At 74.8% G+C, this 43,834-nt stretch carries 44 protein-coding genes; 28 read left to right on the forward strand and 16 right to left on the reverse strand.

All coding sequences use genetic code 11. From position 1 onward, the window contains the following. Together JZ5iCDA_RS02565 and JZ5iCDA_RS02570 are read left to right on the forward strand one after the other, a co-directional pair. Window positions 1-620, forward strand: a 620-nt coding sequence (locus JZ5iCDA_RS02565; protein ID WP_290438795.1) for an SbcC/MukB-like Walker B domain-containing protein, incomplete at its 5' end; no start/stop codon positions are given. Window positions 621-660: 40 nt separating this feature from the next. After that, window positions 661-1,335 carry a class I SAM-dependent methyltransferase gene (locus JZ5iCDA_RS02570; protein ID WP_069385704.1) on the forward strand — a complete coding sequence of 225 codons (675 nt, stop codon included), beginning with the start codon at window positions 661-663 and terminating at the stop codon, window positions 1,333-1,335. Here JZ5iCDA_RS02570 and JZ5iCDA_RS02575 read toward each other — a convergent pair. Then, window positions 1,289-1,990, reverse strand: coding sequence for a TetR/AcrR family transcriptional regulator (locus JZ5iCDA_RS02575; RefSeq protein WP_083259585.1), 702 nt, complete (start codon window positions 1,988-1,990; stop codon window positions 1,289-1,291). The genes JZ5iCDA_RS02570 and JZ5iCDA_RS02575 overlap by 47 nt on opposite strands. A gap of 98 nt (window positions 1,991-2,088) precedes the next feature. On the opposite strand from JZ5iCDA_RS02575, the gene JZ5iCDA_RS02580 reads away from it, so the two are divergent. Both JZ5iCDA_RS02580 and JZ5iCDA_RS18710 read left to right on the forward strand, forming a co-directional pair. Then, window positions 2,089-2,517 carry a VOC family protein gene (locus JZ5iCDA_RS02580; protein WP_069385706.1) on the forward strand — a complete coding sequence of 143 codons (429 nt, stop codon included), beginning with the start codon at window positions 2,089-2,091 and terminating at the stop codon, window positions 2,515-2,517. A gap of 163 nt (window positions 2,518-2,680) precedes the next feature. Continuing rightward, entirely contained in the window at window positions 2,681-2,845 is a 165-nt protein-coding gene (locus JZ5iCDA_RS18710; protein ID WP_171905273.1) for a hypothetical protein, read from the forward strand. A 131-nt stretch (window positions 2,846-2,976) separates the two neighbouring features. Here JZ5iCDA_RS18710 and JZ5iCDA_RS02585 read toward each other — a convergent pair whose 3' ends face one another. The 3 genes from JZ5iCDA_RS02585 to JZ5iCDA_RS02595 form a co-directional block, all read right to left on the reverse strand. Further along, window positions 2,977-3,756 (reverse strand): uracil-DNA glycosylase, encoded by a 780-nt coding sequence (locus JZ5iCDA_RS02585; protein WP_069385707.1) that lies wholly within the window; start codon window positions 3,754-3,756, stop codon window positions 2,977-2,979. Between the two features lie 51 nt (window positions 3,757-3,807). Next, window positions 3,808-4,179, reverse strand: a complete 372-nt coding sequence (locus JZ5iCDA_RS02590) for a glyoxalase superfamily protein (RefSeq protein ID WP_069385708.1) — start codon at window positions 4,177-4,179, stop codon at window positions 3,808-3,810. A gap of 113 nt (window positions 4,180-4,292) precedes the next feature. Continuing rightward, window positions 4,293-5,654 carry a multidrug effflux MFS transporter gene (locus JZ5iCDA_RS02595; RefSeq protein ID WP_083259586.1) on the reverse strand — a complete coding sequence of 454 codons (1,362 nt, stop codon included), beginning with the start codon at window positions 5,652-5,654 and terminating at the stop codon, window positions 4,293-4,295. A 91-nt stretch (window positions 5,655-5,745) separates the two neighbouring features. Here JZ5iCDA_RS02595 and JZ5iCDA_RS02600 point away from each other — a divergent pair, with 91 nt between their 5' ends. Next, window positions 5,746-6,435: an LmeA family phospholipid-binding protein gene (locus tag JZ5iCDA_RS02600; protein WP_069385709.1), complete on the forward strand. Its 690-nt coding sequence runs from the start codon at window positions 5,746-5,748 to the stop codon at window positions 6,433-6,435. A gap of 9 nt (window positions 6,436-6,444) precedes the next feature. On the opposite strand, the gene JZ5iCDA_RS02605 is transcribed toward JZ5iCDA_RS02600, so the two are convergent. Continuing rightward, window positions 6,445-7,281 (reverse strand): CPBP family intramembrane glutamic endopeptidase, encoded by an 837-nt coding sequence (locus JZ5iCDA_RS02605; RefSeq protein ID WP_069385710.1) that lies wholly within the window; start codon window positions 7,279-7,281, stop codon window positions 6,445-6,447. 118 nt (window positions 7,282-7,399) lie between these two features. Between JZ5iCDA_RS02605 and JZ5iCDA_RS02610 the strand changes: the two genes are divergently transcribed. The 6 genes from JZ5iCDA_RS02610 (at window position 7,400) to JZ5iCDA_RS02630 (ending at window position 13,576) form a co-directional block, all read left to right on the forward strand. Then, on the forward strand, window positions 7,400-8,722 hold the full coding sequence (locus JZ5iCDA_RS02610; RefSeq protein ID WP_069385711.1) for an FAD-binding protein: 1,323 nt from the start codon (window positions 7,400-7,402) through the stop codon (window positions 8,720-8,722). Between the two features lie 110 nt (window positions 8,723-8,832). Next, on the forward strand, window positions 8,833-10,431 hold the full coding sequence (locus JZ5iCDA_RS02615; protein ID WP_069385712.1) for a sodium-dependent transporter: 1,599 nt from the start codon (window positions 8,833-8,835) through the stop codon (window positions 10,429-10,431). Continuing rightward, a complete protein-coding gene (locus JZ5iCDA_RS17840) occupies window positions 10,428-10,595 on the forward strand; it encodes a methionine/alanine import family NSS transporter small subunit (protein WP_083259587.1) in 168 nt (55 codons plus the stop codon). The genes JZ5iCDA_RS02615 and JZ5iCDA_RS17840 overlap by 4 nt, the downstream gene beginning before the upstream one ends. Before the next feature lie 217 nt (window positions 10,596-10,812). After that, window positions 10,813-11,763, forward strand: a complete 951-nt coding sequence (locus JZ5iCDA_RS02620; protein ID WP_069385713.1) for an ABC transporter substrate-binding protein — start codon at window positions 10,813-10,815, stop codon at window positions 11,761-11,763. A gap of 29 nt (window positions 11,764-11,792) precedes the next feature. Continuing rightward, complete coding sequence (locus JZ5iCDA_RS02625; protein ID WP_069385714.1) at window positions 11,793-12,785, forward strand: amino acid ABC transporter permease; 993 nt, start codon at window positions 11,793-11,795, stop codon at window positions 12,783-12,785. Window positions 12,786-12,811: 26 nt separating this feature from the next. After that, on the forward strand, window positions 12,812-13,576 hold the full coding sequence (locus tag JZ5iCDA_RS02630; RefSeq protein WP_069385738.1) for an amino acid ABC transporter ATP-binding protein: 765 nt from the start codon (window positions 12,812-12,814) through the stop codon (window positions 13,574-13,576). An 87-nt stretch (window positions 13,577-13,663) separates the two neighbouring features. On the opposite strand, the gene JZ5iCDA_RS02635 is transcribed toward JZ5iCDA_RS02630, so the two are convergent. Both JZ5iCDA_RS02635 and JZ5iCDA_RS02640 read right to left on the reverse strand, forming a co-directional pair. Further along, the gene (locus tag JZ5iCDA_RS02635) at window positions 13,664-13,870 is read right to left on the reverse strand and encodes a hypothetical protein (RefSeq protein WP_069385715.1); all 207 of its coding nucleotides are present in this window, start codon (window positions 13,868-13,870) and stop codon (window positions 13,664-13,666) included. A 109-nt stretch (window positions 13,871-13,979) separates the two neighbouring features. Beyond that, on the reverse strand, window positions 13,980-14,861 hold the full coding sequence (locus JZ5iCDA_RS02640) for a hypothetical protein (RefSeq protein WP_069385716.1): 882 nt from the start codon (window positions 14,859-14,861) through the stop codon (window positions 13,980-13,982). Window positions 14,862-15,032: 171 nt separating this feature from the next. Between JZ5iCDA_RS02640 and JZ5iCDA_RS02645 the strand changes: the two genes are divergently transcribed. Together JZ5iCDA_RS02645 and JZ5iCDA_RS19570 are read left to right on the forward strand one after the other, a co-directional pair. Further along, on the forward strand, window positions 15,033-15,467 hold the full coding sequence (locus tag JZ5iCDA_RS02645; protein ID WP_069385717.1) for a VOC family protein: 435 nt from the start codon (window positions 15,033-15,035) through the stop codon (window positions 15,465-15,467). Between the two features lie 122 nt (window positions 15,468-15,589). Then, window positions 15,590-19,483 carry a TM0106 family RecB-like putative nuclease gene (locus JZ5iCDA_RS19570; RefSeq protein ID WP_069385718.1) on the forward strand — a complete coding sequence of 1,298 codons (3,894 nt, stop codon included), beginning with the start codon at window positions 15,590-15,592 and terminating at the stop codon, window positions 19,481-19,483. A gap of 21 nt (window positions 19,484-19,504) precedes the next feature. Here the strand turns inward: JZ5iCDA_RS19570 and JZ5iCDA_RS02655 are convergent, their stop codons facing one another. From JZ5iCDA_RS02655 to JZ5iCDA_RS02665, 3 genes are all read right to left on the reverse strand, one after another. Beyond that, window positions 19,505-20,260: a hypothetical protein gene (locus tag JZ5iCDA_RS02655; RefSeq protein WP_069385719.1), complete on the reverse strand. Its 756-nt coding sequence runs from the start codon at window positions 20,258-20,260 to the stop codon at window positions 19,505-19,507. 193 nt (window positions 20,261-20,453) lie between these two features. After that, on the reverse strand, window positions 20,454-20,657 hold the full coding sequence (gene cspE, locus JZ5iCDA_RS02660; protein WP_024841308.1) for a transcription antiterminator/RNA stability regulator CspE: 204 nt from the start codon (window positions 20,655-20,657) through the stop codon (window positions 20,454-20,456). A gap of 185 nt (window positions 20,658-20,842) precedes the next feature. Next, window positions 20,843-21,358, reverse strand: a complete 516-nt coding sequence (locus tag JZ5iCDA_RS02665) for a nitroreductase family deazaflavin-dependent oxidoreductase (protein WP_069385720.1) — start codon at window positions 21,356-21,358, stop codon at window positions 20,843-20,845. 395 nt (window positions 21,359-21,753) lie between these two features. Between JZ5iCDA_RS02665 and JZ5iCDA_RS02670 the strand changes: the two genes are divergently transcribed. The 6 genes from JZ5iCDA_RS02670 to JZ5iCDA_RS02695 all read left to right on the forward strand — a co-directional run bounded on the left by JZ5iCDA_RS02670 (window position 21,754) and on the right by JZ5iCDA_RS02695 (window position 28,986). Next, window positions 21,754-23,010 carry a branched-chain amino acid ABC transporter substrate-binding protein gene (locus JZ5iCDA_RS02670; protein WP_069385721.1) on the forward strand — a complete coding sequence of 419 codons (1,257 nt, stop codon included), beginning with the start codon at window positions 21,754-21,756 and terminating at the stop codon, window positions 23,008-23,010. A gap of 120 nt (window positions 23,011-23,130) precedes the next feature. Beyond that, window positions 23,131-24,189 carry a branched-chain amino acid ABC transporter permease gene (locus tag JZ5iCDA_RS02675; RefSeq protein ID WP_083259588.1) on the forward strand — a complete coding sequence of 353 codons (1,059 nt, stop codon included), beginning with the start codon at window positions 23,131-23,133 and terminating at the stop codon, window positions 24,187-24,189. Then, entirely contained in the window at window positions 24,186-25,487 is a 1,302-nt protein-coding gene (locus JZ5iCDA_RS02680) for a branched-chain amino acid ABC transporter permease (RefSeq protein ID WP_083259589.1), read from the forward strand. The genes JZ5iCDA_RS02675 and JZ5iCDA_RS02680 overlap by 4 nt, the downstream gene beginning before the upstream one ends. Beyond that, window positions 25,484-26,533, forward strand: coding sequence for an ABC transporter ATP-binding protein (locus JZ5iCDA_RS02685; RefSeq protein ID WP_069385723.1), 1,050 nt, complete (start codon window positions 25,484-25,486; stop codon window positions 26,531-26,533). The genes JZ5iCDA_RS02680 and JZ5iCDA_RS02685 overlap by 4 nt, the downstream gene beginning before the upstream one ends. After that, window positions 26,520-27,239, forward strand: coding sequence for an ABC transporter ATP-binding protein (locus JZ5iCDA_RS02690; protein ID WP_069385724.1), 720 nt, complete (start codon window positions 26,520-26,522; stop codon window positions 27,237-27,239). Before JZ5iCDA_RS02685 ends, JZ5iCDA_RS02690 begins: the two co-directional genes overlap by 14 nt. Window positions 27,240-27,255: 16 nt before the next feature. Continuing rightward, window positions 27,256-28,986, forward strand: coding sequence for an outer membrane protein assembly factor BamB family protein (locus tag JZ5iCDA_RS02695; RefSeq protein WP_069385725.1), 1,731 nt, complete (start codon window positions 27,256-27,258; stop codon window positions 28,984-28,986). Between the two features lie 34 nt (window positions 28,987-29,020). On the opposite strand, the gene JZ5iCDA_RS02700 is transcribed toward JZ5iCDA_RS02695, so the two are convergent. Next, window positions 29,021-29,995, reverse strand: a complete 975-nt coding sequence (locus JZ5iCDA_RS02700; RefSeq protein ID WP_139122925.1) for a GGDEF domain-containing protein — start codon at window positions 29,993-29,995, stop codon at window positions 29,021-29,023. Window positions 29,996-30,192: 197 nt separating this feature from the next. Here JZ5iCDA_RS02700 and JZ5iCDA_RS02705 point away from each other — a divergent pair, with 197 nt between their 5' ends. The 4 genes from JZ5iCDA_RS02705 (at window position 30,193) to JZ5iCDA_RS02720 (ending at window position 35,082) form a co-directional block, all read left to right on the forward strand. Continuing rightward, window positions 30,193-32,502 carry a S9 family peptidase gene (locus tag JZ5iCDA_RS02705; RefSeq protein WP_069385740.1) on the forward strand — a complete coding sequence of 770 codons (2,310 nt, stop codon included), beginning with the start codon at window positions 30,193-30,195 and terminating at the stop codon, window positions 32,500-32,502. Continuing rightward, the gene (locus JZ5iCDA_RS02710) at window positions 32,499-33,407 is read left to right on the forward strand and encodes a hypothetical protein (protein ID WP_069385727.1); all 909 of its coding nucleotides are present in this window, start codon (window positions 32,499-32,501) and stop codon (window positions 33,405-33,407) included. The genes JZ5iCDA_RS02705 and JZ5iCDA_RS02710 overlap by 4 nt, the downstream gene beginning before the upstream one ends. Before the next feature lie 110 nt (window positions 33,408-33,517). Then, window positions 33,518-34,789: an inorganic phosphate transporter gene (locus tag JZ5iCDA_RS02715; RefSeq protein ID WP_069385728.1), complete on the forward strand. Its 1,272-nt coding sequence runs from the start codon at window positions 33,518-33,520 to the stop codon at window positions 34,787-34,789. A gap of 11 nt (window positions 34,790-34,800) precedes the next feature. Further along, a complete protein-coding gene (locus tag JZ5iCDA_RS02720; RefSeq protein ID WP_069385729.1) occupies window positions 34,801-35,082 on the forward strand; it encodes a hypothetical protein in 282 nt (93 codons plus the stop codon). A 133-nt stretch (window positions 35,083-35,215) separates the two neighbouring features. Here the strand turns inward: JZ5iCDA_RS02720 and JZ5iCDA_RS02725 are convergent, their stop codons facing one another. Then, window positions 35,216-36,433, reverse strand: coding sequence for a glycoside hydrolase family 3 N-terminal domain-containing protein (locus JZ5iCDA_RS02725; protein WP_069385730.1), 1,218 nt, complete (start codon window positions 36,431-36,433; stop codon window positions 35,216-35,218). Between the two features lie 120 nt (window positions 36,434-36,553). Here JZ5iCDA_RS02725 and JZ5iCDA_RS02730 point away from each other — a divergent pair, with 120 nt between their 5' ends. Beyond that, window positions 36,554-37,039, forward strand: coding sequence for a GNAT family N-acetyltransferase (locus tag JZ5iCDA_RS02730; protein ID WP_171905274.1), 486 nt, complete (start codon window positions 36,554-36,556; stop codon window positions 37,037-37,039). A 58-nt stretch (window positions 37,040-37,097) separates the two neighbouring features. Here the strand turns inward: JZ5iCDA_RS02730 and JZ5iCDA_RS02735 are convergent, their stop codons facing one another. Then, window positions 37,098-37,520: an SRPBCC family protein gene (locus JZ5iCDA_RS02735; protein WP_069385732.1), complete on the reverse strand. Its 423-nt coding sequence runs from the start codon at window positions 37,518-37,520 to the stop codon at window positions 37,098-37,100. 110 nt (window positions 37,521-37,630) lie between these two features. Here JZ5iCDA_RS02735 and JZ5iCDA_RS02740 point away from each other — a divergent pair, with 110 nt between their 5' ends. Then, window positions 37,631-38,659 carry a hypothetical protein gene (locus tag JZ5iCDA_RS02740; protein WP_139122926.1) on the forward strand — a complete coding sequence of 343 codons (1,029 nt, stop codon included), beginning with the start codon at window positions 37,631-37,633 and terminating at the stop codon, window positions 38,657-38,659. Window positions 38,660-38,711: 52 nt separating this feature from the next. On the opposite strand, the gene JZ5iCDA_RS02745 is transcribed toward JZ5iCDA_RS02740, so the two are convergent. After that, window positions 38,712-39,839, reverse strand: a complete 1,128-nt coding sequence (locus JZ5iCDA_RS02745; RefSeq protein ID WP_069385734.1) for a threonine aldolase family protein — start codon at window positions 39,837-39,839, stop codon at window positions 38,712-38,714. Window positions 39,840-39,954: 115 nt separating this feature from the next. Between JZ5iCDA_RS02745 and JZ5iCDA_RS02750 the strand changes: the two genes are divergently transcribed. Further along, entirely contained in the window at window positions 39,955-40,293 is a 339-nt protein-coding gene (locus tag JZ5iCDA_RS02750) for a hypothetical protein (protein ID WP_069385735.1), read from the forward strand. A gap of 14 nt (window positions 40,294-40,307) precedes the next feature. Here the strand turns inward: JZ5iCDA_RS02750 and JZ5iCDA_RS02755 are convergent, their stop codons facing one another. Next, entirely contained in the window at window positions 40,308-42,011 is a 1,704-nt protein-coding gene (locus JZ5iCDA_RS02755) for an alpha-amylase family protein (RefSeq protein WP_069385736.1), read from the reverse strand. Continuing rightward, window positions 42,008-42,985: a TIGR03885 family FMN-dependent LLM class oxidoreductase gene (locus tag JZ5iCDA_RS02760; RefSeq protein WP_069385737.1), complete on the reverse strand. Its 978-nt coding sequence runs from the start codon at window positions 42,983-42,985 to the stop codon at window positions 42,008-42,010. The genes JZ5iCDA_RS02755 and JZ5iCDA_RS02760 overlap by 4 nt, the downstream gene beginning before the upstream one ends. A gap of 131 nt (window positions 42,986-43,116) precedes the next feature. Here JZ5iCDA_RS02760 and JZ5iCDA_RS02765 point away from each other — a divergent pair, with 131 nt between their 5' ends. Both JZ5iCDA_RS02765 and JZ5iCDA_RS02770 read left to right on the forward strand, forming a co-directional pair. After that, window positions 43,117-43,575 (forward strand): VanZ family protein, encoded by a 459-nt coding sequence (locus JZ5iCDA_RS02765; RefSeq protein WP_069385741.1) that lies wholly within the window; start codon window positions 43,117-43,119, stop codon window positions 43,573-43,575. A gap of 21 nt (window positions 43,576-43,596) precedes the next feature. Then, on the forward strand, window positions 43,597-43,834 hold a 238-nt coding region (locus JZ5iCDA_RS02770), incomplete at its 3' end, for a PfkB family carbohydrate kinase (RefSeq protein ID WP_253181916.1).

Genomic DNA, 43,834 nt, shown 5'->3' on the forward strand with positions numbered 1-43,834 from the left:
CGGCCCGGACCGCCGCCGACGCGGTCGGCAGCGCGGTCGACGCCTGGCACGCCGCGCGCGACGAGGCGGCCCCGGTGACGCGCATGGCGGCGCTCGCGTCCGGCACCGGCAGCGACAACGCCCACGCGCTGTCGCTCGCGACGTTCGTCCTCGTCCAGCGGTTCGAGGACGTCGTGGCCGCCGCGAACGAGCGCCTCGCCGAGATGTCGTCCGGCCGCTACGAGCTCGTGCGCAGCACGACGCGCGAGGACGTGCGGTCGCGCCGCACCGGGCTCGCGATGAAGGTGCTCGACCACGTCACCGAGCGGGCGCGCGACCCGCGGACCCTCTCGGGCGGGGAGACGTTCTACGTGTCGCTGTGCCTCGCGCTCGGCCTCGCGGACGTCGTGACCGCCGAGGCGGGCGGCGTCGAGCTCGGGACGCTGTTCGTCGACGAGGGCTTCGGCAGCCTCGACGCCGAGACCCTCGAGGTGGTCCTCGGCGCGCTGGGCCGGCTGCGCCGCGGCGGGCGCGTCGTCGGCGTGGTGTCGCACGTCGAGGCGCTCAAGCAGGCGGTCGCCGAGCGCGTCGAGGTGCGCCCGCGCGCCGGAGGCGGGAGCACGCTCGCCGTGCGAGCGTGAGAGGAGCGCGGGGGATCCGGCCGGGCGAGGAGGCGGGGACGTGGACGAGCAGCGCGGCGGCGCGCGGAGCCGCGACGGGGAGCGGGCCCGGCGGCTGCGCGGCCGGTGGGACCGGGAGTCGCGCCGCTACGACCGCGAGATGACGGTCGCCGAGCGCCGGCTGTTCCCCGGCGTCCGGCAGCAGGTCTGCGGTCTTGCCGAGGGCCGCACGCTCGAGGTCGCGATCGGCACGGGGCTCAACCTCCCGCACTACCCCGCGGCGGTCGTGGCGGCAGGGCTCACCGGCGTCGAGTGGAGCCCCGGCATGCTCGGCCACGCGCGGCGCCGCGCGGCCGAGCTCGGTCTCGACGTCGACCTGCGGCTCGGCGACGCGCAGGCGCTCGACCTGCCCGACGGCGCGTTCGACACCGTCGTGAGCACGCTGTCGATGTGCACGATCCCCGACCACGAGGCGGCGCTCGCCGAGATGGTCCGCGTGGCGCGGCCGGGCGGCCTCGTGCTGCTCGCGGACCACGTCGCCTCGTCCTTCCTGCCGCTGCGGCTCGCGCAGTCCGCGGTGGACCTCGTGACCGGTCCGCTCCTCGGCGAGTACTTCGCCCGCCGGCCCATGCGCTGGGTGCAGGCGCACGGGCTCGCCGTCGAGCGGCACGAGCGGACCCGGCTCGGCGTCATCGAGAGGCTGGCGGCGCGCACACCCGCTCGATCAGCTCCCTGACGGCCCAGCGCACCGCGTCCGGGCCACCGTGGCCGTCGCTGTCACCGTCGTCGCCCGGCGCCTCGCCCTCCGGCGCCTCGACGTCCGCGCGCGCGGACTCGGCGGCGAGCGCCGCACGGTCGAACGCGGCCGAGAGCAGGAGCGTGAGCGCGTCCAGGCGCGCGTCGTCGGACGCACGGTCCCCGAGCGTTTCCTGCAGGCCCGCGCGAAGGGTCCGGCGCGCGTGGCGCGCGTCGACCGCGTCCGCCTCCGCGGCGCCGAGCACGGCCGGCGCGTCGAGGAGCAGCAGACGCGTGCGGCCGGGGACGGCCATGGCGTCGAGGTAGGCGGCCGCCCCGGCGACGAGCTGTCCGCGCGCGTCCTGCGCGCCGTCGGGCCCGTCCACCGGCGAGGCCGCGGCGCGTGCCTCGATCTCCGCCGCGACGGCCGCCGCCTCGCCCTCGACGACCGCGCGGAACAGGTCCTGCTTGTCGACGAAGTGGTGGTAGAGCGCCCCGCGCGTCACGCGGGCGGCGGCGGCGATCTGCGGCGTGGACGTCGCCGCGTACCCCTTCGTGACGAACAGCTCGCGCGCCGCGTCCACGAGCGCACCGCGCGTCGCGCGGGTCCGCTCCTCGTTGCTCCGCCGCCGTCGGGGCGCGTCAGGCTCTTGCATACCGACAGACTGTACGTCATGCTCAAAGAAACAGGCAGGCTGTATGTGAACAGCCAGAGGGCGACGCAGGCCGTCGCCGCGAGCAGAGAGGCACCGACATGCGCATCACGAGCTGGTACCCGGTGATCATGACCGGCGACGTCGCGGGGACCGCCGCCTTCTACGTCGAGCACCTCGACTTCCGGCCGCTGTTCACGAGCGACTGGTACGTCCACCTGCAGTCGGCGCACGACGAGACGGTGAACCTGGCCGTGCTCGACGGCGACCACGAGACGATCCCCGAGTCGGGGCGCGGCCGCGCCGGCGGGCTGCTGCTCAACCTCGAGGTGGAGGACGTCGACGCGGTGCACGATCGTCTGACGGCGGCGGGGCTGCCCGTGCTGCGGTCGTTGCGCGACGAGGCGTTCGGGCAGCGGCACTTCATCACGGCCGACCCGAACGGCGTGCTCATCGACGTCATCACGCCGATCCCGCCGACGGGCGAGTTCGTCGACCAGTACGAGGACGCCGCCCGCCCGACGGCCTGACCCGGCGCTCTCCCGCGCCGTCGGCCCGCCGTGTCACGAACCGCGCCCGGCGCCGTCCCTACCCGTCGAGCGGCGACGCTCCGGACGACCGGGGCTCGCGCTGTCAGGACCGCGGCCCTCACGACACAAGCAGCTCGGGGCCCGCACGGCGAAGGGGAGCAGCATGGCAGCAGCATCGTCCGCGTTCGAGCGCGAGCTGCGACGCATGGAGGTCATCGTGCGGCGCGAGCAGCTCCGCCTCGCGGGGCGCGTGGCACCGCGCGTGCTCGAGCGCCGTCGCTGGGCGGACGCGCCGCGCCGCCAGTCGCCCACCACCGCCGCCCGCTGATCCCGACACCGAGCGCTGCGTCTCCGACCGGGCGCTGCGTCCAGGGACGCATCGCTCACGCGCGGACGCATCGCTCACGCGCGGACGCATCGCTCACGCGCGGACGCATCGCTCACGCGCCGACGCATCGCTCACCCGTCGAGGCCGGCGAGCTCGCGGGCCCGCAGGAGCACGTCGTCGAGCATGTCCGGGGTGAGGCGCCCCGTGAAGGTGTTCTGCTGGCTGACGTGGAAGCACCCGAGGAGGGTGAGCGTCTGCTCGGCGGGTACGTCGTCGGCGCCGTCGGCGGCCGGTGCCCGACGCCGCAGCGTCACCTCGACGCCGTGCCCGAACCGCGGCCGGGGCCGTGGCACGTCCCAGCCCTGCTCGGCGAGCGTGGAGAGCAGCGCCTGCCAGCCGAAGCCGCCGAGCACGACGGCGACGCGCACGGTCGCGCCGAGGAGCTCGACCTCGCGCTCGAGGTAGGGCCCGCAGCGCCGCCGCTCCTCGGGCAGGGGCTTGTTGTCGGGCGGCGCGCAGCGCACGGGCGCGGTGACGCGGATGCCGGTGAGACGCAGGCCGTCGTCGGCGTGCACGGACGTCGCCTGGTTCGCGAGCCCGGTGCGGTGCATCGCCGCGAAGAGGAAGTCGCCGCTGCGGTCGCCGGTGAACATGCGGCCGGTCCGGTTGGCGCCGTGCGCGGCGGGCGCGAGGCCGACGACGAGGATCCCCGCGCGCTCGTCGCCGAAGCCCGGGACGGGACGCATCCAGTACGCGTCGTCGCGGAACGACGCGCGCTTGACCACGCCGACGTGCTTGCGCCACGCCACGAGCCGGGGGCACGCGCGGCACTCGACGAGGTGGGCGTCGAGCGCGGCGAGCGTCGGGGCGTCCCGGACGGCGCGGGGGTAGTCGGCGTCGTCGGGCGTCACCGTCCCATCCTGCACGGCCCCGCGGGGCCGTGCGACGCGACCTCCGCGGGGTCAGCCGGCGTAGACGATCTGCTGGACCGACCACCGGTTGCCGTCGGGGTCGGCGAAGAACGTGAACCGTCCCCACGGCATGTCCTCGACGGGTGACGCGTCGACGCCGTGCGCGACGAGGTGCTCGCGCGCGGCGTCGGCGTCGTCGACGACGAGCTGCAGCCCGTGCTGCGAGCCGGCGGGCATGTCGGTGAGGTTGAGGTCGAGCACCACCGAGCACGCCGATCCGGGCGGGGTGAGCTGCACGAAGCGCAGGGTGTCGCTCACGCGGTGGTCGTGGTCGGCGTGGAAGCCGACCTGGTCGACGTAGAACGCCTTGGCGCGGTCGACGTCGCTGACGGGGACGGGCACGAGCTCGAGCTTGAAGTCCATGGGTCGCTCCCGGGGTCCCGGCACGGCCGGGATGACCGCGCCGCCGCCCCTCATGGTGCTCCCGGCCGGCCCGCGCGTCCAGGGTCCGGACGCGCGGGCGGGCCGGCGAGGTGTCAGTCGACGGCGGTGAGCGCGTCCTCGGCGACCGCCCGGTCTGCCGCGTCGACGTCACGGGCGCGGTCGCCCCGGACGTCGCGCAGCGCGCCCCAGGTGGGCCGCACGGTGAGGAGCAGGACCCCGGCGACGACGACGACGCCGAACATGACGGCCGCCATCGTCACCGACGGCGTCCCGCCGAGCACGCCCGTGAGCGGGGCGATGACCGCGCCGACGCCGAACTGCAGCGCGCCCACGAGGGCCGCCGCGGACCCGGCGCGGTGCGCGTTGCGCTCGAGCGCGATGGCCGGCACGGACGGCATGACGAACCCCGCCGTGCCGAGCGTGAGGACGATGAGCACGACGAGCACGGGGAGCGCCGCGTCGGCGACCGCGGCCAGCAGCAGGGCGCCGGAGAGCACGAAGCCCGCGGCGATCGCCGCCTGGAGGATCGACGTCGCGCGCACGCGGCCGACGAGCGCGCCGTTGACCTGGCTGCCGGCCGTCACCGAGACGGCGCCCACGCCGAAGAGGATCGCGTACTCCTGCGCGGAGAGCGCGAACTGCTCCTGCAGCACGAACGTCGACGCGGAGATGTACGTGAACATCGCGGCCATGTAGAAGCCGGCGATGAGCGCGAGGCCGAGGAACGACCAGTCGCGCAGGAGGCTGCCGTACGAGCGCAGGGCCTGGCCCGTCCCGCCGGTGCGGCGCCGCTCGACCGGCAGCGACTCGCGCAGGCGCAGCGCCACGACCACCAGGAGCACGGCCCCGACCACCGCGAGCGCGACGAACATGAGACGCCACGAGCCGAGGTGCAGGAACTGCGCCCCGAGGGTCGGCGCGAGGATCGGCGCGACGCCGACGACGAGCATGAGTCGCGCGATGACCTTGCCGACGCGGTAGCCGTCGAACAGGTCGCGCACGATCGCCATCGACAGCACCATGCCCGCGGCGGCGGACAGGCCCTGCACGAACCGCAGCGCGGTGAGCAGCTCGACCGACCCGGCGACGACGATGCCCGCCGACGCGACGACGTACACGGCGAGCGACACGAGGAGGGGAGCGCGCCGGCCGACGGCGTCGGACACCGAGCCGACGAGCAGCTGGCCGAGCGCGAGGCCGGCGAGCGTCGCGGTGAGCGTGAGCTGCACGCGCGACTCGGTCGTCCCCAGCTCGTCGACGATCGCCGGGAAGGCCGAGAGGTACAGGTCGATGGTGAGCGGTCCGACCGCGGTGAGCGCGGACAGCAGGAGCACGAGCCCGGCGGGGATGCGCCCGTCGCGGGGGAGGGGCCCGGGGGTCCTGGGCGTCCCGGGCTCAGGCGCCGCGGGCGTCGCGGCGGGTGCGTCGGCGCTCGACGCAGGTGTGGACGACATGCGTACGGCAACCCGCGGCGGGGCGGCGCTGTTCCCGTACGCCGGACGCGATCGCATGCTGAGACGCGGACGCCGGACCTAGGGTGGGCGCATGAAGCGGCTCGTGGGATGGCTCGTGGCCCTGGTCGCGCTCGTGGCGGTCGCCGTGGTGGCGGACCGGGTCACGGTGCGGGCGGCCGAGAACGGCGCCGTCACGGCGTTCCAGGAGCAGGCGGACGACGTCTCGGGCGCGCGGCTCGACATCCGGGGCTTCCCGTTCCTCACCCAGCTCGCGGCGGGCGAGCTCGACCACGTGACCGGCTCGGCCGACACCGCGACGTTCGCCGGCTACGCCGTGTCCGACGTGCGCGTCGACGCGCGCGGGGTGAGCACGTCGGAGCCGTACACCATCGCGTCGGGGACGGCGTCGGGCGTCATCGCCGCGTCGTCGCTGCAGGAGGTCGTGCGCGAGCAGTCGGGGCTCGACGTCGAGCTGACCACCGACGGTGACGTGCTCGGCCTCGGCGTCGCGGTCCTCGGCCTCGGGCTCACCGTGGACGTCGTGCCCCGCGTGGCCGGCCCGGACTCCCTCGGCGTGGACGTGCAGGCCGTGCGGACGGGGCTCGGCGTCGTGTCCGTGGACGACCTGCCGTCCGGGGTCGCCGCGGCGCTGACGGGCCTGCGGATCCCGCTCGACCTGCCCGAGGGCGTCGTCCTCGAGTCCGTGGCCGTCGCCGCGGGCGGCGTGCGCGTCGGGGTCTCGGGCACGGACGTCGCCGCCGGGAGCCTGATCGCGTCGTGACCGCGGCCCTCACCGTGCGTCCGGACGCGTCACCAGGTGGATCACCGCCGCGGTGAGCACGACGACGCCCACGTAGACGGCCATCCCCACGGGAGCGGTGATCGCGAGCAGCGTGAGCGCCGCGTTGCCGACGAGGTGGAGCAGCACCGCGGCGGGGACGCCGCCGTGGAGCCGCTCGGTGACGAACCAGTACGCCGACGACATCGGCACCATCGCGGCGAGGAAGAGGGCCGTCTCGACGGGGCCGAGCGTCGACTGCCACGTGCCGTCGAGCAGGAACAGCGGCAGGTGCCACACCGACCACACGGCACCGAGCAGCGCCGACGCCGGGAGCGGGTCCAGCAGGCGGCGCAGGCGCGGCTGGGCGTACCCGCGCCAGCCGATCTCCTCGGACAGCGGCCCGGCGAGCAGCGACAGCAGCGCGAACGCGAGCAGGCCCCCGGACTCCGCGACCGCCCGCGCGGCGTCGCCGGCCACGTCGGCCTCCGGGCCGCCGAGCAGCGGTGCGACCAGCGCCGTCACGACGGCGGCGACCGCGCCGAGCCCGACGGCGGCCGGCAGCCAGCGCCCGACGGCACCCCACCGCGCGAGGCGGGGGCTGCGCCGGCCGGTCGCGGCGAGCACGAGGGCGGCGAGACTCGGGCCGCAGCCGCCGAGCGCGTAGAGCGCGAACGTCAGCGGGTCGTCGACGTCCCCGCCCACCGCGAGCGCCGCCGCCCACGGTCCCCAGCTCAGCCCGAACGCGAGCGCCCAGAAGACCGCGAGACCGCCGCGCGGTGGAGGTGCTCCCCGGGTCGTCGTGCGGGGCGCGGCGGCGGGGAGGCTGGCGGGCGGCGTCGTCGTCATGTCTCGATCCCACCGGCGACCCGCCGCGTGCGGAGCCCGGCCCGCCCCCGACCGCGGTAGGGCTGTCCCCCGTGCGCCCGCGCCCCCGCGCGTCCCGGCGTCGTGGCAGGGTGGTCCGATGACCACGCCGACGACGGGCCGACCGCGCCGCACGAGCGCCGCCAACTGGGCGGGCAACCTCACGTACGCGGCGACGGACGTGGTGCACCCGCGCACGCCCGAGGAGCTCGCCGGGACCGTGCGCACCGCGCCGCGCGTCAAGGCCCTCGGGTCGCGCCACTCGTTCGACGACGTCGCCGACACCACCGGCACCCACGTCGTGCTCGACGCCTACGACGACGGCCGTCCGCCCGTCGAGGTCGACCCGTCGACCGGCGTCGCGTCCGTCGCCGCGGGCCTGCGGTACGGCGACGTGACGCGCCACGTCCAGGCGGCCGGCCGGGCGCTCGCGAACCTCGCGTCGCTGCCGCACATCTCCGTCGCGGGGTCGGTCGCCACGGCGACCCACGGCTCGGGCGACGGCGTCGGGTCGCTGGCGAGCGCCGTCGTCGGGCTCGAGCTCGTCACGGGGGACGGCGAGCTGCGGACGCTGCGCCGGGGCGACGCGGACTTCCCCGGGGCCGTCGTGGCGCTCGGCGCGCTCGGCGTCGTCACGCGCGTCGAGCTCGAGACCGTGCCGACGTTCGACGTGCGCCAGGACGTGCACCTCGGGCTGCCGTGGGACGCCGTGACCGCGCACCTCGACGAGATCACCGCCTCCGCGTACTCGGTGAGCCTCTTCACCGACTGGGGTCCGGACGGCGTCCAGCAGGTCTGGCGCAAGACCCTCCTCGCGCCGGGGGAGCGGGGCGAGGAGCCGCCCGCCGACCTGTTCGGCGCCGCGCCCGCCCGGGAGCAGCGCCACCCGCTGCCCGGCGTCGACCCCGTCCACTGCACCGCCCAGCTCGGCCGGCCCGGGCCGTGGAACGAGCGGCTGCCGCACTTCCGCCTCGACTTCACGCCGAGCAACGGCGACGAGCTGCAGTCCGAGTACCTCGTGCCGCGCCGGCACGCGCTCGCCGCGGTCGAGGCGCTGCGCGCGCTCGGGCCCCGCATCGGCCCGCTGCTCCAGGTCGGCGAGATCCGCACGGTCGCCGCCGATCCCGAACCGCTGTGGCTCAGTCCCTTCGACGGTCCCACCGTCGGGTTCCACCTCACCTGGAAGCCGCTGCCCGACGACGTCGCGCGCCTCCTGCCCGACCTCGAGTCCGCGCTCGCAACCCTCGGCGCGCGCCCGCACTGGGGCAAGCTCTCGCACGCGGTCACGTCCACGGACCCGGCCCCGCTCGCCGCGGTCGCGGGGCGCTACCCGCGGCTCGCCGACTTCCGGGCGCTCGCGGACCGCTACGACCCGACGGGCCGGTTCCGCGGCGGGTTCGTCGAGCGGCTGCTGCGGATCTGACGCTCTCCGTTCGCACAGGTCAGCGCGCCTCGGTACGGTCGGGGTGAGGCCCGCCGTCGTGCTGCGACGTGCGCACGCGCGGGTGACCGACGGACGGCACGGAGGGTGGCGTGGCAGAGACGACCAGCGGGGGACGGGGCGCGGCGCCCGGCGCGCACCGACCGCGCGAGCAGTGGACGGGACAGGTCGGCTTCATCGTCGCGGCCATCGGTTCCGCGGTGGGGCTCGGCAACATCTGGCGCTTCCCGGGCGTCGCGTACGAGAACGGCGGCGGGGCGTTCCTCGTCCCCTACCTCGTGGCCCTGCTGACCGCGGGCATCCCGATCCTCTTCCTCGACTACGCGATCGGGCACCGCTTCCGCGGGTCCGCGCCCACGGCGTTCCGCCGTGTCTCGAGGCCGTTCGAGAGCCTCGGCTGGTTCCAGGTGATGATCTCGTTCGTCATCGCGGTGTACTACACCGCGGTGATCGCGTGGGCGCTGAGCTTCTTCGTCTACTCGTTCGACCTGCGCTGGGGCGACGACCCGGCCGGCTTCTTCACCGGGGACTACCTGCAGCTCGCCGACCCGGGCGTCTCGGTCGACGTCGTCCCGTCGGTCCTCGTCCCGCTGGTCGCGGTGTGGGTCGTGACGCTCGTCGTGCTCGCCGCCGGCGTGGCCAAGGGCGTGCAGCGGGCGAACATGGTCTTCCTGCCCCTGCTCGTCGCGGCGTTCCTCGTGCTCGTGGTGCGGGCGGTCTTCCTCGACGGCGCCGCGGAGGGCCTGGACGCGCTGTTCACGCCGGACTGGGCGGCGCTCGGCGACCCGAACGTGTGGATCGCCGCGTACAGCCAGATCTTCTTCTCGCTGTCCATCGCGTTCGGGATCATGGTCACGTACGCGTCCTACCGGAAGCGGCGCGCCAACCTCACGTCGCCCGGCCTCGTGGTCGCGTTCTCCAACTCGTCGTTCGAGATCCTCGCGGGGATCGGCGTGTTCGCGACCCTCGGGTTCCTCGCGGGCCGGCAGGGCGTCGGCGTCGGCGAGCTCGAGGGGATCTCCGGCCCGATCCTGTCGTTCGTCACGTTCCCGGCGATCGTCTCCGAGATGCCCGGCGGGCCGTTCTTCGGCGCGTTGTTCTTCCTCTCGCTCGCGATGGCGGGCTTCACGTCCCTGCTCTCGATCCTCCAGGTGGTGTCCGCCGGCTTCCAGGAGAAGTTCTCGTGGACCCCGCGGCAGGCGGCGGTCCGGGTGGGCGTCGTGTGCGCCGTCGTCTCCGTGGCGCTGTTCTCGACCACGACGGGCCTCATCGCGCTCGACACGGCCGACCAGTGGGCGAACAACATCGGCATCGTCGCGTCGGCCGTCCTCACGTGCGTGCTGGTCCTGTGGGTCCGGCGCCGCGGCTCGGAGCTGCAGTACCACCTCAACGCCGTCTCGACGTTCCGCGTCGGCGCGTGGTGGCAGGTGCTCGTCGCGCTGCTCGCGCCGCTCGTGCTCGGCTACATGCTCGTGTCGCGGATCGTCACGCTGCTCGTCGACGGCTACGAGGGCTACCCGGGCTGGTACCTCGCGCTCTTCGGCTGGGGCACGGTCGCCCTGATCGTGGTGGGCGCGCTCGTCCTCACGGCGCTGCGCTGGCGCCGCAGCCCCGACGACTTCACGCCCTGGCCGCCCTTCCCGCCCGGCCGGACGACGACTCGTACGCACGACGCGGAGGTGACCCGATGAGCACGGGCGCGATCATCGTCCTGGTCCTGGCGATCCTCGTCGTCTGGGGCGGGCTCGTGGCGAGCGCGCTCGCCCTGCGCGCGCACCCGGAGCGGACCGACTTCCCGCCCGGCGGCGACGACGACCACCGCGAGGACACGGCGCCCGCCGAGCGCGACACGTAGCGGGGGCCGGACGGTGCCGCGACGAGCGCCGACGGTCACGGTTCGGCATCGGACCACCTGGAGGTTTGGCGGGCGGAGCGTCCAGGCCGCACACTCTTCCCCTTGGTGCTGCGCACCGCCGGGTCCTCTGTTCCCCGTACGCCTCGCCGCGTAACACGACGGAGACGATCGGCCTCTACGCTGCCCCACCTGGCCCGAAACCGATCGGAGAACCCCCATGCGTACGACCTCGCGCAAGCTCCCCCTCGCAGGCCTCGTCGCGCTGACCGCGACGAGCGCGCTCGTCCTCACCGCGTGCACGGACGCGTCCCAGCAGTCCGGCTCCGGGGCGACCGGCGGCTCCGAGGAGACCTCCTCGGCCCTGCCGTCGTTCGACCCGTCGTCCGTCGAGGTGAACGAGGAGGCCGCCGCCCTGCTGCCCGAGGACGTCGCGTCCGCGGGCACGCTCACGGTCGGGTCGAACACCGAGTACGCCCCCGCGGAGTTCATCGCCGACGACGGCCGCACCCCGGTCGGCTTCGACATCGACGTCATCCACGCCGTCGGCGCGACCCTCGGACTCGACGTCGAGGTCCAGTCCGCCGACTTCCCGGCGATCATCCCCGCGCTCGGTACCAAGTACGACGCCGGCATCTCCTCGTTCACCATCACCGAGGAGCGCATGCAGGAGTCGAACATGATCTCCTTCCTCAACGCCGGCTCGGCCTACGCCGTGGCGTCGGGCAACCCGGACGACATCGACCCCGAGAGCCTGTGCGGCCTCACGGTCACCGTGCAGACCGGGACGATCCAGGACGAGGACATCGCCGTGCAGAGCAGCGAGTGCGAGGCCGCCGGCGAGGAGCCGATCGACGTCCTCCGCTACGACAACCAGGCCGACGCGACGACCAACCTCGTCGGCGGCAAGGCCCAGGTCATGTACGCGGACTCGCCGGTCGTCGGCTACGCCGTCGAGCAGACCGGCGGGAAGATCGAGCAGCTCGGCGACGTGTTCGACTCCGCGCCGCAGGGGATCGTCGTCGCGAAGGAGGACACCGAGCTCGCCGCGGCCATCCAGGCCGCCCTGCAGTCGCTCATGGACGACGGCACCCTCACCGAGGTCCTCGACGCGTGGGGCAGCGGCGACGCCGCGCTCGACACCGCGGAGATCAACCCCTCCGTCGGCTGACGCCGTCCGAACCCGACCACGAGGTGACCATGTCCGGACCCGACGCCGCCGACGACCCCGTGCCCGACCGCATCCACGCGGTCCCCGTCCCGCGGCCCGGCCGGTGGATCTCCGCCGTCGTGCTGCTCGTCCTCGCGGCGATGGCGGTGCACGGCCTCGTCACGAACGAGAACTTCCGCTGGGACGTCGTCTGGCTGTACCTGCGCGACGTCGTCGTGATCCGCGGCGTCGGCTGGACGCTCCTGCTCACGTTCGGGTCGATGGTCATCGCCATCGTGCTCGCGGTCGCGCTCGCCGTCATGCGGCGCTCGGACAACCCGGTCATGCGCTCGGTGAGCTGGGGGTACATCTGGTTCTTCCGCGGCACGCCGATCTACACCCAGCTCGTGTTCTGGGGCCTGCTCGCGGTGCTGTACCCCCGGCTCAGCCTCGGCATCCCGTTCGGGCCCGAGTTCTTCGAGTTCCGCACGCAGGACGTCATCACCGCGTTCTGGGCCGCGCTGCTCGGCCTCGCGCTCAACGAGGCGGCGTACCTCGCCGAGATCGTGCGCGCCGGGCTGGGCTCCGTCGACCGCGGCCAGACGGAGGCCGCGAAGGCGCTCGGCATGAAGGACTCGAAGATCCTCACGCGCGTGGTGCTGCCCCAGGCGATGCGGGTCATCGTGCCGCCGACGGGCAACGAGACGATCTCCATGCTCAAGACGACGTCCCTCGTCCTCGCCGTCCCGTTCACCCTCGACCTCACGTACGCGACCGGCGCGATCGGCAACCGCACGTTCCTGCCGATCCCGCTGCTCATCGTCGCCGCCCTGTGGTACCTGCTCATCACGAGCATCCTCATGGTCGGCCAGCACTACGTGGAGCGGTACTACGGGCGCGGCTTCGGCGACGGGTCCGACGGCGGCCGACGGCGCGGGCGCGGGCCGGGCGGGCGCGGCGGACGCCGCAGGCCCAACCGGCAGGACCTCATCGCCGCCTCGGGCACGACCAAGGACGACCCCTTCCTGGAGGTGACCCCGTGAGCGCGACCACGACGAAGGACCACCCCATGGTCCAGGTCCAGGGGCTGCACAAGATGTTCGGCGACCTGCACGTCCTCAAGGGCGTCGACCTCGAGGTGCCGCGCGGCTCCGTGTGCGTCGTGCTCGGGCCGTCCGGCTCGGGGAAGTCGACGCTCCTGCGATGCGTCAACGAGCTCGAGGAGATCACCGGCGGGCGCATCCTCGTCGACGGCGAGCTCATGGGCTACCGCGAGGTCGTGCGCAACGGGCGCTCCCGGCTGCACCGCCTACACCCCAAGGTCGTCGCGCGGCAGCGATCGCGCATCGGCATGGTGTTCCAGCGCTTCAACCTCTTCCCGCACATGACGGCGCTCGAGAACGTCATGGAGGCGCCCGTGCAGGTGCGCGGGCTGAGCAGGGCGCAGGCGCGCACGAGCGCGCTCGAGCTGCTCGACCGGGTGGGTCTCGGCGACCGCGCCGACCACTACCCGGCGCAGCTCTCGGGCGGTCAGCAGCAGCGCGTCGCGATCGCCCGCGCGCTCGCGATGGACCCCGAGCTCATGCTGTTCGACGAGCCGACGTCGGCGCTCGATCCCGAGCTCGTGGGCGAGGTGCTCGCCGTCATGCGCGACCTCGCGCGCTCCGGCATGACGATGATGGTCGTCACGCACGAGATCGGGTTCGCGCGCGAGGTCGCGGACACGGTCGTGTTCATGGACGAGGGCGTCATCGTCGAGCGCGGCACGCCCGAGCAGGTGCTGGGCGACCCCCGGGAGGACCGGACGAAGTCCTTCCTCGCGCACGTGCTGTAGCGCGTCGGCGTCCTCGCCGAGGACGGGGCGCTCCGGGCCGGTCCCGGGCCGGTCCCGGGCCGGTCCTGTGTCGGTCCCGGGGCGACGTCAGGAGGCGCGGCGGCGCGGCAGCACGGGGACGTCGGTCGACGGCTCGATCCGCGGGTCGAGGCCCGTGGGACGCGCCACGGTCACCAGCTCCCCGCTCAGCGCGCGCCCGAGGTGCACCAGCGGGAGCTGGTTCTCGTGCTCGGTCACGAGCTCGTCGTAGATGGGGGTGTCGCTCGGGGCGTTGCCGGTATCCGTCCTGCTCACGCCTCCCACTGTCGGCGACGGACGTGCCCGTCGCGACCGGAACATCGTGACGTGTCCGTGAGGCGAATGTGGACGAACGGTGAAGGACTCGCCCTCCGGTCAGCCCCGGTCAGCCCCAGCCCCAGTCGCCCCAGTCCCAGCCGCCCTCGTCCCTGCCGCCCTGGTCGCCACCGCTCTCGTCGCCGCCGCCCTGGTCGCCGCCCTGGTCGCCGCCGCCCTGGTCACCGCGGACGGGGCGGTCCTGCTGCTCCTCCTGCTCGCGCCGGTCCTGCTCGGCTGCCCGCTCGTCGAGCTCCTCGGTCCGCGACGCGAGCTCCTCCTCGGACTGCGTCACGGCCGCCTCGCGCGCGGCCAGGTCGGCGTGCGCGGCGTCGACCTCGGCGCGCTGCGCCTCCAGGTCCGCGCGCTCGGCCTCGAGCTGCTCGCGCTCGGCCGCGACCTCCTCCTGGACGCGCTGCGCCGCGGCGGTCGCCTCCTCGGCCTCGGCCTGCGCGGACAGCGTCAGACCGATGCCCACGAGGAGCCCGACGGCGACGCCCGCGAGCCCGATCACGGACGGCACGAGCCAGCGCCGGCGACGGGGCGCGTCCTCGGCGTCGTCGTCCGCCACCGGGAGCGAGAGCGGGCCGAGCACGGGCGCGGGGCGCGGTTCGGTGACCGGTGCCGGTGCCGGTGCCGGTGCCGGTGCCGATGCCGGTGCCGGTGCCGGGCCCGGGGCGAGGCTCGGCAGCACCATGGTGGAGCTCGTGACCGCGTGCGCCGGGTCGCCGCCGACCGGGACCGGTGCAGCTCCCTCGCGCCGGGAGCGCCGGCTGGGGACGCGCGTGACGGCCGGCGGCGGGGCCGGGACGGCGGGCGCGGCGTCGTCGTCCACCCAGAACACCCACCCGGCGGGCGGCGGCGGCCACGACGGGTCGGGGTGCCAGTCCGTCGTCGGCGTGAAGCCCGGCGGGACGGACCACCCGGGCGGCGGGACGAACCGGACGGCCATGGGGGACCTCCTTCGGGCGGACGCACGAGGCGCGGTGGACGGGGAACACTATGGAGCAGCGGGCCACCGGGGGACGAATCGGCGGCCCCGACCGCGGGGCGGCCCGGGCCCCACGGCGGTGCCCGGGAAAATCGGTCGCACGGGGAGGTCCGGCCGCCCCTACCATCGCGCATGACGTCCGTGAGGCAGGTCCAGGTCACGTTCGACTGCGCGGAGCCCCGGCGGGTCGCGCGCTTCTGGTGCGAGGTGCTCGGGTACGTCGCCGCACCGCCGCCGGACGGCGCCGCCACCTGGGAGGACCACGACCGCACGCTCCCGCCCGAGGAGCGGGACACGTGGGCCGCGTGCAGCGACCCTGCCGGCGTCGGCCCGCGCCTGTTCTTCCAGCGCGTCCCGGAGGGCAAGGTCGTCAAGAACCGGGTGCACCTCGACGTGCGCGTGGACACGGGCCTCGTCGGTGCGGAACGCCTCGCCGTGCTGGAGGCCGAGTGCGCGCGTCTGGTCGCCCTCGGCGCGGTGCGCGTACGGCTGCTGGAGGCCGACGGGGAGGACGAGTCGTGCCTCGTGATGCAGGACGTCGAGGGCAACGAGTTCTGCCTCGACTGAGCGCGGGCACCGGCGTCGCCGCGCGCGGCGCCGACCGCGTCGTGGGTGGCCGCTGGTAGAACGGCAGGGAGCCGGACCGACCGGCCCCGCCGTCCCGGCGGCGTCGCCACCGCGGAGGTGCCGTGTTCCTCGTCGACGAGCCCGTGGGTAAGGGCGCCGCGACCGCGCCGGTCACGACACCGCTGCTCGTGCACGCTCCCCGCGACCTCGTCGTGGCCGCCGCGTGCGAGTATCAGCTGCTGTGCCGCCTCGACGAGCAGCTCGGCCGTGCGCCGCGCCGCGAGGACGCGGCGGACGCGATGCTCGACCGCGTCGCCGCGCTCGGCGCCCGCCACGAGCAGGCCGTCCTCGCGCAGTACGAGAGCCGCCACGGGGCGTACTCGCCGACGACGGGCCGCGGGGTCCTGCGGCTCGACGCGCCGCGGCACCCGGGCTGGGACGATCTCGTCGCCGCCCACGCCCGCACGCTCGCGGCGCTCGAGGCCGGCGTCGACGTCGTCCACGGCGCCGTCCTCTTCGACGGCGCCGTCCAGGGCCGTGCGGACCTCCTCGTCCGCACGTCCGCCGACGACGCGCGCTACGCCGTCCTCGGCATGCGCCTCGCGCGGCGCGCGAAGGTGCCCGCGCTGATCCAGCTCGCCGCCCACGCCGACCAGCTCCTCGCCGCGGGCGTGCCCGTGGACCCGGAGGTCTCGCTCGTGCTCGGCACCCGGGCGCGGACGACGCACCGCCTCGCCGACCTGCTGCCCGTCTACCGCGACCGGCGCGCCCGGCTCCTGCGGCTCACCGGCGAGCACCTCGCGCGCGACGGTCGCGCCCCCTGGGACGACCCCGCGGTGCGCGCGTGCGGGCGCTGCGCCGACTGCCGGGCGCAGGTCGAGGTGCGCCGCGACGTCCTCCTCGTCGGCGGGGTCTACGAGACGCAGCGCGCGCGCCTCCACGCCGCCGGCATCCGCACCATCGACGAGCTCGCCGCCGCCACCACGGCCCCCGAGGGCATGTCGACGTCGGCGTTCGAACGCGTCCGGGACCAGGCCGCGCTCCAGCTCGGCACCGGGCGCGCCGACGGGACCGTCGTCTGGGCCGACGCCGCCGGCCCCCACGAGCTGTCCTGGCGCATCGACGACCCTGCGCCCGTGCACGCCCTCCCCGCCCCGAGCCCCGGAGACCTCTTCTTCGACTTCGAGGGCGACCCGCTCTGGGCCGACGCCGACGGCAGGAGCCGCGGCATCGACTACCTGTTCGGCTGGGTCGGGCGGCCCGCGCAGCCCGGCGAGGAACCGCCGTTCCACGCGCTGTGGGCCCACGACCTCGCCGCCGAGCGCGACGCCCTCGTCGCGTTCGTCGACCACGTGAACGCCCGCCGCCGCGAGCACCCCGACCTGCACGTCTACCACTACGCCGCGTACGAGAAGACGCACCTGCTCTCCATCGCCGCGCGGCACGGGGTGTACGAGGAGGAGGTCGACGACCTGCTGCGCGACGGCGTGCTCGTCGACCTCTACGCCGTCGTGCGCCAGGCGCTGCGCGTCTCCGACCGGTCACGGTCCATCAAGAAGCTCGAACCGCTCTACATGGGCGACGACCTCCGCACCGGCGACGTCAAGGACGCCGCCGCGTCCGTCGTCGCGTACGCCGAGTACACCGCGCTGCGCGACGCCGGGAAGGACGCCGAGGCCGCCGAGCTCCTGCGGGGGATCGAGGACTACAACCGGTACGACTGCGTGTCGACGTTGCGGCTGCTCGAGTGGTTGCGGGGGGCCGTCGGTTCCGGTTCTGGTACCGGAGTCGTTGTCGGGTCGGGTGCGGGGTCGGAGGGCGCGCGCGCCGTCCACCATCCGCGTCCTCGTGCCTCGGACGCTCCCGCCAGGCCCGCCACGACGGCGCGCACGCCCTCCGACCCCGCCGTGGACGTCACCTCGGGTGGTGGCACGGAGACGACGACGGCCGGCCCGGGTGGGTCCGGCGGCGTCACCTCGGTCGGTGCGGACCGGGCGGCGGCGGCCGGGACGGGCGGGTCCGAGGGTGTTGCCTCGGGGCCGCGGGAGGTCGCGCTCGCGCTCGAGGCCGAGATTCGGGGGGTCGTGGGGGAGGAGCGGGCCGGGCGGGACGCCGCCGCGCAGGCGCTCGCGATGTACGGGGCGGCCGTCGGGTACCACCGGCGCGAGGCGAAGCCGTTCTGGCACGAGCACTACTTGCGGCTCACGCTGCCCGTCGACGAGTGGCTCGGGCGGCGCAACGCGTTCGTCGTCGAGGCGGCCGAGGTCGTCGGCGACTGGGAGGTCGAGCCCGGGCGGCAGACGTGGTCGCGCCGGCTCGAGCTCGTCGGGCGGCTGCCCGAGGGGACCGACCTGCGCGCCGGCGTCGCCCCGTACGTCCTCTACGACCCGCCGCTGCCGCCGTGCGCCCGCACGTCCGCCGACGGGGTGCGCGGATGGCTCACCGGCGGCGCGATCCTCGACGCCGGGCGCCGCGCCGGCCCGGGCGGGGAGCGCGACGTCCTCCGCGTGCGCGAACAGCTCCCGCGCGGCGCCGAGCCGTTCGAGGCGCTCCCGATCGCGCTCACCCCCGCGCCCGGCCCGGGCACCGCGCCGCTCGAGGCCGCGATCGCGACCGCCGCGCGCCGAGCCCTGGAGAGTTGGCGCGACACCGGGGACCTGCCCCGCGACGCGGTGACCGACGTCCTCCTGCGCCGGCCGCCGCGGCTGCACCCGCCGACCGCGGAGGGTCGGTACGCCTCGGCGTCCCCGCGCGGCGTCGAGCACGGTCCGGCGAGCCTCCCCGCGGTCGTCGACGGTGACCTCGTCGAGGCCATCACCGCGGCCGTCGAGCGGCTCGAGGACTCGTACGTCGCGGTCCAGGGCCCGCCCGGGACGGGCAAGACGCACGTCGGCGCGCACGTCGTCGCCCGGCTCGTCCGGCAGGGGTGGCGCGTCGGCGTCGTCGCGCAGTCCCACGCGACCGTGGAGAACATGCTGCGCGCGGTCGTCGAGAAGGCCGGCGTCCCCGCCGGGATCGTCGCGAAGAAGCGGGCCGGCGACGGTCCGTCACCGAGCGCCGTGTGCGCCGAGCTCGACGGCGCGGCGCTCGCCGCGTTCGCGACGGAGCCCGGGCCGCGGGTCGTCGGCGGGACCGCGTGGGACTTCGCCGCCGACCGCCTCCCGGAGCGCACGCTCGACCTGCTCGTCGTCGACGAGGCGGGACAGCTCTCGCTCGCGAGCACCGTCGCCGTCGGGCGCGCCGCGCGGCGCCTCCTCCTGCTCGGCGACCCGCAGCAGCTCCCGCAGGTCAGCCAGGGCACGCACCCCGAACCCGTCGACCGCTCCGCGCTCGGCTGGCTCGCCGACGGGCACGGCGTCCTGCCCGACGAGCGCGGCTACTTCCTGCCCGTCTCGTGGCGCATGCACCCCCGCCTCGCGGCGGCGGTCTCCCGGCTGTCGTACGAGGGCAGGCTCGGGGCGCACCCGGTCGCGGCCGCGCGGCACCTCGACGGCGTCCCTCCCGGCGTCGAGGAAGTCCTCGTCGAGCACACCGGCAACGCGGTCCGGTCCACGCAGGAGGCGGCCGAGGTCGTCCGGCAGGTCGAGCGCTTCCTCGGCCGCGCCTGGACCGAGGAGCGCGCCGGCGCACCGCGTCCGCTCGAGCAGCGCGACGTGCTCGTCGTCGCCGCCTACAACGCGCAGGTGTGGGCGGTGCGCTCCGCCCTCGCCGCAGCGGGGCTGACGGAGGTGGAGGTCGGCACCGTCGACCGGTTCCAGGGCAAGGAGGCGCCCGTCGTCGTGCTCACGCTCGCCGCGTCGTCCGGGCACGACGTGGCGCGCGGGCTGGGGTTCCTGCTCTCCCGCAACCGCGTCACCGTCGCGGTCTCCCGCGCGCAGTGGACCGCGGTGGTCGTGCGGTCGCCCGCGCTCACCGACCACCTGCCCGGGACCCCGCGCGGGGTCGAAGAGCTCGGAGCCTTCCTCGGCCTGGCCGCCCCGGCGCCGGACGACGACGCCGGGCCCCGCGGCGCCTGACGCCGCGAAGCCGGGCGTGCCTCAGAACTCGCCGAAGCCGCCGAAGTCCTCGAACCCGCCGAAGTCCCCGAAGCCGCCGTCGCCCGCGTCCGCCGCACCGGCCTCCGTCACACCCGGGTCGCCCGCGCCGGGGTCGCCGGCGTCCGCGCCGCCCGCGTCACCGCCCTCCGCAGCACCCGGGTCCTCGCCGCCCGCCGCGGCGTCCTCGGCGACGGGCTGCGACGGGTCGCCGAACGCCGGGCCGAACAGCGCGTTGGCCACGGCCGAGCCGATGACGACACCCGCGATCGTCCCGAGCAGGCTCGACCCGACCATCGAGCCGAAGCTCGGCGCGCCGCCGCGGCCGGAGAACGACCGCTCGAGCGTCCCGGGCTGCCGCATCTCCGCGCGCGTCGCCATGCGGGCCAGGTCCTGCGGCGAGTCGGACGCCGCCCGCTCCGAGGCGGGCACCGACTGCCCCAGCTCGGCGAGCACCTGGCGACGCTGCTCCGGCGTGAGCCGCGCGAAGGCCTCGGCGTGCGCCTGCTCGACGGCGTCCGGCGGCGCCGTGCGCAGCATGTACCGGTAGCGGTCCACGGCGATCTCGTCCGGCGTGCGCTGCTGGTAGGAACCCTGGGCGGGCGGCGCGTCCTGCGTGCCGTACGCGGGTGCGCCCGGAGTGGGGGACGGGTACTGGGTCGGCGAGCCGTAGCCGCCCTGCGGGTACGGTCCCTGCCCGTGCGGGGCGCCCTGCGGGTCGCGCGGCTCGCGGCCGAGAAGTCGGTCGAGGAATCCCATGGTTCGCCCTCCGGGTGGTGTCGCTGTCGGGACGGTCGCCGTCGCGGTGCGGGGGCACCGCGACGGCGGCCCTCACCCGTGCAACGACCGCGGGCGGTCGTCGGTTCCGGACGCGCGAACGCCCCCCGACCGTGACGGTCGAGGGGCGCTCGGGAAAGATCGGACGACGCCGGCGTGCCGGCGTCCGTCGAGATCAGAGGGCGCGGATGTTCTCCGCCTGCGGGCCCTTGGGGCCCTGCGTCACGTCGAACTCGACGCGCTGGTTCTCCTCCAGCGTGCGGAAGCCCTGCGACTGGATCGCGGAGTAGTGCGCGAACACGTCGGCCGAGCCGTCCTCGGGGGCGATGAAGCCGTAGCCCTTCTCGCTGTTGAACCACTTCACGGTTCCGGTAGCCATGGTTACTCCTTCAAGAGTGTGGACCTTCACCCCCCACGGTCGCGGGGGCGTACATCACGGTGTTCGTCGTCAACTCTTGGGGTAACAAGGTCCGCCGGGGTGCACCCGAGGGTGTCACCTCAGCGCGAGGACAAGCGAGGCACTGCAATCTCGGGACCCAAGGTACAGCCTGGGTCCGTTCCTGGCTACGGATCGGATCGACCTTTCCGAGCCCGGCCGACGGGCCCCCGGTGGACGGGCGTCAGCTCCACCACGGGGACCACGCGGCGCCAGTCCGCGACGCCGCGCGAGGCAGCGAGCGGCTCCGCCCACTCGCGCAGGACCGGCTCGAGCGTCGACCACGCGCGCGGCGAGCGCACCGGGTACTCCGCGAGCAGGCGCGCGGCGTCGTCGGGGTCGAGGGTCGAGGCGAACGCCCGCACCGCGGGCCGTGCTCCCGTGCGGACGAGGACCCGCGGCTCGGCCACGACGTTCCGGTACCACTGGGTGCGCGGCCCGAGCCCGGCGACGACGACGTACCGGTCGGGTGCGGGACGGCTCGCGACCTCGAGCACGGCGTACCGGGGCTGCCCGCTCGACCGGCCACGGTGCACGAGCAGGAGCAGCCGGCCGGCGAAGACGCCGCCGAGCCCGGTGCGGAAAAGCGCGACGGGGGAGCGCACGAGCCACCGGGTGCGGAGCACGGTGGAGGCGAGACCCATGCAGGCACGCTACGGCAGCGGCAGCGGCAGCGGCAGCGGCAGCGTGGCCGTGCCGGGCCTGCTCGTCGACAGGCCTATATCAGGACGGGCGTACCAGGTTCGGCGCCGAAGCGAGACCGTCGCGTTACAGGTCGGTAACAACTGCGGACGACCCGCGAAACCCGTCCCGCCTACGTTCGCGTCACCCAGGAACGCGGGGAGCGCCCCTTCCCGCGGATTCGTGGGCCGGGGGTCTCCGAGATGCCGCGGAGACCCCCGGACGGCGCACCTGGGGACGGGTTCCGGTGATCCGTGACCTGTGTCACTATTCAGCACGCGATTTCGACGGTGATTTCGGCGATCCACCGCGGACGGCCACGGCCGTGCCCTCGGGGATCTGGACCACGGAGGTTGGCATGCATCGCACAGCACGACGGGCGAGCGGGGGTGCTGCGCTGCTCCTGGCCGCGACGCTCGTCCTGACCGCCTGCGGACCCCAGTCCCAGGGCGGTGGCGACGAGGAGACGACCGGCACCTCGACCGAGACCGGCGGCTCCGGCGGCGGCGGGGACCTGAGCATCGTCCCCTCGGTCCAGATCGACGCCGAGGGCGCCGAGGTGCCCGCCGAGGAGTCGGCGGGTGCGGCGGACCCGGCCGGCGACGGCAGCGCCGAGTGCGCCGAGGGGACCTCGATCGCGATGGCCGGCGCACTGACCGGTCCGAACGCGGCGCTCGGCCTGAACATCCTGTACGGCGCCACCGTCGCCGTCGACGCGTTCAACGCGGCCAACCCGGGCTGCCAGGTGACGATCAAGCAGTTCGACACCGAGGGCGACCCGCAGAAGGCCACGCAGGTCGCGCCGCAGATCGTCGGCGACGCGAGCGTCATCGGCCTCCTCGGCCCGGCGTTCTCGGGCGAGACCGCCGCGACGGGCGACGTCTTCAACCAGGCGGGCCTCCTCTCGCTCACGGCGTCGGCGACGAACCCCGACCTGACGAAGAACGGCTGGACCAACTTCTTCCGGGGTCTGGCCAACGACGCCGTGCAGGGCCCGGCCGTCGCCAAGTACATGACGGGCACGCTCGGGTACGAGAGCGTCTGCGTCGTCACGGACAACTCCGACTACGGCATCGGCCTGGCGCAGCAGATCACGACCGGTCTCGGCGACGCCGCCAACCCGGACTGCGCGGCCGAGGTCAAGACGGGCGACAAGGACTTCTCGGCCGCCGTCCAGATCATCTCGGGCGCCGACGCCGACGCGGTGTTCTACGCCGGCTACTACGCGGAGGCCGCGCCGTTCGTCCAGGGCCTGCGCGACGGCGGCGTGGACATCCCGTTCGTCTCGGCGGACGGCACGAACGACCCGCAGTTCGTCTCGCAGGCGGGCGGCGCGTCCGAGGGCGCGATCCTGTCCTGCCCGTGCGGCCCGGCCCCGGACGAGTTCGCGGCCACCTACGAGGAGACGAACGGCCAGGCGCCGGGCGTCTACTCGGTCGAGGGCTACGACCTCGCCACGATCATGCTCACCGGCATCGCCTCGGGCGTGACGGACCGTGCCGGGATGATCGACTACGTCGCCAACTACTCCGGTGAGGGCCTCGCCCGCACCTACGAGTGGGACGACACGGGCGAGCTGTCCGCGGCGCTCATCTGGATCTACGAGGTCCAGTAGTCCGACGACGACCGGGCGCCCCGCCCCGCGTCGCGCCACCCGGCGCGGCGACGGTGGGCGGGGCGCCCGTCGCGGGACCACGAACCTCGCACGATCCGCGAACGACTCCCAAGGAGCGCCATGCCCGCCCTTGCTGACGCGCTGCTGGCCAGCGCGACCGCCGGTCCACTCGTCCACCAGTCGCTCATCGACTTCGACCTCGCCGCCCTCGGGCGCAACTTCTGGGGCCTCACCATCGAGGGCCTCACCTACGGCGCGATCTACGCGCTCGTCGCCGTCGGCTACACGCTCGTCTACGGCGTGCTGCGGCTCATCAACTTCGCCCACTCCGAGGTCTTCATGCTCGGCATGTTCGGGCAGTACGCGACGCTCCTGCTCCTCGGCTTCTACCCCATGGGCGACGCGTGGGACATGGGGATCGGCCTGACCGTGTTCTACCTGGGTGTCGCGATGCTCGGCGGCATGGTCGTCGCGGGCGGCGCGGCCGTCGGGCTCGAGCGCGTGGCCTACCGGCCGCTGCGCAAGCGCGGCGCCCCGGCGCTCGTCTTCCTCATCACCGCGATCGGCATGTCCTTCGTGCTGCAGGAGTTCGTGCACTTCGTGCTCCCGCGGCTCACCGGCGGCGAGCTCGGCGGCGTCAACGCCGAGCAGCCGATCCGGCTCGTGCAGCCCGAGGTGCAGTTCACGGTCGGCGGCGCAGCCGTCACGAACGTCACGCTCGTGATCATCCTGTCGGCACTGCTCCTCGCCCTGGCGACGGACATGTTCATCAACCGCACGAAGTTCGGCCGCGGCATCCGGGCCGTCGCGCAGGACCCGGTCACGGCGACGCTCATGGGCGTCTCGCGCGAGCGCGTCATCATGCTGACGTTCCTCATCGGCGGCATCCTGGCCGGCGCCGCCGCCCTGCTCTACACGCTGCGCGTGCCGAACGGGATCATCTACTCCGGCGGTTTCATCCTCGGCATCAAGGCGTTCTCCGCCGCGGTGCTCGGCGGCATCGGCAACCTGCGCGGCGCCCTCCTCGGAGGTCTGCTGCTCGGCGTCATGGAGAACTACGGCCAGGTCGTCTTCGGTACGGAGTGGCGCGACGTCGTGGCGTTCGTGCTCCTCATCGTCGTCCTGATGTTCCGCCCGACGGGCATCCTCGGAGAGTCGCTGGGGAGGGCCCGCGCATGACCACCTCGACACCCGCACCCCGCCCCGGCGGCTCGTCCGCCCCGCCGACCCTGCCGCCCGCCGGACGGGTCGCGACCAAGGACCGGCCGCACGGCGGGGTGGGAGACCGCCTGCGCCTCTGGTGGGACGCGCTCGCGCGCCCGACCCAGTGGCTGGTCGGCGTGCCGTTCCTGCTGTTCGTCGCGCTCGTGCCGATCCTGGACATCCCCGTGCTGACGACCGTGGGGACCAACTTCGGCGGCGTCATGGCGCAGTTCGGCATGATCGCGCTCATCGCCATCGGCCTGAACGTCGTCGTCGGCCAGGCCGGCCTGCTCGACCTGGGGTACGTCGGCTTCTACGCCATCGGCGCGTACACGGTCGCGATCCTCACCAGCCCGGACAGCCCGTGGAACCAGGCGGGCGACGGCAGCTGGCTCGCCCGCGAGTGGGCCTGGCTGTCGGTGCTGCCGATCGCGGTCGCGATCACCGCCGTGTCCGGCCTGATTCTCGGCTCCCCGACGCTGCGCCTCCGCGGCGACTACCTCGCGATCGTCACGCTCGGCTTCGGCGAGATCGTCCGGCTCCTCGCCGACAACCTCGACGAGCTGACCGGCGGCGGCCAGGGCCTGCGCGGGGTCGCGTACCCGCGGCTCGGCGTCACGGAGGACCTGCCGAGCGGCGTGTTCTCCGCGGGGAACGCGAGCGGCACGCTGAACTCCGGCGTGTGGTGGTACTGGGTGAGCCTGCTGTTCATCGTCATCTCGCTGCTGCTCGTCGGGAACCTCGAGCGCTCGCGCGTGGGTCGCGCCTGGGTCGCGATCCGCGAGGACGAGGACGCCGCGGAGATCATGGGTGTGCCCACGTTCCGCTTCAAGCTGTGGGCGTTCGTCATCGGCGCCTCGATCGGCGGCATCGCCGGCGCGCTCTACGCGGGCCAGGTGCAGTTCGTCATCCCGACGAACTTCAACGTCATCAACTCCGTGCTGTTCCTGTGCGCCGTCGTGCTCGGCGGGCAGGGCAACAAGCTCGGCGTCATCCTCGGGGCGTTCATCATCGTGTACCTGCCGAACTTCTTCCTCGGCCGGACCGAGCTGTTCGGCATCCCGATCGACGGCAACCTCATCGCGAGCTACCGCTACCTGTTCTTCGGCATCGCGCTCGTGGTGCTCATGATCTTCCGTCCCCAGGGGTTGATACCCGTGCGGCAGAAGCTGCTGGCCTACGGCCGCGAGCTGTACGTCGCGGCGCGACGGGCGGCCCAGACGATCGCCCGCAGGGACACCGCGCCGACCACGACCGGGGAGGAGACCCGATGAGCACCCACGACCCCGGCGGCATGGGGGCCGGCGGCGAGCACGGGGACGAGCACCTCGCGGCGTCCGGGCGCGCGGACTCGTCGCGTGCCGACCGGTACGTGCCCGGCGCCGTCCTCGACGAGCCGGTGGTCGTTGACGTCGAGGCGGTGCGCCCCGAGCTGGCGAACCGCGAGCTCGTCGACGCGATGGTCGCGCCCGACCGTGCCGTGCACGCGCGCATGGGCGAGCCGCTGCTCCAGATGGAGCACGTGACCGTCCAGTTCGGCGGCCTCACGGCGCTCGACGACGTGACGTTCGAGATCCGGCGCGGCGAGATCCTCGGCCTCATCGGGCCGAACGGCGCGGGCAAGACGACCGCCTTCAACGCGATGACCGGCGTCTACCGGCCGACCAAGGGGCAGGTCGTCTTCGACGGCGTCCCGGTCGGCAAGCTCAAGCGCTACCAGATCACGCAGCGCGGCATCGCCCGCACGTTCCAGAACATCCGCCTGTTCAACGAGATGACGGCGCTGGAGAACGTCGTCGTCGGCACGGACGCGCGGCACCGCACGTCCGTGTTGGGCGCCCTGTTCCGGCTCCCGCGCCACCGGCGCGAGGAGCGCGACGCGATCGACCGCGGCATGGCGCTGCTCGAGTTCGTCGGGGTCGGCGGCCGGGCGACGGAGAAGGCGCGCAACCTCTCCTACGGCGACCAGCGCCGTCTGGAGATCGCCCGCGCGCTCGCGACCGAGCCCAAGCTGCTGTGCCTCGACGAGCCGGCGGCGGGGTTCAACCCGGCGGAGAAGGAGGCCCTCATGGACCTCATCCGCCACATCCGCGACGACGGGTACACCGTGCTGCTCATCGAGCACGACATGCGCCTCGTGCGCGGCGTGACCGACCGGATCGTCGTGCTCGAGTTCGGGCGGGTCATCGCGGACGGCACGCCGGACGAGGTGACGAACGACCCGAAGGTCATCGCCGCGTACCTGGGAGTGCCGGACGAGGAGCTGGCCGACGGGCCGGGAACCACGAGCGAGGGAGGCGGCGGCGATGCCTCTGCTTGAGCTGCAGGACGTGACGGTCGCGTACGGGCGGATCGAGGCCGTGCGCGGCATCTCGATCACCGTCGAGGAGGGCGAGCTCGTCACCCTCATCGGCGCGAACGGCGCCGGGAAGACGACGACGATGCGCGCCATCTCGGGCATCCGGCCGCTCGCGCGCGGCCGGGTCGTGTTCGACGGCAAGGACGTCACGCGGATGAAGCCGCACCTGCGCGTGCTCGAGGGCATCGTGCAGGCGCCCGAGGGCCGCGGCATCTTCCCCGGGATGACCGTCATCGAGAACCTCGAGATGGGCGCGTACGCGCGGACCTTCGACTCGAAGGCCGAGCACGACGAGACGCTCGAGCGCGTCTACGAGCTCTTCCCGCGGCTCGCCGAGCGCAAGGACCAGGTGGGCGGCACGATGTCGGGCGGCGAGCAGCAGATGCTCGCCATCGGGCGCGCGCTGATGGCCCGCCCGCGCCTGCTCCTGCTCGACGAGCCGTCCATGGGGCTCGCGCCCATGGTCATCCAGCAGATCTTCCGGATCATCTCGGAGATCAACGCGCAGGGCACGACCGTGCTGCTCGTCGAGCAGAACGCGCAGCAGGCGCTGTCGCGGTCCCACCGGGCGTACGTGCTGGAGACGGGGGAGGTCGTGCGCTCCGGCGGCGGCCGCGAGCTGCTCGCCGACTCGAGCATCAAGGAGGCCTACCTCGGGGTCGCCTGACACCTAGGATCAGGACGTGCCCCTGCGACGACGCGCGGCCCAGGCCGACCGCCACACGTTCGAGCTCGTCGACGACGGGTTCGCGGACCACGCCGTCCCCGACCCGGTCCTCGACCACGGTGCCGCGCCTCCGGGCGGCGGGCAAGGCGGGACCGACGACGCGACCGACGCCGCGACCGACGACGGGGACGGGGGCGCCGCCCGACCAGACCCGGCGCACGTGGCGTCCCGTCGCCGCCGCCGACGCGTCGTCGCGGCGTCGGTCGCCGCGGTCGTCGTGGTCGTCGGCGGCATGGTGACGGTGGACGCGGCGCAGTCGCGCGCGGACCTCGCACGCCTGCGCGAGGCGGCGGGCGGGGTGGCGCCGATGCTCGGCGCGCCGGCGGAGGCGTGGTCGCTCGACGGGGTCGAGCCCGCCGGCCTCCAGCTGCTCGACGGGGCGCTCGTCGTGCTGGACGGCGACGACGTCGTGGCGGTCGACCTCGCGGCGGGTGCCGAGCGCTGGCGCACGGACACGGGAGGCACGGCGTACTGCGGCAGCGCCCTCTTCTCCTACGGGTACACCCTCGGCGGCGAGGCCCCGGACGGGCTGGTGTGCCTGACCGGGGTCCCGGACGCGCTCGAGGCGCCGCCCGAGGTGACCTCACCGGCGCCGGCGGTCGCGGACGCGGTCGTCGTCCTCGACGCGGACGGCACCGTCGTCGGGCGTCGTGACCTCGATCCCGCGCAGGGCGCGGCGGTGCCCGGGCCCCGCGGCGGGCTCGTGCGCACGCTGCGCGTGGGCGACGTGCCCGCCGAGCACGGGACGGAGCTCGAGATCGACCCGGCCACGGGGGAGGCGGCGGCCGTCCCGCACGGACGCGACGTCGTCGTCGTGCTCGAGGACGCGCTCACGGGGGAGGAGCGCTGGCGCACGGACCTGCCGTTCTCAGACAGCGACACCCTGGGCTGCGCCAGCTGGGCCGTCGACGAGGGCACGGGTGCCGGACCCTCGCACGCCCGTGCCGACCTGGAGACCCTCTGGGCGAGCTCGGTGGGCGACGTCGTCGTGGTGCAGGGCTGCGGGGTGTCGGCGTCGTTCGGCACGGACGGCGTGCGGCTCGACGACCCGGACAACCCCCACGACAGCGTCACCCCGCTGCCGGACGGCACGCTCTACCGCGACCCGTCGGGCCAGGGCACGTGGGGGTACGGCGGGACGATGCCGACCGACGCCGCGCCCGCGGTGCTCGCGCCGGACGGGACGGTGCGGTGGGAGCCGCCCGGCGCCCTGTACACCCCCGCGGCCTCGGACGGCCGCGACGCCGGGCTGCGGCTCGTGCGCGACGGCATCGAGCTCGCGGCGTTCGGGGCGGACGGTGACAGGCTGTGGTCGTCGACCGCCGGGGGGACGCCCGACCGGGTGCTCGCGGTGGCGGGCGGCGTGGTCGTGGTCCCGCGGGTCGGCAACCTCGTCGCGCTCGACGTCGCGACCGGGCAGGAGCTGTGGACCCTCGAGAGCTCGGCGGCGCGCGACCCCGCGACGGACGGCGCGGGCCCGGTCGACTGGTCGACGGCCTTCACCGACGGAGAGCACCTGATCGCCGCGACGCAGGACTGGTCCGGCCGGGACCAGCAGCTCGTCGCGGTGGACCTGGCCGACGGCGAGGTCGTGTGGCGCACGGGGATCGGCGCGAACGCGTGGCCGCTCGCGGTCCAGGGGTCGCTGCTCGTGGTGGAGGACCGGTCGGTCACCCGGCTCGGGTGACCTGGCGCGCCGTGTCCTGCCGGTCGGCGGGCGGTCAGGCGCTGAGGTAGCCGCCGGGAAGCGCGGACCGCGCCGAGACGAGGCGGTGCTCGGCCTCGCGGATCAGCTCGTCGGCGTCGGCGGCGCCGGCGACGGACCACACCGTGGCGCTCTCCACCGCCGGCCACGCCCCCGCCGGCAGCGCGCCGGAGGGGGCGGCGAGGTGGCCGAGGATCTCCTCGCGCAGAGCCTCGACGGACGCGGCGGCCTGGATGTCGTCCATGGCGGGGAGCGTGGCGAGCACGGCGAAGCGGTCGCCGTCGACGCGCCCGGCCTCGCAGCCGCGCGGCAGGGCGGCGCCGAGCCGGTCGGCGATCTCGACGAGGACGGCGTCGCCCGTCGGCTGGCCGTGGCGGGCGTTGATCGCGGACATGCCGCGCACGTCGAGCAGCACGAGCGCGACGCGCGTGCCGCTGTTCGCGACGAGCCGGCACCGCTGGGAGAGCAGGTGCCACGTCGTGCGGCGCGTGGCCAGGCCGGTGAGGTGGTCACGTGTGGACTGCGCCGCGAGGGAGCTGACGAGCGAGCGCATGAGGTCCGCGGCGCTGACGCTGCTCCAGTGGCTCGCCCCGCCCACGAGGACGTCGTCGTAGCGGTGCGTCCCGGGCCGGGCCATGGCATGCGTCGCCACCTCGGAGACCGAGGCGCCCCGGTCCACGACGAGGGGCGACCAGTCGGTCACGATCGAGGCCGGGCGCCGCTCGAGGACGGCGCGGCCGTAGCCGAGCCGCCCGGTCAGGGCCGAGGTCAGCGCCGCGCGCATGACGATGCCGAGACGGTCCGCGCCCTCGTCGTCCTGCACGACGACGCAGTCGACGTCCGGGCTGCGGAAGACGACCTCGAGCTGGCCCACGGGGATGGACGAGCCGACGACCATGACGGGCCGCGCGAGCTGGCCGACGACTCCCGTCCGGTCGGCCGTCGCGCGCGCCGACGTCTGGCGCGCGAGCTGCGTGATGGCGTCGTACACGCGCACAGTGTCGTGGCAGCGCGGGCCCGCGCGGGAGTCCTGGACGCTCGTCCACGCCGATGTTCGACGAGTGTTCAGGTGCTCGCAACCCACCGTTGCCCGCGGCGTCGACGGCGCGTCGCGTGCGGCGCCGCGCGGCGGGGCCGCGGGCGACGGCGCTCCTCGTGCGGGCCCCGGTCCCGCACTACGCTGGCCGGATGCCCGACGACGTCACGGCCCTCCCGTCCGCCCCCGTCGCCCCGCGGCGCCCGACGACCCGCACGCACCACGGCGACACCGTCACCGACGACTACGAGTGGCTGCGCGACAAGGAGTCGCCCGAGGTCCTCGCCCACCTGGAGGCGGAGAACGCGCACACCGAGGCGGAGCTCGCGCACCTCGCGGGGCTGCGGCAGCGGATCTTCGACGAGATCAAGGAGCGCACGCTCGAGACGGACCTGTCCGTGCCGGTGCGCCAGGGCGGCCACTGGTACTACGCGCGCACCGTCGAGGGCAAGCAGTACCCCATCCACGCGCGCGCGCCGATCGACGCCTCGTCCGGCCCCGACGCGCCGTCCTCGTGGGTCCCGCCCGTGCTGGAGCCGGGCGTCCCCGTGCCGGGCGAGCAGGTCCTGCTCGACGACAACGTCGAGGCCGAGGGGCACGACTTCTTCTCGCTCGGCTCGTTCGACGTGTCGGGCGACGGGCGGCTCCTCGCCTACGCGGTCGACGTCGTCGGCGACGAGCGGTACACGCTGCGCGTCCGGGACCTCGTGTCCGGCGAGGACCTGCCCGACGTCGTGCCGGGCACCTTCCCGGGCGCCGTCTTCTCCCCAGACGCGCGGTACGTCTTCTACCCGACCGTGGACGACGCGTGGCGGCCCTGGCGCGTGTGGCGCCACGAGGTCGGCACCCCGGCGGAGCAGGACGTCGTCGTGCTCGAGGAGCCCGACGAGCGGTACTGGGTCGGCGTGGGCGTGTCGCGGTCGCGGCGGTTCGTGCAGATCGACGTCGGCTCCAAGGTCACGTCGGAGACGTGGCTGGTCGACGCGGCCGACCCGACGTCCGCGCCGCGCGTCGTGTGGCCGCGGCGCGAGGGCGTCGAGTACACGGTCGAGCACGCGGTGGTGCCGAGCGGGTGGCTGGCCGCGCTCGACGGCACGCCCGATGACACGGCTCCCGCCGGGACGGCCGACGTGCTGCTCGTGCTGCACAACGACGGCGCGGAGAACTTCGAGCTCGCCGTCGTCGACGTGCCCGGGGCTGGCGGGGCGGGCACCGCCCGCGACCTCGAGGCCGCGGAGACCGCGGCGATCGGGCCGGCGGGGGCGCGCGTCGTCGTGCCGCACGACCCGGCCACGCGCCTCGAGGCCGTCGACGCGTTCGCCGGCCACCTCGTGCTCTCCTACCGCCGGGACGCGCTGTCGCGCGTCGCGGTCGTCGACCTCGCGACGCCGGGCGAGCCGTGGCGCGTGCGGGAGGTGGCGTTCGACGAGCCGCTGTACACCGCCGGCATCGGCCCGAACCCCGAGTGGGCGCAGCCGACCGTCCGGCTGTCGTGCACGAGCTTCGTCACGCCCGCGACCGTCTACGACCTGGCGGTCGGGACGGGCGAGCTCACGCTGCTCAAGCGGCAGCCCGTCCTCGGCGGGTACGACCCGGCCGACTACGTGCAGCGCCGCGAGTGGGCGACCGCCGAGGACGGCACGCGCGTGCCGATCTCGCTCGTGTGGCGCCGCGACGCGCTCGGGCTCGACGCGACCGGTACGGGGGCGGAGCCGGCGCCACTGCTGCTGTACGGGTACGGGTCGTACGAGATCAGCATCGACCCGGCGTTCTCGGTCGCGCGCCTGTCGCTGCTCGACCGGGGCGTCGTGTTCGCCGTCGCGCACGTGCGCGGCGGGGGAGAGCTCGGGCGCGCCTGGTACGACGACGGCAAGACGCTCGCGAAGCGGAACACGTTCACGGACTTCGTCGCCGTCGCTCGGCACCTCGTGGAGGCCGGCTGGACGAGCCCCGCCCGGATGGTCGCGCAGGGCGGGTCCGCGGGCGGGCTGCTCATGGGCGCGGTGACGAACCTCGCGCCCGAGCTGTTCGCCGGGGTGCTCGCGCAGGTGCCGTTCGTCGACGCGCTGACGTCGATCCTCGACCCGTCGCTGCCGCTGACCGTCGTCGAGTGGGACGAGTGGGGCGACCCGCTGCACGACCCCGACGTCTACCGGTACATGCGCGGGTACACGCCGTACGAGAACGTGCCCGACGACGCGTCGCACTACCCGCGCATCCTCGCCGTGACCAGCCTCAACGACACGCGCGTGCTCTACGTCGAGCCGGCGAAGTGGGTCGCGCGGCTGCGCGCGGCCGGGGCTCCCGCTCTGCTGAAGATCGAGATGAACGCCGGGCACGGCGGCGTCTCCGGCCGGTACGAGAGCTGGCGCGAGATCGCGTACGAGGACGCCTGGGTGCTCGACGTCCTCGGTCTCGCGGGCGGTGAGGAGGAGGCCGCCGGCGCGGCGGGGGAGCGGTGACGGGCCCGTTCGCGGGGGCCGGCCGGCGCGGGCGTGCGCCGCGCGACGCGACGCCGCCGGGGACCGTGCGGCTCGTGCTGCGGCCGTTCGGCTACCTCGCGATCGGCCTCGTGTGGCTCGCGATCGCGCTCCTCCTGCTCGGCCTGTACGTCGCGCTCGGCGTGCACTCGGTGTCCGAGCCGGTCGAGGACCAGACGCCGTGGTGGGAGTTCCGCGACACGGTGGGTGCGAGCCTCGGCGTCGCGGTCGGGCTCCTCCCGTTCGTCACCCTGCTCGCGGGCCCGGTGGCCTGGTACATGGCGTGCGCGACGTGGCCGCTCGCCGCGCTGTCGTTCGTCCACGTCGGGCGCTCGCTGCGCCCGGCGTTCCGGGGAGAGCCGCTGTCACGCACGACCTACGCGATGCCGGGGACGACGCTCGGTCCGCCGACGCCGGGCCCGGTCGCCCTGTCGCTGATCCCGGTGCGCGAGTCCCGGCTCACGACCGTGCTCCTGCGCTTCTACGCCTGCGGCTGGCAGCCCGCCGACCGGGACTTCGTGGCGGCGCTCCCCGCAGGCCTCGCCTGGGCGCCGGCGACCGCCGCCGTGTCGCCCCTGCTCGCGACGCCGGTGCGCGCGGCGCTCGCGGGCGTCGCCCTCGCGCTCTACGCGTGGAGCGCGGTGCTGCTGCGGGAGGCGTGGCTCCGGCGCTTCCACCCGGGACGCGCCCGCCGGACGCCCGGCCGCCGGAGGGCGGACGCCGAACGGGCCCGTGCGCGGACGGAGGCCGAGCCGCTGACCGCGCTGACGAGCGACGCGATCGGCGAGCGTCGTGAGGCCGTGCTCCGCGCGCGCGAACGGCGGTTGCGGGCGCAGGCGCGGCGGGACGACGGACGGCGCGCCGGGCGCGGCCACGCGGATCGGTGAGCGCCCGTCGGCAGCATTCGAACAAGCCTTCGAACGCTCGGTGAACTGTCGATGAACACTGGCAGAAGAATCCACAGGATGGTCGGGTGGGCTGTTCGCGTGCCCCCACCATGGAGTACGTGACCGAGACGCTCCTGCTGGTGCTCGTCGTCGTGACCGCACTGGCCTTCGACTTCACGAACGGCTTCCACGACACGGGCAACGCGATGGCCACCTCCATCGCCACGCGCGCCCTCAAGCCCAAGACCGCCGTCGCCCTCTCCGCCGTCCTCAACCTCGTCGGCGCCTTCCTCTCGCTCGCCGTCGCGGCGACGATCGCGAAGGGCCTCGTCGACGCGAACGTGATCACCCTCGAGGTGGTGCTCGCCGGCCTCGTCGGCGGCATCACCTGGAACCTCCTGACATGGCTCCTCGGCCTGCCGTCGAGCTCGTCGCACGCCCTCGTCGGCGGCGTGGTGGGCTCCGTGCTCGCCGCGGTCGGCACGTCGGGCGTCATCTGGACCGGCGTCGCCGCGAAGGTCCTCATCCCCGCCCTGCTCGCGCCGCTCGTCGCGATCGGCGTGGCCGCCGTCGGCACGTGGCTCGTCGCCCGCCTGACGCGCGGCGTCCCCGAGAGCACGAGCACGCGCGCCTTCCGCTGGGGCCAGGTCGGCTCCGCGTCGCTCGTCTCCCTCGCGCACGGCACGAACGACGCCCAGAAGTCGATGGGCATCATCCTGCTCGCGCTCATCGCGGGCGGCGCCGTCCCCGCCGACTCGAGCGTCCCGTTCTGGGTCATCGGCTCGTGCGCCCTGTTCATGGCGCTGGGCACCTACCTCGGCGGCTGGCGCATCATCCGCACGCTCGGCAAGGGCCTCGTCGAGATCGACACCCGCCAGGGCATGGCCGCGGAGTCGTCCTCCGCGGCGGTCATCCTGCTGTCCGGCTTCTTCGGCTTCTCGCTGTCGACGACGCACGTCGCCACCGGCTCGATCCTCGGCTCGGGCGTCGGCATGCCGGGCGCGAAGGTCCGCTGGGGCGTCGCGGGCCGCATGCTCGCCGCGTGGGGCCTGACCCTTCCGGCCGCCGGCCTCGTCGGCGCGCTGTGCTACTGGATCCAGGCCGGCATCGGCGGGGCCCTCGGCACGGTCGCCGTGTTCGGCATCCTCATCGCGACGTCCGTCGCCATCTGGGTCGCGTCGCGCCGCAAGCCGGTCGACCACAACAACGTCAACGACGACTGGGAGGACGACGCCGCGCCGTCCGCCGCCGACCGCGAGCCCGTGCTCGCGGACGCGGCCGCCACCCCGGCCGTCGCCGCCACCGCCTCGCCCGAGGAGGGTGCGGTCACCGCCGCCCCGTCCGCCGAGCCGCACGGCGCGCGTCAGCGCGCCGGCGTCTGAGAGGAACCGTCGTGTCCTTCATCGAGATCGACTCCCTGCTCAAGGTCGTCGTCGCCGGCCTGATCGTCGGCGCCGGCCTGCCCGCCCTGTTCGCACTGGGCGTCCGCCTCGCCGCCGGGCGCACCACGCCCGCCGCGGTCGACGCTGAGGGCGCGCAGCTCACGCCGTCGGGCGAGGTGGTGACGGTGGAGCGCGCGTCGAACGCGCGGATCGTCGCGGCCGGCGTCTGCTTCCTCGTCGTCGTGCTCGCCGTCGCGGGCGGCATCCTGTTCCTCGCGAGCGGCGGCCACTGACCTACGGCGTGACCGACTGCGCCCTGCCGCCCAAAGGCCTGGCCGCGAGATAGAGGGTTCTCGCCGAGATAGAGGGAGATTCCCCTCTACCTCGGCGGGAACCCTCTATCTCGTGGAGCTCTCGGCGCCCGGGTCAGCCCAGGCGCTCCTTGGCTGCGAGGACCCGCAGCACCGCGGCGTCGACCTTCGCCGCGAACGCCTCGTCCTGCGAGGCCCGCGCCACCACGGCGGCGACCATCTCGGGCACGACCGTCGGGTCGGCCGACGCGAGGACCATGTCCCCGCCCGCCTCGATCGCCAGGACGGCCCGGTCCCCGGGCGACCAGCCCTGCACCTGCGCGGCCGCCGACACGTCGTCGGTGATCACCACGCCGTCGTACCCGAGGTCGCCGCGCAGCATCCCGTCGACGACGACCGGCGAGAACCCGGCGGGCAGGCTCGGGTCGATCTGCGTGTAGACGGCGGTCGACGTCATGACGAACGCCGCGCCGGCCTCGATGCCCGACGCGAAGACTCGGACGGACGCGTCGTCGCGCGTCGTGACGTCGTCGGTCACGCCCGCGGTGGTGTCGGTGTTCGCGGTGACGCGCCCGAGGCCGGGGAAGTGCTTGATCGTCACGTCGACCCCCGCGGCCTCCATGCCGGCGCTGAACGCGTTCGCGTGCGACGTCACGACGTCGGGCGTGAACCCGTAGCTGCGCCCGAACGCCCCGATCGGTGGGTTCCGCGCGGCCGACCCCTCGGGCACGAGATCCATGACGGGCGCCAGGTTGAGGTTCACCCCGGCGGCGGCGAGCTCGGAGCCCCACGTCGTCGCGTCCCGCTGCAGCGCGGCGGGGTCGAGCCGTGACTGGTCGAGGGCGCTCGGGACGTCGGAGAACCCCGGTCCGCGCAGCACCTGGACGCTGCCGCCCTCCTGGTCCGTCGCGACGAACAGCGGCGTGCCGCGCGTGGACTCCGGGGAGACGAGCGCCGTGAACCCGGTGACGAGGTCCGCCGTCGGGCCGGTCCCGGCCTGCGAGCGTCCCGCGAGGAACACGTTGCCCACGTGCAGCTGCGACACGGCGTCGTAGCTGGCCTGCTGCGGGGCGCGCACGTCGACGCCGACCATGAAGAGCTGGCCCACCTTCTGCTCGAGCGTCCACCCGGCGAGGGGGTCGGGCGGGGGCGTGGACGGCGAGGGCGCCGGTTCCGTGGGCGACGCGGGCGCGTCCGGGGTGGTGGGGGACTCCGTGGGCGGCGCGGCCCCGGGGGCCGCGGGCCGCAGGGCCCACCACGCGACGGCGGCGAGCGCCGCGACGGTGGCGACGACGGCGACGACGACCCACGTCGTCCGGGCTCGGCTCCCCACGGGACCACCTCCGACGCACACCGTAGCCGAGCAGGGTGACGCCGACTCGGGGGCGGCCCCGGACGGGACCGCCGTAAAAAGGACGTGCGCGGCGGCGACCGGGCACGAATGATCGTGCCCGTGCAGGAACGGTCCGTGCTGGTGCGCGACTACGAGACGGGCGACGCCGAGGCGACCCTGCGTATCTTCGAGCGGGCGATCACGCGGACCGCCCGGTCCCGCTACACCGAGGAGCAGGTGCGGGCCTGGCTCGGCGGCTCGCGCGACCTCGAGCAGTGGGGCGCCGAGCGGCGGCGCGTGCGGACCTTCGTCGCCGAGGTCGGCGGCGTCGTCGCCGGGTTCACCGACCTGGACGACGACGGCTACGTGGACCGGCTCTTCGTCGACCCGGACCACGGCCGCCGCGGCGTCGCCCGCGCCCTGCTGGCGGCCGTGCTCGCGGCGGCGCGGAGCGCGGGCCTGCCCGAGCTGACCACGCACGCCAGCCTCGTGGCGCGCCCGGTGTTCGAGCGCGAGGGGTTCCGCGTGGTGCACCAGGAGGAGGTGCAGCGGGACGGCGTGCCGCTCGTCCGGTTCCTCATGCGCACGCGTCTCGCGGGGGAGTGACGGCCCACCCGGCCCGTGGCGCGGCGTCGGCGTGCGGACCGGTCGGGGTGCGGACCGGTCACTGCACGCCGTCGTGCCCGGCGAGCGTCGCGAGGGCCTTGCACCACAGGGCGTGCGCCCGCTCCGCGCGGTCGGCCGTCTCGATGTTCTCCTCGACGACGTGCACGGTCGTGCCGGAGTCGTCGGGCTCGAGCGTGATGGAGATGTCGTGGTAGTTCTCGGGCTCGTCCGGGAGGTCCATCGTCGGCGAGAAGTGTGTGAACCGCAGCAGACGCGGGCGCTCGACGGCGACGACCTTGCCCCAGTCGGCGAACTCGCGGCCCATGTAGTGGCCCTCGAACGTCACGGGGCTGCCTGGCTGGTAGTCCGTCTCGACGTTCATGCCGAGCATCCAGCGCGCGCCCGGGTGGACCATCTGCGACCACACGACCTCCGGCGGTCGCGCGACGTGGACGGTGCAGGTCGTGGTGTGACCGGTCATCGGTACCTCCTGGGGGGTGGGGCCTGGAGCGACCGTAGACCGTCGCAGCCTGCACGGCAGCCCGGACGGTCGTGCGGCGGGTCACACCGCCCGTGGGTAGGTTCGCCCGCGTGACCCGACTCGTGCTCCTCCACGGCCGCGACAACGCCGGGCTCGACGCGGAGGAGCTCGAGCGCACGTGGCTCGCGGTGCTGCGCGCGGGTCTCGACGCGGCCGGGACGCCGCGCGACCTGGCCGACGACGACGCCTCCTTCGTGTTCTACGGCGACGCCCTCGCGGCGCTCACGGGGCGGGCCGACGTCGTGCCGCCCGTCACCGTGCACGCCGTGCCGGGGTCCCGGGACGCTGACGGTGCCGACGGCGCCGACGGTCGGCCGCTCGACCTGCCCGAGGACGAGCTGGCCTTCCTCGTCGAGGTCGCGCGCGAGGTGCTGCACGGTGCGGGCGTGGACGACGCGCAGGTGCGGCGCGAGGCGGACGGCGCGGTCGCCGCGCAGGGTCTCGGCGTCGACCTCGGGGACCTCGGCGGCTGGGCGAACGCGCTGCTGTCGGCGCTCGACCGTCACGTGCCCGGGCTGAGCGGCGCCGTCCTGCTCCTGCTCGTGCGCGACGTCTGGGCGTACGTGAACGAGCCCGCGGTGCGGCGCGCGGTCGACGAGGCCGTCGTCGCCGCGATGCCGACGGACGAGCCGGCGGTCGTCGTCGCGCACTCGCTCGGCTCCGTCGTGGCGTACGCGGTGCTGCGCGACCACGACCGCGACGTCACCGGTCGGGGCGGTGCGCGCTGGGACGTGCCCCTGCTCCTCACGCTCGGGTCGCCGCTCGCCGTCCGGGCCGTGCGCGACGTCCTCGCGGCGCGTGCCCCGCTGCGCGTCCCCGGGGCGGTGCGCCGCTGGGTCGCCGCGCGCGACTTGCGCGACGCGCTCGCGCTGCACGACCTCGGGCCGTCGGCGTTCCCGCTCGAGCCCGGCTCGCCGCCGATCGAGGACCTCGTCGTCGACAACCGCGCGCCGGGGCACCACGCGGCGGCCGTCCTGCTCGACGGCCGCACTCCCGCCGGCTACCTCGCCGTGCCGGAGGTCGCGCACGCCGTCGGCACGGCCCTCCCCGGCGAGACAGCGGCTCAGGTCGCGAGGTAGAGCTCCGGGGCTCTATCTCGCGGCCTGCAGTTCTACCTCGCGGACGGCGGCTCTACCCCGCGACCCGGGGCTCCACCTCGGCGAGCGTGGCGCGCACGTCCGCGACGAAGTCGTCGACGTCCGTCACGGTCGTGTCCCACGCGCACATCCAGCGCACCTCGACGCGGTCGGGCGTCTCGCCCGCCGCCCAGTCGTAGAACCGGTGCCGCTCGCGCAGGCGCTGCACGACGGCGCGCGGCAGCGTCGCGAACACGGCGTTCGCCTCGGTGCGCTGGGTGAAGGTCACGCCCGGGCCCGCTGCGGCCCCGGTGTCCGCCGAGTCCTCCAGACCCGCCCGCAGCCGCGCCGCCATCGCGTTGGCGTGCCGCGCGTTGCGCAGCCACAGCTCGTCGGCGTCGGCCAGCTCGTCGACGTCCGCGACCGGGTCGCCCACGGGCTCGAACAGTGCGAGGAGCTGCGCGGAGACGTACCGCATCTTCGACGCGAGCTGCATCGTCGCCTTGCGGACGAACTCGACGCCGTCGACGGCCGACGGGTCCAGCACGATCACCGCCTCCCCGAGCGCGAGGCCGTTCTTCGTGCCGCCGAACGACAGCACGTCGACCCCCGCCTCGGTGGTCAGCGCGCGCAGCGGGACGTCGAGCGCGGCCGCGGCGTTCGCGAGCCGCGAGCCGTCGAGGTGCACGCGCATGCCGCGGGCGTGGGCGGCGTCGGCCACCGCCCGGATCTCCTCGGGCGTGTAGACGGTGCCGAGCTCGGTCGCCTGGGTGAGGGACACGACGAGGGGCTGCGCGCGGTGCGGGTCGCCGAGGTCGCCCGCGAACCGCTCGACCGCGGCGGGCGTGAGCTTCCCGTCCGGGGCGGGGACGGTCAGCACCTTGACGCCGCCCACGCGCTCCGGCGCGCCGTTCTCGTCGGTGTTGAGGTGCGCGTGCTCGGTCGCGACGACCGCGCCCCAGCGCGGCAGCATCGCCATGAGCGCGACGACGTTCGCGCCGGTCCCCGTGAGCACCGGGTACGCGGCCGCGTCCGGGCCGAACCGGTCGCGCACGACGTCCTGCAGCCGTGCCGTCCACGGGTCCTCGCCGTAGGAGATCTCGTGGCCGGCGCTCGCGGCGGCGAGGGCGGCGAGGACGTCGGGGTGGGCCGGTGCGTAGTTGTCCGAGGCGAACGTGGTCACGTGCTCAGCGTAGGACGCGGCGCCCGAGGCCCCGCCGCGGGCGAGCGCGCGGCCGCCGGGCTACCGTCGGGAAGGACGCCGACGAGGGCGTCGAGGACACGCCGGAGGTGCAGTCATGTCCACGATCCCCGACCCGGCCGCCGTGCCCGACGACCCGAACTTCTCCGGGCTCCCGCGCGACGAGCGCGACACGTTCGCGAACCAGGCCGAGCCGGCCGACCCGGCCGGTCCCAGCGGGGCGACGGGACCGGTGCAGCCGGTGCGGCAGTCCCAGCCGCCCGTCGAGCCACCGACGTCGCCCGGCCCGCCGCCGGACCCGGCGACCCCGCCGGACGAGCCGACGACCGACCCGGCGCCGGGCGGCCCGCGCCCGAACGACCCGGCTCCTGGCGAGCCGGACTGGCCGTCGTCGCCCGGACCGCCCGTCGGACCGGACGAGCCGTCGGACGCCTGAGGCTCACCCGAGGGTCACAGCAGCCGACGCGACCCCGGGTGGGTGATGCGCAGCCACCGGAAGCCGTAGCCGTCGAGCCGCACGTCGGCGGTCCCGTCCGGCGTGGGCTCGACGTCGTCCGCGTCGAGCACGTCGACGAGCCGCGCGTCCTGGGGCAGCTCGCCGAGCAGCACGCCCACGACGGCCGGGTCCGGCGACAGGTTGTGCAGCGTCACCATCGAGGCGTCCTGCCACGTGCTGCGCAGCGCGATGACCGCGGGGTTCGGCTGGTCGAGCACCTCCGCGTCACCCCAGCCGAGCTCCGGGCACTCGCGGTAGCGGTGCGCCAGCATCCGCACGAACGTCAGGAGCGAGTCCGGGTCGCGCCGCTGGTCGGCGACGTTGACGTGCTCCGGCGCGTACCCGTCGCCGGGCAGGGGCGCCGCGAGCCGCCGCGCCGGCGCCCGGGAGAAGCCGCCGTTCGGCCCGGAGGACCACTGCATCGGCGTGCGGACGGCGAGGCGCCCCGGCACGTCGAGGTTCTCGCCCATCCCGATCTCCTCGCCGTAGAACAGCACGGGCGTGCCCGGCAGCGAGAACAGCAGCGAGTAGACCATGCGGAGCCGGCGGGGGTCGCCGCCCAGCATCGGGGGCAGCCGACGGCGCAGGCCGCGCCCGTAGAGCTGCATCTCCTCCTCGGGCCCGAACGCCGCGAACACCTCCGCGCGCTCGTCGTCGGTGAGCTTGTCGAGCGTGAGCTCGTCGTGGTTGCGCACGAACGTCGCCCACTGCGTGTCACGGGGGATGGGCGGGCGTGCGCGCAGCGCCCCGGCGAGCGGGCCGGCGTCGTGCCGCGCGAGAGACAGGTACAGCGCCTGCATCGCGTTGAAGTCGAACTGCATCGTCAGCTCGTGGCTCGTCACGCCGCCCGGGTCGGCGTCGGCCGGGTTGCCGTCGCCGAAGTACCGCGCCTGCTCCTCGTACGGCAGGTTGACCTCGCCCATGAGGATCGCGTCGCCCGAGCGCCGCCCCACGAACGCGCGCAGGACGCGCAGCAGGTCGTGCGGGTCGTCGATCTCGTCGTCGGGGTTCGCGGCGGCGTCCGTGAGCGCGTAGGGGACCGCGTCGACGCGGAAGCCCGAGATGCCGAGCTCCAGCCAGAACCCGATCGTCTTGGCGATCGCGTCCCGCACGCGCGGGTTCGCCGTGTTGAGGTCGGGCTGGTGGCGGTAGAAGCGGTGCCGGTACCACTCGCCCGTCGGCTCGTCGAGCGTCCAGATGCCCTGCTCCTGGTCGGGGAAGACCACCTGGTTCTGGGTGGGCGGCGGCTCCTCGGCGCGCCAGACGTAGAAGTCGCGGAACGGGTCGTCCGTCGAGCGTCGTGCGGAGCGGAACCACGGGTGCCGGTCCGACGTGTGGTTGACGACGAGGTCGACGATGACGCGGATCCCGCGGTCGCGCGCCGTGCGCACGAGCTCGACGACGTCGCCCAGGTCGCCCAGGCGCGGGTCGACGCCGAGGAAGTCGGTGATGTCGTAGCCGTCGTCGCGGTCGGCCGTCGGGTAGAACGGCATGAGCCACAGGCACGTCACGCCGAGGTCGGCGAGGTGGTCGAGGCGCTGCACGAGGCCGGGGAAGTCGCCCACGCCGTCGTCGTTCCAGTCCATGAACGTCTCGACGTCCAGGCAGTAGACGACGGCGTTCTTCCACCACAGGTCGCCGGTGTCGCGGATCCTCACGCGGCACCCCCGAAGGTGTCGCGGAGCAGGGGCAGGAGCGTGGCGCCCGCCGCGTCGAGGAACGCGTCCTGCTGCTGCCCCACGTGGTGCAGGTACACCTCGTCGAAGCCGCACGCGACCATCTCGGCGACGCGGTCGGCGAACCGCTGCGGGTCGTGCTCGACGAGCACCGTGCCGCGCACCTCCTCGGGCCGCACGAGGTCGGCGACCGCGTCGTACTGGTCGGGCGTCTCGAGGTGCCAGTTCACGCTCGGCGGCAGCAGGTTGGAGCGCCACTGGTCGTGCGCGACGGCGAACGCCGCCGCGTCGTCCTCGCCCCACGACACGTGGACCTGCAGCGCGAGCGGCCCCCGCCCGCCCGCGTCGCGGTACGCGCCGACGACCTCGCGCAGCGCCTCGAGGGGCTGGTTCACCGTGGCGAGGCCGTCGGCCCAGTCCGCGTGACGCCGAGCGGTCGCCGGGGTGACGGCCGGACCGACGAGCCGCGGCGCGACGTCGGGCAGCGACCACACGCGCGCCCGGTCCACCGTCACGTGCCCGTGATGGGTCACCTCCTCGCCCGCGAGGAGCGCGCGGATCACGTCGACGCACTCGCGCAGCCGCTCGTCGCGCTCCGCCTTCGTCGGCCAGCGGTCGCCGGTCACGTGCTCGTTCATCGCCTCGCCCGAGCCGAGGGCCGCCCAGAAACGGCCCGGGAACATCGCGCCCAGCGTCGCGACCGCCTGCGCGAGGATCGCCGGGTGGTAGCGCTGGCCCGGCGCGGTGACGACGCCGAACGGGAGCCCGGTCGTCGCGAGCGCGGCGCCGAGCCACGACCACGCGAAGCCGGACTCGCCCTGGCGCGCGCTCCACGGCGCGAGGTGGTCGGAGCACATCGCGGCGTCGAAGCCGACCTCCTCCGCGCGACGTGCCGCAGCGAGGAGGGGACCGGGCGGGATCTGCTCGTGGGAGGCGTGGAAGCCGACGGTGACCATGGCGCCCAGTGAACCGACCCTCGCGCCGGAGCGCGCGTCGAGAGGGGGGACCCGTGCAGGTGCCGTGACCGTCCGGCGCGGTGGCGATGCTGGATCGCACGCCGCACCGGGTGCAGTCCTACGCTGGCCCGATGCGCCTGCTGACGTGGACGTTCGCCGCCTACCTCGCCGCCGTCCTCGTCGTGACGCTGTGGCCCTCGCCGCAGTCCACCGCCGCGCCCGGATGGGCCACCGCGACCCTCGACCTGTTGCGCGGGCTCGGCATCCCCATGACCCTGCCCGTGCTCGAGGCGTCGGCGAACGTCGTGATGTTCCTGCCGTTCGGCGCGCTCGGCCTGCCGCTGCTGCGCGGGACCGCGGCCCGCCGGCGCGGCGCGGCACCGGGACCCTGGCGCGCCGTCGGCCTCGTGACGCTCGCGGGCGCGCTGCTGTCCGCGGCCATCGAGCTCACGCAGAACCTCCTGCCGGGGCGCGTGCCGACCGCGCAGGACGTGGTGCTCAACACCGGCGGCGCGCTGCTGGGGGCGCTCGCTGCGGCTGCCGTGGTGGGCGCCGTCGCCTCGCGCCGCCGGGCGCGGGTCGCGGGCTGAACAGGAACCAGGATGGGGCCCATGAACGTGGACGAGTCACTCGACGGCGGTACGACCGGGAGCCCGGACGGCGGCGGGCGCGTCGTCGTCGTCGGGAGCGCGAACGTCGACGTGGTCGTCGACGTCCCGCGGCACCCGCACGGCGGCGAGACGGTGCTCGGCGGCGAGCTGCGCCGGGCGCCGGGCGGCAAGGGCGCGAACCAGGCGGTCGCCGCGGCGCGCGCGGGCGGTGCCGCGACGGCGCTCGTCGGTGCGCTCG

Origin of the sequence: Cellulosimicrobium cellulans (assembly GCF_001722485.1) — a bacterium.
GTDB lineage: Bacteria > Actinomycetota > Actinomycetes > Actinomycetales > Cellulomonadaceae > Cellulosimicrobium > Cellulosimicrobium cellulans_A.

What these genes read in the sequence shown, in the direction of transcription:
- JZ5iCDA_RS02600 (WP_069385709.1), top strand. Translation starts at nt 5,746, where the DNA reads ATGAAGCGGCTCGTGGGATGGCTCGTGGCCCTGGTCGCGCTCGTGGCG.
- JZ5iCDA_RS02630 (WP_069385738.1), top strand. Translation starts at nt 12,812, where the DNA reads ATGGTCCAGGTCCAGGGGCTGCACAAGATGTTCGGCGACCTGCACGTC.
- JZ5iCDA_RS02705 (WP_069385740.1), top strand. Translation starts at nt 30,193, where the DNA reads ATGCCCGACGACGTCACGGCCCTCCCGTCCGCCCCCGTCGCCCCGCGG.
- JZ5iCDA_RS02610 (WP_069385711.1), top strand. Translation starts at nt 7,400, where the DNA reads ATGACCACGCCGACGACGGGCCGACCGCGCCGCACGAGCGCCGCCAAC.
- JZ5iCDA_RS02625 (WP_069385714.1), top strand. Translation starts at nt 11,793, where the DNA reads ATGTCCGGACCCGACGCCGCCGACGACCCCGTGCCCGACCGCATCCAC.
- JZ5iCDA_RS17840 (WP_083259587.1), top strand. Translation starts at nt 10,428, where the DNA reads ATGAGCACGGGCGCGATCATCGTCCTGGTCCTGGCGATCCTCGTCGTC.
- JZ5iCDA_RS02735 (WP_069385732.1), bottom strand. Translation starts at nt 37,520, where the DNA reads ATGACCGGTCACACCACGACCTGCACCGTCCACGTCGCGCGACCGCCG.
- JZ5iCDA_RS02715 (WP_069385728.1), top strand. Translation starts at nt 33,518, where the DNA reads ATGGAGTACGTGACCGAGACGCTCCTGCTGGTGCTCGTCGTCGTGACC.
- JZ5iCDA_RS02655 (WP_069385719.1), bottom strand. Translation starts at nt 20,260, where the DNA reads ATGGGATTCCTCGACCGACTTCTCGGCCGCGAGCCGCGCGACCCGCAG.
- JZ5iCDA_RS02750 (WP_069385735.1), top strand. Translation starts at nt 39,955, where the DNA reads ATGTCCACGATCCCCGACCCGGCCGCCGTGCCCGACGACCCGAACTTC.
- JZ5iCDA_RS02690 (WP_069385724.1), top strand. Translation starts at nt 26,520, where the DNA reads ATGCCTCTGCTTGAGCTGCAGGACGTGACGGTCGCGTACGGGCGGATC.
- JZ5iCDA_RS02645 (WP_069385717.1), top strand. Translation starts at nt 15,033, where the DNA reads ATGACGTCCGTGAGGCAGGTCCAGGTCACGTTCGACTGCGCGGAGCCC.
- JZ5iCDA_RS02620 (WP_069385713.1), top strand. Translation starts at nt 10,813, where the DNA reads ATGCGTACGACCTCGCGCAAGCTCCCCCTCGCAGGCCTCGTCGCGCTG.
- JZ5iCDA_RS02665 (WP_069385720.1), bottom strand. Translation starts at nt 21,358, where the DNA reads ATGGGTCTCGCCTCCACCGTGCTCCGCACCCGGTGGCTCGTGCGCTCC.
- JZ5iCDA_RS18710 (WP_171905273.1), top strand. Translation starts at nt 2,681, where the DNA reads ATGGCAGCAGCATCGTCCGCGTTCGAGCGCGAGCTGCGACGCATGGAG.
- JZ5iCDA_RS02675 (WP_083259588.1), top strand. Translation starts at nt 23,131, where the DNA reads ATGCCCGCCCTTGCTGACGCGCTGCTGGCCAGCGCGACCGCCGGTCCA.
- JZ5iCDA_RS02685 (WP_069385723.1), top strand. Translation starts at nt 25,484, where the DNA reads ATGAGCACCCACGACCCCGGCGGCATGGGGGCCGGCGGCGAGCACGGG.
- JZ5iCDA_RS02590 (WP_069385708.1), bottom strand. Translation starts at nt 4,179, where the DNA reads ATGGACTTCAAGCTCGAGCTCGTGCCCGTCCCCGTCAGCGACGTCGAC.
- JZ5iCDA_RS02580 (WP_069385706.1), top strand. Translation starts at nt 2,089, where the DNA reads ATGCGCATCACGAGCTGGTACCCGGTGATCATGACCGGCGACGTCGCG.
- JZ5iCDA_RS02765 (WP_069385741.1), top strand. Translation starts at nt 43,117, where the DNA reads ATGCGCCTGCTGACGTGGACGTTCGCCGCCTACCTCGCCGCCGTCCTC.
- JZ5iCDA_RS02670 (WP_069385721.1), top strand. Translation starts at nt 21,754, where the DNA reads ATGCATCGCACAGCACGACGGGCGAGCGGGGGTGCTGCGCTGCTCCTG.
- JZ5iCDA_RS02575 (WP_083259585.1), bottom strand. Translation starts at nt 1,990, where the DNA reads ATGCAAGAGCCTGACGCGCCCCGACGGCGGCGGAGCAACGAGGAGCGG.
- JZ5iCDA_RS02595 (WP_083259586.1), bottom strand. Translation starts at nt 5,654, where the DNA reads ATGTCGTCCACACCTGCGTCGAGCGCCGACGCACCCGCCGCGACGCCC.
- JZ5iCDA_RS02640 (WP_069385716.1), bottom strand. Translation starts at nt 14,861, where the DNA reads ATGGCCGTCCGGTTCGTCCCGCCGCCCGGGTGGTCCGTCCCGCCGGGC.
- cspE (WP_024841308.1), bottom strand. Translation starts at nt 20,657, where the DNA reads ATGGCTACCGGAACCGTGAAGTGGTTCAACAGCGAGAAGGGCTACGGC.
- JZ5iCDA_RS02760 (WP_069385737.1), bottom strand. Translation starts at nt 42,985, where the DNA reads ATGGTCACCGTCGGCTTCCACGCCTCCCACGAGCAGATCCCGCCCGGT.
- JZ5iCDA_RS02680 (WP_083259589.1), top strand. Translation starts at nt 24,186, where the DNA reads ATGACCACCTCGACACCCGCACCCCGCCCCGGCGGCTCGTCCGCCCCG.
- JZ5iCDA_RS02605 (WP_069385710.1), bottom strand. Translation starts at nt 7,281, where the DNA reads ATGACGACGACGCCGCCCGCCAGCCTCCCCGCCGCCGCGCCCCGCACG.